This window comes from Pseudoalteromonas sp. 2CM32C, from assembly GCF_023161925.1.
GTDB lineage: Bacteria > Pseudomonadota > Gammaproteobacteria > Enterobacterales > Alteromonadaceae > Pseudoalteromonas > Pseudoalteromonas marina.
The window spans coordinates 519,041-576,711 of record NZ_JALNTI010000002.1 but is presented as its reverse complement, the minus strand read 5'-3'; the positions used below and the strand labels follow the sequence as shown (position 1 = coordinate 576,711).

General features: G+C 39.9%; 56 protein-coding genes (2 of these 56 running past the window's edge). 33 read left to right on the top strand and 23 right to left on the bottom strand.

The annotated features are described in order from the left end of the window. From MTF67_RS06460 to MTF67_RS06450, 3 genes are all read left to right on the top strand, one after another. Positions 1 to 1,432 carry the 3' portion of a glycoside hydrolase family 3 protein gene (locus MTF67_RS06460; protein ID WP_248519048.1) on the top strand. It extends 380 nt beyond the left edge of the window, so only the last 1,432 of its 1,812 coding nucleotides appear in the window; its start codon lies beyond the left edge, outside the window; its stop codon occupies positions 1,430 to 1,432. Position 1,433: 1 nt separating this feature from the next. Next, positions 1,434 to 2,159: a 5-oxoprolinase subunit PxpA gene (locus tag MTF67_RS06455; protein WP_248519047.1), complete on the top strand. Its 726-nt coding sequence runs from the start codon at positions 1,434 to 1,436 to the stop codon at positions 2,157 to 2,159. Positions 2,160 to 2,318: 159 nt separating this feature from the next. Beyond that, a complete protein-coding gene (locus MTF67_RS06450; RefSeq protein ID WP_248519046.1) occupies positions 2,319 to 4,343 on the top strand; it encodes a S9 family peptidase in 2,025 nt (674 codons plus the stop codon). 601 nt (positions 4,344 to 4,944) lie between these two features. Here MTF67_RS06450 and MTF67_RS06445 read toward each other — a convergent pair. Further along, positions 4,945 to 6,546 (bottom strand): isocitrate lyase, encoded by a 1,602-nt coding sequence (locus MTF67_RS06445; protein WP_006793310.1) that lies wholly within the window; start codon positions 6,544 to 6,546, stop codon positions 4,945 to 4,947. A 234-nt stretch (positions 6,547 to 6,780) separates the two neighbouring features. Here MTF67_RS06445 and MTF67_RS06440 point away from each other — a divergent pair, with 234 nt between their 5' ends. Beyond that, positions 6,781 to 8,961 carry a malate synthase G gene (locus tag MTF67_RS06440; protein ID WP_248519045.1) on the top strand — a complete coding sequence of 727 codons (2,181 nt, stop codon included), beginning with the start codon at positions 6,781 to 6,783 and terminating at the stop codon, positions 8,959 to 8,961. 273 nt (positions 8,962 to 9,234) lie between these two features. Here the strand turns inward: MTF67_RS06440 and MTF67_RS06435 are convergent, their stop codons facing one another. From MTF67_RS06435 to MTF67_RS06420, 4 genes are all read right to left on the bottom strand, one after another. After that, a complete protein-coding gene (locus tag MTF67_RS06435) occupies positions 9,235 to 9,960 on the bottom strand; it encodes a YebC/PmpR family DNA-binding transcriptional regulator (RefSeq protein ID WP_248519044.1) in 726 nt (241 codons plus the stop codon). A gap of 131 nt (positions 9,961 to 10,091) precedes the next feature. After that, positions 10,092 to 10,709 carry an HAD family hydrolase gene (locus MTF67_RS06430; RefSeq protein WP_008132888.1) on the bottom strand — a complete coding sequence of 206 codons (618 nt, stop codon included), beginning with the start codon at positions 10,707 to 10,709 and terminating at the stop codon, positions 10,092 to 10,094. A gap of 312 nt (positions 10,710 to 11,021) precedes the next feature. Beyond that, positions 11,022 to 11,516 carry a DUF6702 family protein gene (locus tag MTF67_RS06425; RefSeq protein WP_006793306.1) on the bottom strand — a complete coding sequence of 165 codons (495 nt, stop codon included), beginning with the start codon at positions 11,514 to 11,516 and terminating at the stop codon, positions 11,022 to 11,024. After that, positions 11,516 to 13,963: a M1 family metallopeptidase gene (locus MTF67_RS06420; RefSeq protein WP_248519043.1), complete on the bottom strand. Its 2,448-nt coding sequence runs from the start codon at positions 13,961 to 13,963 to the stop codon at positions 11,516 to 11,518. Before MTF67_RS06420 ends, MTF67_RS06425 begins: the two co-directional genes overlap by 1 nt. A gap of 284 nt (positions 13,964 to 14,247) precedes the next feature. Here MTF67_RS06420 and MTF67_RS06415 point away from each other — a divergent pair, with 284 nt between their 5' ends. From MTF67_RS06415 to MTF67_RS06385, 7 genes are all read left to right on the top strand, one after another. Then, positions 14,248 to 14,484, top strand: a complete 237-nt coding sequence (locus MTF67_RS06415) for a hypothetical protein (protein WP_248519042.1) — start codon at positions 14,248 to 14,250, stop codon at positions 14,482 to 14,484. Positions 14,485 to 14,617: 133 nt separating this feature from the next. Continuing rightward, positions 14,618 to 14,854: a hypothetical protein gene (locus tag MTF67_RS06410; protein WP_248519041.1), complete on the top strand. Its 237-nt coding sequence runs from the start codon at positions 14,618 to 14,620 to the stop codon at positions 14,852 to 14,854. Between the two features lie 78 nt (positions 14,855 to 14,932). Beyond that, positions 14,933 to 16,180, top strand: coding sequence for an exonuclease SbcCD subunit D C-terminal domain-containing protein (locus tag MTF67_RS06405; RefSeq protein WP_248519040.1), 1,248 nt, complete (start codon positions 14,933 to 14,935; stop codon positions 16,178 to 16,180). Beyond that, a complete protein-coding gene (locus MTF67_RS06400) occupies positions 16,177 to 19,827 on the top strand; it encodes an AAA family ATPase (RefSeq protein WP_248519039.1) in 3,651 nt (1,216 codons plus the stop codon). Before MTF67_RS06405 ends, MTF67_RS06400 begins: the two co-directional genes overlap by 4 nt. A 20-nt stretch (positions 19,828 to 19,847) precedes the next feature. Next, positions 19,848 to 20,507 (top strand): class I SAM-dependent methyltransferase, encoded by a 660-nt coding sequence (locus MTF67_RS06395; RefSeq protein WP_248519038.1) that lies wholly within the window; start codon positions 19,848 to 19,850, stop codon positions 20,505 to 20,507. 112 nt (positions 20,508 to 20,619) lie between these two features. Beyond that, the gene (locus MTF67_RS06390) at positions 20,620 to 21,105 is read left to right on the top strand and encodes a hypothetical protein (RefSeq protein ID WP_248519037.1); all 486 of its coding nucleotides are present in this window, start codon (positions 20,620 to 20,622) and stop codon (positions 21,103 to 21,105) included. 128 nt (positions 21,106 to 21,233) lie between these two features. Further along, positions 21,234 to 21,626, top strand: coding sequence for a hypothetical protein (locus MTF67_RS06385; protein ID WP_006793298.1), 393 nt, complete (start codon positions 21,234 to 21,236; stop codon positions 21,624 to 21,626). Positions 21,627 to 21,697: 71 nt separating this feature from the next. Here MTF67_RS06385 and MTF67_RS06380 read toward each other — a convergent pair whose 3' ends face one another. Genes MTF67_RS06380 through MTF67_RS06370 form a run of 3 tightly spaced genes read right to left on the bottom strand, consistent with a single transcriptional unit; the run spans position 21,698 to position 23,107 of the window. After that, on the bottom strand, positions 21,698 to 22,090 hold the full coding sequence (locus MTF67_RS06380) for an ACT domain-containing protein (protein ID WP_138740693.1): 393 nt from the start codon (positions 22,088 to 22,090) through the stop codon (positions 21,698 to 21,700). 17 nt (positions 22,091 to 22,107) lie between these two features. Continuing rightward, positions 22,108 to 22,650: a hypothetical protein gene (locus MTF67_RS06375; protein WP_039037304.1), complete on the bottom strand. Its 543-nt coding sequence runs from the start codon at positions 22,648 to 22,650 to the stop codon at positions 22,108 to 22,110. Between the two features lies 1 nt (position 22,651). Further along, positions 22,652 to 23,107 (bottom strand): YaiI/YqxD family protein, encoded by a 456-nt coding sequence (locus tag MTF67_RS06370; protein ID WP_004588273.1) that lies wholly within the window; start codon positions 23,105 to 23,107, stop codon positions 22,652 to 22,654. A gap of 120 nt (positions 23,108 to 23,227) precedes the next feature. Between MTF67_RS06370 and MTF67_RS06365 the strand changes: the two genes are divergently transcribed. Continuing rightward, a complete protein-coding gene (locus MTF67_RS06365; protein WP_006793295.1) occupies positions 23,228 to 23,749 on the top strand; it encodes a lipocalin family protein in 522 nt (173 codons plus the stop codon). A gap of 240 nt (positions 23,750 to 23,989) precedes the next feature. Here MTF67_RS06365 and MTF67_RS06360 read toward each other — a convergent pair whose 3' ends face one another. From MTF67_RS06360 to MTF67_RS06350, 3 genes are read right to left on the bottom strand one after another with little or no spacing between them, the layout of a single operon-like run. Continuing rightward, the gene (locus tag MTF67_RS06360; protein ID WP_248519036.1) at positions 23,990 to 24,331 is read right to left on the bottom strand and encodes a DUF3325 domain-containing protein; all 342 of its coding nucleotides are present in this window, start codon (positions 24,329 to 24,331) and stop codon (positions 23,990 to 23,992) included. Continuing rightward, positions 24,328 to 25,923: a PepSY-associated TM helix domain-containing protein gene (locus MTF67_RS06355; RefSeq protein WP_248519035.1), complete on the bottom strand. Its 1,596-nt coding sequence runs from the start codon at positions 25,921 to 25,923 to the stop codon at positions 24,328 to 24,330. The genes MTF67_RS06360 and MTF67_RS06355 overlap by 4 nt, the downstream gene beginning before the upstream one ends. Beyond that, entirely contained in the window at positions 25,920 to 26,258 is a 339-nt protein-coding gene (locus tag MTF67_RS06350; protein ID WP_008132868.1) for a hypothetical protein, read from the bottom strand. Before MTF67_RS06350 ends, MTF67_RS06355 begins: the two co-directional genes overlap by 4 nt. A gap of 222 nt (positions 26,259 to 26,480) precedes the next feature. Here MTF67_RS06350 and MTF67_RS06345 point away from each other — a divergent pair, with 222 nt between their 5' ends. The 4 genes from MTF67_RS06345 to MTF67_RS06330 all read left to right on the top strand — a co-directional run bounded on the left by MTF67_RS06345 (position 26,481) and on the right by MTF67_RS06330 (position 31,164). Then, positions 26,481 to 26,837, top strand: a complete 357-nt coding sequence (locus MTF67_RS06345; RefSeq protein WP_008132867.1) for a VOC family protein — start codon at positions 26,481 to 26,483, stop codon at positions 26,835 to 26,837. 190 nt (positions 26,838 to 27,027) lie between these two features. Then, complete coding sequence (locus tag MTF67_RS06340; protein WP_248519034.1) at positions 27,028 to 27,618, top strand: uracil-DNA glycosylase family protein; 591 nt, start codon at positions 27,028 to 27,030, stop codon at positions 27,616 to 27,618. 284 nt (positions 27,619 to 27,902) lie between these two features. Then, positions 27,903 to 28,616 (top strand): phytanoyl-CoA dioxygenase family protein, encoded by a 714-nt coding sequence (locus MTF67_RS06335; RefSeq protein WP_282447130.1) that lies wholly within the window; start codon positions 27,903 to 27,905, stop codon positions 28,614 to 28,616. Between the two features lie 163 nt (positions 28,617 to 28,779). Beyond that, positions 28,780 to 31,164 carry a TonB-dependent receptor gene (locus MTF67_RS06330; RefSeq protein ID WP_248519033.1) on the top strand — a complete coding sequence of 795 codons (2,385 nt, stop codon included), beginning with the start codon at positions 28,780 to 28,782 and terminating at the stop codon, positions 31,162 to 31,164. Here the strand turns inward: MTF67_RS06330 and MTF67_RS06325 are convergent. Then, on the bottom strand, positions 31,148 to 32,077 hold the full coding sequence (locus MTF67_RS06325) for a LysR family transcriptional regulator (RefSeq protein WP_006793287.1): 930 nt from the start codon (positions 32,075 to 32,077) through the stop codon (positions 31,148 to 31,150). The two genes, MTF67_RS06330 and MTF67_RS06325, sit on opposite strands and share 17 nt — an antisense overlap. A gap of 90 nt (positions 32,078 to 32,167) precedes the next feature. Between MTF67_RS06325 and MTF67_RS06320 the strand changes: the two genes are divergently transcribed. The 3 genes from MTF67_RS06320 to MTF67_RS06310 all read left to right on the top strand — a co-directional run bounded on the left by MTF67_RS06320 (position 32,168) and on the right by MTF67_RS06310 (position 35,966). Beyond that, complete coding sequence (locus tag MTF67_RS06320) at positions 32,168 to 32,974, top strand: class II aldolase/adducin family protein (protein WP_248519032.1); 807 nt, start codon at positions 32,168 to 32,170, stop codon at positions 32,972 to 32,974. A gap of 126 nt (positions 32,975 to 33,100) precedes the next feature. Continuing rightward, positions 33,101 to 35,092: an AMP-binding protein gene (locus tag MTF67_RS06315; protein ID WP_248519031.1), complete on the top strand. Its 1,992-nt coding sequence runs from the start codon at positions 33,101 to 33,103 to the stop codon at positions 35,090 to 35,092. A gap of 1 nt (position 35,093) precedes the next feature. Beyond that, on the top strand, positions 35,094 to 35,966 hold the full coding sequence (locus tag MTF67_RS06310) for a bile acid:sodium symporter family protein (protein ID WP_248519030.1): 873 nt from the start codon (positions 35,094 to 35,096) through the stop codon (positions 35,964 to 35,966). Positions 35,967 to 36,024: 58 nt separating this feature from the next. Here the strand turns inward: MTF67_RS06310 and MTF67_RS06305 are convergent, their stop codons facing one another. Then, positions 36,025 to 36,933, bottom strand: coding sequence for a LysR family transcriptional regulator (locus MTF67_RS06305; protein WP_248519029.1), 909 nt, complete (start codon positions 36,931 to 36,933; stop codon positions 36,025 to 36,027). A 115-nt stretch (positions 36,934 to 37,048) separates the two neighbouring features. Between MTF67_RS06305 and MTF67_RS06300 the strand changes: the two genes are divergently transcribed. From MTF67_RS06300 to MTF67_RS06280, 5 genes are read left to right on the top strand one after another with little or no spacing between them, the layout of a single operon-like run. Continuing rightward, on the top strand, positions 37,049 to 38,269 hold the full coding sequence (locus MTF67_RS06300) for an acyl-CoA dehydrogenase family protein (RefSeq protein ID WP_248519028.1): 1,221 nt from the start codon (positions 37,049 to 37,051) through the stop codon (positions 38,267 to 38,269). A gap of 9 nt (positions 38,270 to 38,278) precedes the next feature. Further along, positions 38,279 to 39,100, top strand: coding sequence for an SDR family oxidoreductase (locus MTF67_RS06295; protein WP_248519027.1), 822 nt, complete (start codon positions 38,279 to 38,281; stop codon positions 39,098 to 39,100). A gap of 12 nt (positions 39,101 to 39,112) precedes the next feature. Next, entirely contained in the window at positions 39,113 to 40,186 is a 1,074-nt protein-coding gene (locus MTF67_RS06290; RefSeq protein WP_248519026.1) for a phosphotransferase family protein, read from the top strand. Beyond that, the gene (locus MTF67_RS06285; RefSeq protein ID WP_248519025.1) at positions 40,186 to 40,890 is read left to right on the top strand and encodes a histidine phosphatase family protein; all 705 of its coding nucleotides are present in this window, start codon (positions 40,186 to 40,188) and stop codon (positions 40,888 to 40,890) included. The genes MTF67_RS06290 and MTF67_RS06285 overlap by 1 nt, the downstream gene beginning before the upstream one ends. 10 nt (positions 40,891 to 40,900) lie before the next feature. Next, positions 40,901 to 41,647: an SDR family oxidoreductase gene (locus MTF67_RS06280; RefSeq protein WP_171036111.1), complete on the top strand. Its 747-nt coding sequence runs from the start codon at positions 40,901 to 40,903 to the stop codon at positions 41,645 to 41,647. 62 nt (positions 41,648 to 41,709) lie between these two features. On the opposite strand, the gene MTF67_RS06275 is transcribed toward MTF67_RS06280, so the two are convergent. After that, a complete protein-coding gene (locus MTF67_RS06275; RefSeq protein WP_248519024.1) occupies positions 41,710 to 42,279 on the bottom strand; it encodes a short-chain dehydrogenase in 570 nt (189 codons plus the stop codon). Positions 42,280 to 42,490: 211 nt separating this feature from the next. Between MTF67_RS06275 and arfB the strand changes: the two genes are divergently transcribed. Continuing rightward, positions 42,491 to 42,904, top strand: a complete 414-nt coding sequence (gene arfB / locus MTF67_RS06270) for an alternative ribosome rescue aminoacyl-tRNA hydrolase ArfB (protein WP_006793276.1) — start codon at positions 42,491 to 42,493, stop codon at positions 42,902 to 42,904. 53 nt (positions 42,905 to 42,957) lie between these two features. Here arfB and MTF67_RS06265 read toward each other — a convergent pair whose 3' ends face one another. The 3 genes from MTF67_RS06265 to MTF67_RS06255 all read right to left on the bottom strand — a co-directional run bounded on the left by MTF67_RS06265 (position 42,958) and on the right by MTF67_RS06255 (position 45,793). Beyond that, entirely contained in the window at positions 42,958 to 43,842 is an 885-nt protein-coding gene (locus tag MTF67_RS06265; protein WP_248519023.1) for a fused MFS/spermidine synthase, read from the bottom strand. Further along, positions 43,835 to 44,458, bottom strand: coding sequence for a fused MFS/spermidine synthase (locus tag MTF67_RS06260; protein WP_008130517.1), 624 nt, complete (start codon positions 44,456 to 44,458; stop codon positions 43,835 to 43,837). Before MTF67_RS06260 ends, MTF67_RS06265 begins: the two co-directional genes overlap by 8 nt. A 459-nt stretch (positions 44,459 to 44,917) precedes the next feature. After that, positions 44,918 to 45,793: a LysR family transcriptional regulator gene (locus tag MTF67_RS06255; RefSeq protein WP_248519022.1), complete on the bottom strand. Its 876-nt coding sequence runs from the start codon at positions 45,791 to 45,793 to the stop codon at positions 44,918 to 44,920. Positions 45,794 to 45,900: 107 nt separating this feature from the next. Here MTF67_RS06255 and MTF67_RS06250 point away from each other — a divergent pair, with 107 nt between their 5' ends. Continuing rightward, complete coding sequence (locus MTF67_RS06250; protein ID WP_248519021.1) at positions 45,901 to 46,581, top strand: hypothetical protein; 681 nt, start codon at positions 45,901 to 45,903, stop codon at positions 46,579 to 46,581. 466 nt (positions 46,582 to 47,047) lie between these two features. Here the strand turns inward: MTF67_RS06250 and MTF67_RS06245 are convergent, their stop codons facing one another. Then, positions 47,048 to 48,070: an acyltransferase gene (locus tag MTF67_RS06245; RefSeq protein ID WP_248519020.1), complete on the bottom strand. Its 1,023-nt coding sequence runs from the start codon at positions 48,068 to 48,070 to the stop codon at positions 47,048 to 47,050. Positions 48,071 to 48,155: 85 nt separating this feature from the next. Next, entirely contained in the window at positions 48,156 to 48,824 is a 669-nt protein-coding gene (locus tag MTF67_RS06240; RefSeq protein ID WP_248519019.1) for an alpha/beta hydrolase, read from the bottom strand. A gap of 337 nt (positions 48,825 to 49,161) precedes the next feature. Here MTF67_RS06240 and MTF67_RS06235 point away from each other — a divergent pair, with 337 nt between their 5' ends. Together MTF67_RS06235 and MTF67_RS06230 are read left to right on the top strand one after the other, a co-directional pair. Next, on the top strand, positions 49,162 to 49,851 hold the full coding sequence (locus MTF67_RS06235; protein ID WP_248519018.1) for a hypothetical protein: 690 nt from the start codon (positions 49,162 to 49,164) through the stop codon (positions 49,849 to 49,851). A 334-nt stretch (positions 49,852 to 50,185) separates the two neighbouring features. Then, positions 50,186 to 50,392, top strand: a complete 207-nt coding sequence (locus MTF67_RS06230; protein WP_006793268.1) for a zinc ribbon domain-containing protein — start codon at positions 50,186 to 50,188, stop codon at positions 50,390 to 50,392. Positions 50,393 to 50,600: 208 nt separating this feature from the next. On the opposite strand, the gene MTF67_RS06225 is transcribed toward MTF67_RS06230, so the two are convergent. The 3 genes from MTF67_RS06225 to MTF67_RS06215 all read right to left on the bottom strand — a co-directional run bounded on the left by MTF67_RS06225 (position 50,601) and on the right by MTF67_RS06215 (position 52,292). Continuing rightward, positions 50,601 to 51,089 carry a GNAT family N-acetyltransferase gene (locus MTF67_RS06225; protein ID WP_039037327.1) on the bottom strand — a complete coding sequence of 163 codons (489 nt, stop codon included), beginning with the start codon at positions 51,087 to 51,089 and terminating at the stop codon, positions 50,601 to 50,603. 57 nt (positions 51,090 to 51,146) lie between these two features. After that, positions 51,147 to 51,590, bottom strand: coding sequence for a GNAT family N-acetyltransferase (locus MTF67_RS06220; protein WP_248519017.1), 444 nt, complete (start codon positions 51,588 to 51,590; stop codon positions 51,147 to 51,149). Between the two features lie 201 nt (positions 51,591 to 51,791). Further along, positions 51,792 to 52,292, bottom strand: a complete 501-nt coding sequence (locus MTF67_RS06215) for a lactoylglutathione lyase family protein (protein ID WP_008130525.1) — start codon at positions 52,290 to 52,292, stop codon at positions 51,792 to 51,794. 114 nt (positions 52,293 to 52,406) lie between these two features. Between MTF67_RS06215 and MTF67_RS06210 the strand changes: the two genes are divergently transcribed. Then, positions 52,407 to 53,273 carry a LysR family transcriptional regulator gene (locus tag MTF67_RS06210; protein WP_248519016.1) on the top strand — a complete coding sequence of 289 codons (867 nt, stop codon included), beginning with the start codon at positions 52,407 to 52,409 and terminating at the stop codon, positions 53,271 to 53,273. 74 nt (positions 53,274 to 53,347) lie between these two features. Here the strand turns inward: MTF67_RS06210 and MTF67_RS06205 are convergent, their stop codons facing one another. After that, positions 53,348 to 54,019, bottom strand: a complete 672-nt coding sequence (locus tag MTF67_RS06205) for a haloacid dehalogenase type II (protein ID WP_248519015.1) — start codon at positions 54,017 to 54,019, stop codon at positions 53,348 to 53,350. 483 nt (positions 54,020 to 54,502) lie between these two features. On the opposite strand from MTF67_RS06205, the gene MTF67_RS06200 reads away from it, so the two are divergent. From MTF67_RS06200 to MTF67_RS06185, 4 genes are all read left to right on the top strand, one after another. Further along, positions 54,503 to 54,862 (top strand): hypothetical protein, encoded by a 360-nt coding sequence (locus tag MTF67_RS06200; protein ID WP_248519014.1) that lies wholly within the window; start codon positions 54,503 to 54,505, stop codon positions 54,860 to 54,862. Between the two features lie 119 nt (positions 54,863 to 54,981). Next, positions 54,982 to 55,845, top strand: a complete 864-nt coding sequence (locus MTF67_RS06195) for a hypothetical protein (RefSeq protein ID WP_248519013.1) — start codon at positions 54,982 to 54,984, stop codon at positions 55,843 to 55,845. Between the two features lie 105 nt (positions 55,846 to 55,950). Then, positions 55,951 to 57,399, top strand: a complete 1,449-nt coding sequence (locus tag MTF67_RS06190) for an AAA family ATPase (RefSeq protein ID WP_248519012.1) — start codon at positions 55,951 to 55,953, stop codon at positions 57,397 to 57,399. Further along, positions 57,392 to 57,671: the 5' portion of a hypothetical protein gene (locus MTF67_RS06185; protein WP_248519011.1), read on the top strand. 335 nt of this gene lie beyond the right edge of the window; the window shows 280 of its 615 coding nt (coding positions 1–280); its start codon is at positions 57,392 to 57,394; its stop codon lies beyond the right edge, outside the window. The genes MTF67_RS06190 and MTF67_RS06185 overlap by 8 nt, the downstream gene beginning before the upstream one ends.

The following is a 57,671-nucleotide window of genomic DNA, read 5'->3' as shown; positions in this document are numbered from 1 at the left end:
ACAGCATGGCGTTGACTTTGCTACTAAATCAGCAACGGTTATTGCCAATGAGCTAACAGCCCTGGGGATCAATGTAAATTATGCACCCACCATTGATGTGAATATGAACCCAGACAACCCCGTTATAAATGTACGCTCGTTTGGTGAGAACCCACAGCGAGTGAGTGAACTTGGCGCAGCACAAGTGGCTGAGTTTGAGAGTAATGGCATAATTACATCGCTCAAACATTTTCCGGGACATGGCGATACTCACGTTGATAGCCACACAGGACTCCCTAACGTTGCCCACTCAAAAAGTACCATTTACGAACAAGATTTAGCCCCTTTTAAACATATTATTGCTAAGCAAAATCCCGGTATGATCATGACAGCGCACATACAATACCCAGCGCTTGATAGCTCAACCTTTGTCTCTGTAGAAGACAAAACAATGATTAAACCCGCCACTATGTCGCGCACTATTATTACCGACATTTTAAGAGGTGAGCTTAACTATAAAGGCGTAGTGGTTACCGACGCACTTGATATGGCAGGTATTAGTCAGTTTTTCACACCCATTCAAGCTGTTATAAATACATTTTTAGCTGGCGTTGATATTGCGCTAATGCCTATAGAAATAAGAACGCCCGATGATATAAAAAAGCTTGATGAGCTTATTAAATCGTTAGTTCATGCTGTCGAGTCAAATCAGTTAGATGAGCAAGAAATAACACAATCGGCTGCGCGTATTATTTCGCTTAAAAATGCATTTGAGTTATCTACTGAGTTTGACCCTATTAATGCAGTAGTTAATGCAAAAAGTATAATAGGCAATAAACAACACAGAAAAATAGAAGCTGAGCTTGCTTTAGCAGCAATAACACAGGTAAAAAACACAGAAAACACATTGCCACTAAATTTAAATGATGGCCAACATATACATATTATTATGCCCGACACCCGTAAGTGTATGGCTATGCAGCAAGCAATTGAATCTGCAAGTTCATCATCTATTACGTTCAGCTGCAGCAGCTTACAAGGGTTTGACCCAGCAAAAGCAGCCCAGAGCATTAAAACAGCTGATATTGTTATAGCGGGTAATGCCACGCCCAATCAAAGCGCGGTTGAAATTGGTGGCATGGATGATTTAAAAGATGACCCTAATTTTGCGCTTAATACGCGCGAACAGCCACAAGCGCTTGAGTCATTGCTTTCCATGGCTAACAAATTTAATAAGCGTACTGTATTTATAAGTTTGAGGGCTCCTTACGACATTGCTAAATTTGGCGACTATGCCCACAGTGTACTGGCCTCTTATGCTTACAATATTGATGTAGACACGCACGAGCGTGTTTCAGGCCCTGCCTTTACCGCACTCGCTAAAGTATTAGTAGGCCAAGCCACTGCCAATGGCACCTTGCCTGTTACAATTAAACCGCAAAAAGGCAATTAACATGAAACTAAATTGTGATTTGGGTGAAAGCTTTGGTTCATGGAAAATGGGGCTAGATGATCAAGTTATGCCACATATTAATATGGCGAACATTGCTTGTGGTTTTCACGGCGGTGACCCTGATGTAATAGCAACAACATTAACGTTAGCTAAAAAAAACAACGTAACGGTAGGCGCGCATCCCAGTTACCCTGATCTTCAAGGATTTGGACGACGCTCTATGGCGTTAACAACAAGCGAACTAACTAATTGTATTCAGTATCAGATAGCAGCGCTTGAAGGCATGGCAAAAATACAGGGGCTTACGTTAAGCTATGTAAAACCACATGGTGCACTTTATAACGATATGATGGCTAACAACGACGTGTTAGCAACCATTTTATCTGCTGTCGCGAGCTACCCTAGTAAACTAAAGCTGATGATTTTAGCGACTAATCAAGCAGATAAACACATCCAGTTAGCTAAACAGTTTAATGTAGAACTAGTACTCGAAGCATTTGCAGATAGGCAATACACAGATGAGGGCCATTTGGTCTCTCGCAAACTCGATGGCAGCGTGCATGATAAACCGGCCATACTTGCACAGGTCAAACAGCTCTTAGAAACAGGTAGTGTAACTACACGCTCAGGTAAGCAACTTATGCTTAATGCACATAGTTTATGTGTCCATGGAGACAATAACGATGCAATTGAACTCATTAAAGAAATAAAAGCACTGTGTGACTGACCTTTAGTAATATACGAAAGCTGTAAACCCCCTTTACAGCTTTTTACCCCAACTTGTTAAATACACCCATGGAGTTAAATATGAGCTTCATCGCATTGCACTGTTAATTTAATAATCCCTCACTTATAACTGTACATAAGTTAACAACAGGGATTAATAATGAAACAACTTTTAGCACTTAGTTTTATATTAAGCGCAAGCCATTTGGCAAATGCAAACGACAATACACACACATTGCAACTTCAAGATGTATTTGATTTAGAATATGCAAATCAAATAGATATTACTGACGACGGAAAAACCGTTTACTTTGTGCGAAACCGCATGGATATAAAAACAGACCGAAAAGTGGGAAACATTTGGTCTGTTGATTACAAAACCAAACAAATGCAGCCACTGACTTCAGGCGTTCACATGGATTACTCGCCGGTACTTTCTCCAGATGGGCAGCGCCTTGCTTTTATATCTACCCGCGATGGCAGCAGCCAAATTTATATGAAGTGGCTTAAAACCGGTGCCATTGCCAAAATAAGTAATTTAACCAGTAGCCCTCGCGCTATTAGTTGGAGCCCCGATTCAAGCCAGCTTGTATTCAGCATGTTTGTACCAAGTAAAAACACGCCACCGGTTAATTTGCCAGGAAAGCCGAAAGGGGCAACGTGGGCAGAGCCAGCTAAATTTATTGATGACGTATACTATCGAGCCGATGGTGGTGGATACTCGCAAAAAGGCTTTAATCAATTATTTACACTTGATGCTAACGGCGGAAATGCTAAGCAACTTACTAGCGATGAATTTGATAACGCAGGTGATGTTAGTTTTAGCAAAGATGGCAGCTTACTTTACTACTCAGCGAATAGGCATAAAAATGGTGAACTCAAGCCTACAAACAGCGAGGTGTATAAGCTAAACCTCAATACATTAGCCATTGAAGCTGTAACAAATAGAAATGGCCCAGATCAACAACCCAAAGTCTCTCCTGATGGTCGTTACCTTGCGTATACAGGATATGACGATAAACGCACTAACTACGAAAATACTCAACTTTACATTCGTGATTTAAAAACGGGTAACACCAAAAGCTTAACAGCCAACTTTGATAGAAGCGTTGGGCAAATAAAATGGGCTGCAAACTCTAAAGGGGTTTACTTTAGCTATGCCAATGAAGGTCAAACTACCCTTGCTTATCAACCTCGAAATGGCAAGCGTAAAGTGATCACCGAACAAATTGGCAGTGTAGCATTTGGACGACCATACTCAGGCGGAGATTTTGATGTAAGCAGCAACGGCGATATCGCGTTTACACTTGCTGACACTCAACGCCCTGCGGATGTAGCGAGCATTAAACGCGGTAAAACTCAGCGCTTAACCACGCTTAATAGCGATGCGCTAGATGATAAACAACTAGCAAAAGTGGAAGAGATTTGGCTTAAATCAAGCCACGACCAATTACCTATTCAAGGATGGATTGCTTACCCGCCAGGATTTGATAAATCTAAAAAATATCCTCTAGTACTCGAAATTCACGGCGGACCGGTGGCTAATTATGGTCCTCACTTTAGTGCCGAAGTTCAGCTTTTTGCCGCAAATGGTAATGTGGTGTTATACATGAATCCGCGCGGAAGTGATTCGTATGGGAAAGAATTTGCACAAACCATTCATCATAATTACCCAAGTAATGACTTTGATGACTTAATGACTGGGGTTGATGCGCTCATTAAAAAAGGGTTTATTGATGAATCAAAACTATTTGTTACCGGTGGTTCTGGCGGAGGTGTACTAACAGCATGGATTGTTGGACATACAGATCGATTTGCTGCAGCTGTTGTTGCTAAACCTGTTATAAATTGGATCAGCTTTGTACTAACTGCAGACTTTTATCCATTTTTTGCTGATTACTGGTTCCCAGGCAAACCATGGGATCACATAGCGCATTACATGAAACGTTCGCCAATTAGCTATGTAGGTAATGTTACTACACCCACAATGCTGCTTACAGGTGAAGCAGACTACCGCACACCTATTTCTGAAACAGAGCAATACTACCAAGCACTAAAATTACAAGGTGTTGACACCGCGATGGTTCGCATACCAGATGCATCGCATGGTATTACAGCTCGCCCTTCTAATTTAATGACTAAAGTTGCTTACATTCAATGGTGGTTTGATAAGCACAGTAAATAGCATTACATTAATTAAATTACTAAAAGCCACTTTTTAAAAGTGGCTTTTACGTATATGCAAAGTGTAAACCCCCTTTACACTTATAGGGCATATTAAATATCGGACTTAGTCTATTTCTCAGTTAGTAAAATTTCGGTTTATAGCTTTTTTATAGTTTGAGTTAGTAAAAAATCGGTTTGAGTCACTGTTTATAGCCTTTCAGTTGGTAAAATTTTGTTTTGTGAAAGGTATACGTTAGTAAAAAATCGGTTTATAAATCGAATTTAAACACCAAAAAAAACAAAAAATAACGTTTTTGATTACTTTAATAGCTCTTTAAGGCCCCTTTACAGCAAAAAAGCACTTACAAAACGCTTTTATTAAAGGGTTAGTTAAACTCTGATCTACAAATTCGGTTAGCTAGTTAAAACGTGATCCGCATATCTATAGTTGGTTAAAACCTGATCTCAACTAACTAAGTAACCTAATGTAAGTTTTATTTCTCATACACAATTCGCTTTTAGCACTAATAAAGGCTTTGCTATTAGTGAGTGCAGTAAAAATATTTATGACACATAAAAAAAGGGCCTTACGGCCCTTGAGTAACACTATCTAGAAATTTTTAGAACTGGTTCATGGTGTTATCTTCACCACCGGCTTTTAACGCGTTATCACCAGAGAAGTACTCTTTGTGTGTATCACCAATGTTAGAACCTGCTAGGTCTTGGTGTTTAACAGATGCTTGTTCACGGCGAATTTCTTGGCGTTGTACATCACGTACATAAGCAAGCATACCTAAGTCACCAAAGTAGCCTTCTGATAAAATATCTGTGCTAAGTGCTGCAGTATGGTAAGTAGGCAGCGTAATTAAGTGATGGAAAATACCCGCTTCACGTGCACCATCACGTTGGAAATTTTGTACCAATACATCAGCTGCGGCTGCAAGCTCTGTTGCATCCATTTCTGGTGCCATTAGGCCTTTGTTATCACCAAGGCTTGGGTAAGCGCTCAAATCGCGACCCGCTTCTTGCCACTCTTGGTACACTTGCTCACGGAACTTAAGCGTCCAGTTAAACGAAGGTGAGTTGTTGTACACTAGTTTAGCATTTGGTACTTGCTCTTTAACACGGTTTACAAGCTCAGCAATTTGTTTTACGTGTGGCTTTTCTGTTTCAATCCACAATAAATCAGCGCCAGATTGTAGGCTAGTTACACAGTCAAGTACTACGCGGTCTTTCTCTGTTCCTTCACGGAACTGGTATAGGCCATTTTCAAGGCGAGTAGGTTTACACAGCTCACCGTTGATTTTCATTGCCGTATCACCTTCGTTTAAGTCCTCTACGCCATTAATAGGTGTAGTCTCTAAAAAGGCATTGTACTGACTTGCTAAATCACCTGGCGTTTGCGATACAGGCACTTTTTGAGTCAAGCTTGCACCTAACGAATCAGTACGCGCAACAATAATACCGTTGTCGATACCTAGCTCTAAGAATGCATAACGAACCGCATTAATTTTTGCTAAAAAGTCTTCGTGAGGTACGGTTACTTTACCCGCCTGGTGACCACATTGTTTGGCATCAGATACTTGGTTTTCGATTTGGATAGCACATGCACCTGCTTCAATCATTTTTTTAGCAAGTAGGTAAGTTGCCTCTTCGTTACCAAAACCGGCATCAATATCAGCAATAATTGGCACAACATGCGTTTCAAAGTTATCAATTTTATCAAGCACAGCTTGAACGTCGCCACCATTCGCTTTTGCTTCATCTAGGTCATTAAATAAGTGGTCAAGCTCACGGGCATCAGCTTGCTTTAGGAATGTGTAAATTTCTTCAATAAGCGCTGGAACAGATGTTTTTTCGTGCATACTTTGGTCAGGTAACGGACCAAACGCAGAGCGAAGTGCAGCAACCATCCAACCACTTAAGTAAACATAACTACGTTTAGTTGTTTTTTGGTGGCGTTTAATAGCCATCATCATTTGCTGGGCAGTAAATCCATGCCAACATCCTAAAGACTGTGTGTATTGGCTTGTATCTTTATCGTAAGCGGCCATATCTTCACGCATTACGTCAGCTGTGTATTGTGCAATTTCTATCCCAGTACGAAAGCGATTTTGTAAACGCATGCGAGTTGCATACTCTGGGTTAATTGCCTGCCATGCATTACCTTGAGATTGGCATAAAGTAGAAAGAGTGTCGGTTTCGCGTTGATATGTTGTCATAATAAAGTCCTTCGAACGGGTATATAAATAATTTAATGTTGTGAGAGTGGCGACGTTGCTAGTGCTCCGTAGCGCTTAATTCAACATTAGGCTTATTTTTTAGATTTAGTAAATTTATAGTTTTTATTACGACTATATTTTTTGTGAATATCAAAAACACACTCAACATGGCTTTTTTACGTTATTGTTGCTCAAACGCACAAATACTATGGCGACCGTTTAAGGAAGGCAATTATGACCCACACTCTCACACATTCAGGACTCAGCGTAGATTTAGAGCTTGCTGACTTTGTTAAAACTAAACTATTACCTGGTACACACTTATCAGAACAACAATTTTGGCAAAGCTTTGCAAAGATTGTTCAAACGCTCACGCCAATAAATAAAGCGCTGTTGGCTAAACGCGAACAACTGCAACAACAAATTGATCAGTTCCACATTGCAAATAAAACGTGGGATAGCAAGCAATACCAACGTTTTTTAAGTGACATTGGCTACCTAGTGCCAGAGCCTGCAAATTTTAAAATTGAAACACAACAAGTTGAACCCGAAATAGCCGTTACGGCAGGCCCACAGTTAGTTGTTCCAGTAAGTAACGCACGCTTTGCACTTAATGCAGCTAACGCACGTTGGGGCTCGTTATACGACGCCTTATATGGCACAGATGTGTTAAGTGAAGATGACGGGGCAGAAAAAGGCACTGCCTATAATCCGGTTCGTGGCTTTAAAGTAATGGCATACGCACGCCAGTTTTTAGACAAAGCACTGCCACTTGAAAACGGCTCACATATTGAAAGCACCAATTATTCTGTTGTAAACGGCGCATTAGTTATTACGCTGCGTGACAGCTCTCAAACCACTTTAGCTGACCCCTCTCAGTTAATTGGCTACCAAGGCGAAGCCCAAAACCCAAGCGTTGTATTACTTAAAAACAATGGCTTACATATAGAATTACAGATAGATCACCATCATATTATTGGCCAAGCTGACAAAGCGGGTTTAAAAGATGTGGTACTTGAAGCAGCCCTAACTACTATTATGGATTGTGAAGATTCTGTAGCCGCCGTAGATGCACAAGATAAAGTGCAAGTTTACAAAAACTGGCTTGGTTTAATGCAAGGTAACTTGGTCGAATCGTTTAAAAAAGGCGACAAAGTTGTAGAGCGTACGTTACAAAGCGACAAAACGTATACTTCTATTGATGGCGGTACCATAACGCTTAAAGGCCGAAGCATGATGTTTGTAAGAAACGTGGGCCACTTAATGACAAACCCAGCTATTACAGACGTTTACGGCGAGCCTGTTTTTGAAGGTATAATGGATGCAATGTTTACTGCCACAGCCGCCCTGCACGACTTAAATAAAAATTCTGGCGTAAAAAACAGCAGTGCGCAGAGCATTAATATTGTAAAACCTAAGATGCATGGCCCAGAAGAAGTTGCTTTTACAAGCACACTATTTACCCATGTAGAAGAAGCCTTAAACTTACCTAAAAACACCTTAAAAATGGGTATTATGGATGAAGAACGCCGTACATCTGTAAACTTAAAAGCATGTATAAATGAAGCAAAACAACGTGTTGTATTTATTAACACCGGCTTTTTGGACCGTACAGGCGATGAAATTCACACCTCAATGCAAGCAGGTGTTGCACTCCCTAAAGCTGAAATAAAACAACAGCCTTGGATAAGTGCTTACGAAGATCGCAACGTAGATATTGGCCTTGCCTGTGGATTAAGCCAAAAAGCTCAAATAGGCAAAGGCATGTGGCCTATGCCTGACAAAATGGCGCTGATGATGGAGCAAAAGTTAGCACACCCTAAATCGGGCGCTAATACAGCTTGGGTGCCCTCTCCTACTGCCGCAACGCTGCATGCTATGCACTACCATGATGTTAATGTTTTTACTGAGCAACACGCAATCGCTGAGCGTACAATAGCAAGCCTTGACGACTTACTTACTCCGCCACTTATGCAAGATACGTCAACACTCTCTAAAGAAGACATACAAAGCGAACTTGAAAACAATGCACAGGGTATTTTGGGTTACGTAGTACGCTGGATAGACCAAGGTGTAGGCTGCTCTAAAGTACCCGATATTAACCATATCGGGCTAATGGAAGACAGAGCAACACTTAGAATATCTAGTCAACATATGGCTAACTGGTTATTACATGGCATATGTACACAAGCGCAAATTACTTCCACTATGGCAAAAATGGCCAAGGTAGTAGACGGCCAAAACGAACACGATAAAGCCTATACCCCAATGGCAAGCAGCCCTGAAACACTAAAAAATAGTATTGCGTTTCAAGCAGCCCTCGCCTTAGTACTTGAAGGAACAACACAACCTAGTGGCTATACTGAACCGTTATTACATAGCTACCGTATACAGTATAAGTTACAGCAAAGTTAATACACTCCAAATGTTTAACGCTGTATCTTAATTGTTTATTTCGTGTCAAAACCAGCCTTAGGGCTGGTTTTTTATTTTCTAAATCAACAAATAAGCACACCAATATTTTTAAAAATGTGTTTAAACACACTTAAAACAACTCATTTTAAAATAGAAACACATAAATCAATAACCTCTATGAATACCTAACATTTCTGTAAATACAAAAAAGCGTGTTTTGCATACACAAAACACGCTTTTTAATTTGTATTTGCTATAAAAACGACGTTAAGATTATTTTTTTATAATTGCATTGTGATACACATTTTGTACGTCATCACAGTCTTCAAGCATATTTATAAATTTATCGAAGTTAGCAATAACCTCTTGATCATCAATTTCAATATTAACTTGAGGAATAAAAGTAATTTCGTCTACCTCAAAGTTAATACCTTCAAATGCGTCTTCAAGAGCTGTTTTAGCCTTAAAGTATTCTGTAGGCGGTGCAAAAACCGAAATTTTTCCATCTTCAGCTTCTACGTCAGCAACGTCAACGTCGGCCATCATTAGCGCTTCTAAAACAACTTCATCGTCATCGCCTGCAAAGCCTAATACTGCATAATGATCAAACATATGGGCTACACAACCAGGCGTCCCTATTTTTGAATCAGTTTTAGTAAACGGTAAACGCACATCTTTAATAGTTCTGTTGGGGTTATCAGTTAAGCAGTCAACAATCACCATACAATTACCCGGCCCATAGCCTTCGTAGCGAGCAACCGAGTAATCCTCCCCTGCTCCACCGGCGGCTTTCTCTATTGCTTTTTCGATAACGTGCGCAGGAACTTGGTCTTTTTTAGCTTTTTCGATTAGACGACGCAAAGTTTGATTTACTTCAGGATCGGGTTCACCATTTTTAGCAGCAACGTAAATCTCTTTACCGTACTTTGAGTTTACTTTTGTTTTTGCATTAGCTGTTTTGATCATAGAACTTTGACGAACTACAAATGCTCTACCCATTTTGTGCCTCTAATAAATACATTATTTTTTTTATTATTTTACCAATTCAAAACGTATTGGGCTAGTAAACCTTAGTAAATGAGCGCCCATATTGTGAGAGGTAAATTTACTAAAGCTAATATAGCGTCAATTTAACATAACTCGACTTTTTTGGAGTAGCTTTCAACTAAAGCAACCAAATCGTAAAAATCATGCAACACATAATCAGCTTGATCAGCATAAGGAGGCGTTTCATTGGGAGCATATAAGCAGGCACGCATATTAGCATTGTGTGCAGCTTGAATATCGTATAAGTAATCGCCTACGTACAATAGGTTATCTGCGCTAATATTCCAAAGCGTAGCAATAGCATTTAATGCACTGGGATCGGGTTTTGCTGGTGCGTCACTTCGTGTAAGTACTGTGCTGATAGGAAGCGGGTTATTTTTTAATTTAAGTGCAGCTGCTTTGTCAAAATTACGCGTCACTATTGCCATAGGAATATTTCGGTCATTTAATAGTGAAATGGCTTCACTTACACCTGGCAACAACGTGGCATGTTGTGCATCTAATAATTCGTGCTGGTGAACAATGTTCATTGCCTCTTCGCGCATATAAGGAGAAGGAAGTTGCGCAATAAAGTCGAGTAAATCTTCGTTATCGGGACAGCCAATTTGGGCTTTAATAAGTGAGAAGTCGAGTTCTGACGATACCAAAGTACCATCTAAATCAAAAATAACACCATGGATAGCCTCTACCTGAGTCGTCATACCAATCCTTGTTTGTGAAAATAATTAGTTGAGCTTTTTTCAAACATAAAAATACTCTGAGCTTACACCCTTAAGTGGGAACAATTAATACTAATTATATTTAAATTAATAGTGCGAGGTGGTCAGTAACTTCACTGCAACTACCAATGAACAAAAGCTTAGCAGCTAGTTGTATGTTGCGCAAAACAAGGTAAATATAAACAACCCAACTTTTTACGTAACTTGGTATTTTACCGATCAATTATGAACGCACGTTAAATAGTGTAATAAAATACGCACTTAAATAAGCGCGTATTTTATATTAACAATGAGTTAGTTAGCCTCAAAGCGAGCTTCAAGCCAGGTATCATCCTGAGCAAAGTTTAGGGTTTTAACTTTACCTTTGCCTTCAACGTTCACCATATTAACTTGTGATGGCCATAAATCACGCAGCGCACCATTGCTCATTTTTATCCCTTGAATTCCCTCTGGGATAGGCGCTTCTTGATAAACCCAAAAAAACTTACCATCAACCTGAGCGCCAACAAAGTTAAGCGGCACAACGTCACCATTTAATGTTTGCAAAGCCACATGTGACTCAACATATTTGGCAAAGCGTTGTTGATCAGTTTTATTGCTAATTATATCAATTTTACCTTTAAATAAGCTGCTAACAGCATGCTCAGTATCGTGTAAGTAAAACCGATGCATAAGCTCAACATTATGCGTTCTTTTGTTAAAAAGCACAGTCGTTACTGATGATTTTAATTGATGCGCCATACTTGGCGCAGCAATTAAAAAGCAAACAACAATAAGCAAAAAACGCATTATTGCTGTTCCTCTACTTCATCCTTTTCGTCTTTTTTCTCATCGCTTTTAAGCTCTGTTTTAATATCTTGCATGATATCGCGACTCACCTTAGCTTTACTCTTACTCTTTTTAAATACTTCAATACGTGAAGGAATAATGCGACGTGGGTAGTTATTGTTTTCTACATCAACGTCTGCAGTTTCCCAGCGTGGATCAACACTTACTGATACAAGCGGCTTATTTTTATCAGTAACTATAAGCTTTTGTACATTTTTATGATTACGACGCCAAATTTCAGCAGGAATGTAACGCTCTTCTTTAGTGCCATCTTCATACGTGAGCTCAAGTAAAATTGGCATCACCAAACCGCCCAGGTTTGAAAATTCCATCACGTAATAGTTTTGATCGTCACTTAAAGCACGGTCTAGCGTTTTACGCTCCCACGGCTCAAGCCCTTTTAAAAACTTGTTGTACGCGTTGCGCTCTTTATTCGTTACCGTGAAACGGTCATTTTCGTCATAAAAATCAGTAATATCAGGGTTTTTCTCAACCCATGTTTTTTTACCTTCTGCACGGTTACGCTCAACAAATAACGATGTTGGTTTGTCAGCTTCAATATCACGTAGGCGGCTGTAATCTATATCTGGATTTTTAGTATCTAAACGCAGTTGATACACTTTATCCAACGAGATATCTACATGGTCGGTAGTGTAAAACCAGCCGCGCCAAAACCAATCTAAATCAACACCTGATGCCTCTTCCATAGTACGGAAAAAATCAGCAGGGGTAGGGCGCTTGTATTTCCAGCGCTGTGCGTACTCTTTAAATGCAAAGTCGAATAAATCGCGGCCTAAAATCACCTCACGTAAAATATTAAGCGCGGCAGCGGGTTTAGTGTAAGCATTAGGGCCTAAGCGAAGTACGCTATCTGATTGCGTCATAATAGGCACCTGAACTTCAGATTTCATATACGAAACAATATCACGAGGCTCAACACCCCAAGGAATAGTAGGATCCCATTCACGCCCGGCAACACCATCTAAAAAGCTATTTAAGCCTTCATCCATCCACGTCCACTGACGTTCATCAGAGTTAACGATCATTGGGAAGTAAATATGGCCAACTTCATGAATCACAACGCCAATCAAAAAGCGTTTTTCAGACTGAGAATAGGTGCGTGTACCGTCATCTTGTAACTTAGTACGCGGACCATTAAAAGTAATCATTGGGTATTCCATACCACCTACCGGACCATTTACCGATTGTGCAGTTGGGTAAGGGTAATCAAACGAATACTTTGAATACACTTCCATTGTGTGCACAACAGATTCAGTAGAATACTTTTTCCATAAGTCACCGCCCTCTTTAGGGAAGAAAGACATGGCCATAACAAGTGGTTGAACATTACCGCCTTGTTGGTAACCTTTTGCATCCCACATAAATTTACGTGAAGACGCCCATGCAAAATCACGCACATTGTCGGCTTTAAATCGCCATGTTTTCGTTTTGTCTGTGCCTTCTTTTTCGTTTTCGAGTGCTTCTTCTTCGGTCACGATAAACACAGGACGCTTAGCAGTTTCAGATTGCTTTAAACGTTTACGCTGCGTGCTTGTAAGTACCTTGCTTGGATTATCTAACTTACCCGTCGCCGATACAATGTGATCAGCGGGTACTGTAATTTCTACGTCGTAATCGCCAAATTCAAGCGTAAACTCACCCGAGCCTAAAAAGGCTTTATTCGTCCATGCTTCGTAATCTGTGTACGCCGCTAAACGCGGAAACCACTGGGCAAGTAAAAATATATCGTTGCCATCTTTTTCAAAATGCTCATAACCTGAGCGTGCGCCAACAGCATCTTCTTCAACAATATTGAACGCAAAGTCCATGCTGAACTCAACCTCTTTACCTGGCTTTAACGGCTCATTCAAGTCAATACGCATTAATGTATCTACAATTGTTACACGTAGTGCTTTACCGTCTTCGTCTTTAACATTGCTTATTGCAAAGCCAAGCTCGTTGTCACTCATAAATTGCTGGCGACGTAACTGCCCTAAGCTCAGTTTTGCAGGCTTTTGCGCAGGCAGGCTTTGTAACGTGCTTTTAAAGGTTTTAGTGGTTTCAGCAATTGAATCACTTTTAAAAATATTTTGGTCTAACTGTAACCATAAATATTTTAATGTATGCGGTGAGTTATTTTTATACTCGATACTCTGGCTTGCACTAAGGCGACGCTTTTTTTCATCTAACTTCACGTCAATATCGTAGTTAACTTTTTGCTGCCAGTAATTTTCACCTGGTTCACCCGCAGCACTGCGGTACACATTTGGTGTCGGCAATGCTTCATCCAACTGACGAAACTTATCAACAAACGAGCCTTTTGTTTGTTCAACTGAAGACGCAATAGCACTACCCGACATTACCATTGGCAATAAAAGAGCACTAAGCGTAAGACTTATTTTTTTCATTGTTAGTCCTAAAATAATTTTGTGATCATACTGTGTCAAATGTAGCCGATTTCTTCAATTAAATAGCGACCAAACACCCTATTTTTAGGGTGATATTCACTAAAGTTTTGTACTCACAAATAACAATAATTTGTTAGCTATTTTAATTCATTTAAAAATGTAAAGGGGGTTTACAAATTTTAAACCGACTAGAGCATTAAAACACACTCGTATTAGCCAACTTCAGTTCAAGTTCATCAAATGAGATTACAGTAAAGTTAAGTGAGATTTTAAAGGTCCACGCTATGAAATTCTATATTGTAAAAAAAGCACACAAACTAGACGCAATTCCTGCTGATAAAGAACTACTTGAGCGCTATAAAGCTGACCATTATTCTTATGTAGATATTGTGTCGGCCTGCAACAAAGAAGATGCCCTAAAACGGCTAACCACTGAACAAAAACACAGTAAAAAACAGCTCATAATTGGCGTAAATATTGCGGTGTTTTCACTAATTTTAATTATTTGTACGATAAATTGAAATTACCGTAGTTTTTGGTTGATCTTTGTAGTCATTTGTATTTAAAATCGCCCACCTTTTTATTTGAGGCAAATAAATGACGACTATTTATCCTCAAATATTATCGATTACAAGCAAGAAATGCGGTGGGCTCATGGATTTTTATATCCTAAAAAAACAACAAGAACTAATTGCAATCCCAGCCAACGAAAATAGCTGTAAGCAGTACCTTGATTCAGGTTATTTTTACATTGATAAAGTAGCCGCTTGTAACGAAACGAACGCACTTAAAAGGCTGCAATCCAAACAAACTAAAACGTTAAAAAAACCTCTACTCATCGCATTGATTGTTTTGCCAGTAATTTTTGGCATTTGGTACAGCTTAAGCTAACTGTTTAGTTCTACTGAGGCTTGCATCTTTAACAGCCTTGGGTATATTGGCGCTCTTACTGGTTTTTAAGAGCGCGACATGAAAGTCCTTCATACCTCCGATTGGCACCTTGGCCAACAATTTTACGAACACGACCGCCGTGTTGAGCATCAAGCATTTTTTACCTGGTTACTTGCCACACTTGTTGAGCAGCAAATAGATTTGTTATTAGTCGCAGGCGATATTTATCATACGGCAACACCCAGTGCCAGCGCCGAAAACCAACTTTACCAGTTTATAAAAGACGCTAAAAAACATTGCCCACACATGCACGTGGTAATTATTGCTGGCAATCATGACTCTGCAAATCGTATTTTAGCGGCTCAGCCTTTACTTGCTCAATTTGATACCCACGTAGTAGGGCGTTTTGATGTCTCAGCGCCTGGCGATATTATTATAGAAATAAATACTAATAATAAACGCGCTGTAATTGCTGCAATGCCTTTTTTGCGCTCAAGCGATGTCAGCTCAGTAAGCCAAACAAAAAACGGCCCTAGCTATGCACAGGGCGTTGCAAATGCATATGAGCTTGCTTTAGAGCATGCCTATAAAATTAATGAGCAAAATTCACCATTAATAGTAATGGGGCACTTACACGCTAAAGGCGGTGACATATCAAGCGATTCAGAGCGCAACTTAGTGATAGGTGGTGAAGAGTCTATTTCAGCCAATGTGTTTGGCAATAAAGCCAACTATGTAGCTCTAGGCCATTTACACAAAGCGCAACAAGTTGCTAAAAACGAGACTATTCGCTACAGCGGCACGCCTATTCCCATGTCGTTTTCAGAGCGTAACTATACTCACCAAGTTAATGTTGTCGAATTTAAAAGCGATAAAAAACAGAGCATTAGTACAACTGTAAACCCCCTTTACATTCCGCGCTCGGCCGACGTTATTATTTTACCAAAAGGGGAGTGTGTGCCACTGAATGACTTATGTGAACAAATTAAAGCACTCGATACATCACAACATGCTATTGCCCCTTATTTACGCGTAAAACTTAAATCAAGTGATACCGACACCACCTTCAGAGAACAAATAGAACAAGCACTAGAAGGTAAGCACGTAAAATTTTGCGGTATCGAACGCGTTCGTGAACAAACTACCCATACCGACAACGACACAGTATTTGAAGATTTAAGTGAAGTTGAAATGCTCAATCCGCTCAATTTATTAGAACAAGCCTTTGCAAATGATAAAGACATGGCAGGGCAGAACGTACCCGATGAACTAAAAGTGCTTTTAAACGATGTAATAAGTGAACTGACGGAGCAAGAGCAACTATGAAAATAACCGCAGTACGCATTCATAACTTAGCATCAATAGTAGACGCCGAAATCGACTTTACTCAAGCCCCACTAAAAGATGCGGGCTTATTTGCCATAACCGGCGACACCGGCGCGGGTAAAAGTACCTTTTTAGATGCTATTTGTTTAGCGCTTTATACTAAAACAGCACGCTTAAAAGGCGATAAAGGCAACTTAATTGATTTTAACGGCGACAGCATAAAGCTAAACGATGCGCGTAACTTATTACGCCGTGGAAAGTGGGAAGGCTTTGCTGAGGTTGACTTTGTAGGGCAAGACAAACACCTTTACCGCGCCCGTTATTCTATACAGCGCACCCATAAAAAAGTAACCGGTAAATTAAAAGTCGCCGAGCACACGTTAGTTACCCTACCAGATGAAACATTAATAGCCGACAAAAGCCAAACCTTAAAACAAATAGAAAGTAAAATAGGTTTAAGCTTTGAGCAATTCTCGCGTGCAGTATTATTAGCGCAGCACGAATTTGCTGCATTTTTAAAAGCAACTGGCGATGAACGCGCGCAATTATTGGAGTGCCTAACAGGCACCGACAAATTTAGCCTAATTGGTAAGCGTATTTTTGAACGTAACAAAGAGTTAAAAGATAAGTTTGATTTACTACAAGCAAGCCTTTCAAGTTATACCTTATTGAGTGAAGATGAATTAGCAGTAAAACACACCACGCTTAATGAGCTAAAACAGCAAATAGAAGACACTAAAAAAGCGCTAATAAGCACAGAGCAAAACCTAAATTGGTACAAGCAAGCAAGTGCACTTGAGCTCGCACTTGAAGAGACAACAAAAAGTCAGCAGCATGCTACCAACGAGCTTGCAAAAATTGCTCAACAGAGTGAACAAGCAAAACAAGCACAAAGCGCACTTGAGATAAAAGATAACCGAAAACGACATGAGTATTTAACAGCGCAAAATAACACCCTAAATAAACAAATAAGTGACTTAAAAACTATTGACCATGCAACGCTTATTGATGAGCAAGTAAAGGCACTTAAAACAAAACAAAGCGAATTAAAAACAGCGCAAGAGCAAAAGCAATCTGCTGAGCCAATTATTGCAAAAGCCCGCGAGCTCGACAACCAGCTTGCTATTAACACACAAAGCATTACTAGCCTTACTCAGCAAAGTGAAAAAGAGCAGCAACAACTTAGCGAATTACAAATACAGTTTAAACACAGCCAAAACGTGCTTGATGAAGCAACTAAGCTAAATACGCAGCATCAGCAATGGCTTACTGAACATACGCAGCTTAAACCGCTCGCGAATGATTGGAATTATTACCAACACAGCTTTAATGCGTATTTAAATGCCAATGAGCAAATAAAGACAACCGCTTCTCAAAGCAAACAGCTGCTAGAAGAGCAAACTAAACACGCGACACAGTTAGCAGATCAAACTAAAAAAGTAGAGCAACAAGAACAACAACTTGCGCATCAGCAGAAAGATCTCAACCAATTAAGTGAGCAACTACGTCAATTCAATATTGAGCAATGCGATAGCAAACTTAAAAATATTGAATATTTAAATGATCAGCGCTTGCGCTACCAGCAGTTTAATCAAGAAATAAAACACAGCTCACAACAACAAGCGACGGTTGCAGCCAAACTTGTAAACAGTGAGCAAACGCAAACAACATTGCAACAAAGCTTAGCTTCATGCGAACAAGCACTTAAACACAGCGAATACGCATTAAACCAAGCACGCCTGCGTGCCAGCGAAAACGTAGAACATTTACGCACTCAGCTTATTCCAAACGAGCCATGTGTAGTGTGCGGGGCAAAAGAGCACCCGTATGCAAGCAGCCAAAGCCCGCAATTAATTAACTTAATAGCCGATTTTGAAGCAAGTTATAATCAGGCTAAACAGCTACACGATAGCGCTCAAACTAAGCTGCATCAGCATCAAACACAACATGCTGTCCTTGTCACTGAGCACGCCCAGCACAGTCAGGCCATACAAAGCGCACAGGCAAAACAGCTAGAAATTAAAACAACAATGCAAGGTACTCGTACAGAGCTTAACGATTTAACAGCGCAGCAGCTTGATGAAACCCACGCCCAGCTCAGCAACCAAAAGTCTCACTATTTTGAGTCGCAAAAACAGCAATCAGCCTTGCAAGAAAAGGTAAATCAGCAAACAAACGCCTTGAAAGCAGAGCAACAAACACAACATCAATTGCATAATTTAAACAGTGAACTAACCAATAAACTAAGCCAATTAAATACAAAGCACGCTGAGCTAACGTCGCAAATTAGCGATCTAACCACAACACTTAATGCACAATTTGAAAACAGCAACTTTTGGCAACACCTTCAATCAGGCGCACTGAACCTAAATGATTTAAGCCAACAGGTTGAGCAGTATCAGCATACATATGCGCAACTTGAGCAAAGTCAAAAACAAATAGACACAGCCAATCAGCAAATACAGCAGCTTACGCCACTAATAACTAAAAGCGAAAGTGCACTCAAAACGCTAAAAGATGATTTAGACAATGCTCAACAGCTACAAAATACAACACAAAGTGAGCGCCTTGCGTTGTTTAATAACGAGCAAATAAGCGTAAACGACTACCAAACAAAAATTAATGCCCTGCTTGAGCAATGCCAAGCTCAGTTAACTAACAGCCAGCAAACTTACGATAACGCTGTAAAAAAACGAGACGAGCATGCAATTGAGCTTAAAAACGCAGAGCTGCGTTTAGCCGAGCAAAGCACGGAGCTTAAAACACTTGAAGAGCGCTACAACGAATGGTTTAGCCACTTTAAAGCCCAGTACAGTGAGGCAACGCACGAGCAGATCACAATTTTACTAACGTTAAGCAGTGAGCAAATTAAAGCCCATTTAACCCAGTTTGAGCAGCTTTCAGCTGCACTTACTGATGCAAATGCAGCGCTTAAACAGCAACAAAGTGCGCATACAGATCACCAAAATACTAACAAGCCGTCACAAAACCACACTGAACTCACCGAGCAATTAGGTGCATTAAATGCAAAGCAAACTGAGCAGCAAAACAGCTTACTTACCACCAATACTGCTATAGAACAGCACAACCAAAATGCCAAAGCACTTGAGGGTAAGCAAACTGAGCTAGCCACCCTTAAAAAGCGAGTTGAACAATGGCACTTACTTAATAAAGTATTGGGCGATGCAACCGGTAAAACCATGCGTAACTTAGCGCAAACACAAACGCTAAAAATATTACTGCATTACGCTAATAGCCACTTAAAAACCCTTAATAAACGCTACGAGCTTACAGCCATTGCGCAATCGCTCGATATTGCCATTATTGACCGCGACATGGCCGACGAACAACGCTCGGTTAATACACTCTCTGGCGGTGAATCGTTTTTAGTATCACTAGCACTTGCATTAGGGCTTGCATCGCTTTCGTCAAACAAAGTACAAATCAACTCTTTGTTTATTGACGAAGGGTTTGGTACGTTAGATAGCGAAACACTCAGCGTTGCTATGGACGCGCTCGATTCGTTGCAAGCACAGGGCCGCAAAGTAGGGGTTATATCGCATGTGAGCGAAATGAGCGAACGTGTAGCCACGCAAGTTCATGTAAATAAGCAAAGTGGTGGATACTCCACTATTGAAGTTTTATAAGCTGATTAAAGGAGTTAAAAATGCCGACATTTACAGGCGAGCAAGCAACACATTACGATAGTCGCATTACCCGCTTAGTACCTGGTTATGAGCTATTACACCAACTAACCAATTCACAACTACTCGCTACGTTAGGAGACAACGCGCATATTTTAGTAGTAGGAGCCGGTACAGGTAAAGAAATACTCGCCCTTGCCGCGCTTAACCCTACTTGGCAATTTACCGCGCAAGATACCTCAAGTGATATGCTCGCAATTGCTAAACAAGCGTTTGAAGAGCACGGCATAGCAAAGCGCGTTAACGTTATTGAAGGCGAGCTTGATAAGCTATCTACTAAGGCCGATGCGGCGCTATGCCTACTCGTAATGCACTTTTTAAAAGACGACGGCAGCAAAAAGCAGCTACTCAAAAACATTAAAGCTAATTTAAATAAAGGCGCAAACTTATTTATTAGCGATTTAATGAAACCCGAAACCGACTTTGAGCGCGAAGCACAAATTACTGTGTGTGCCGATTTAGGTTTAAGTGACGCAGGGCAGGCCTACACAGCTCAAAACTTAGAAAGTGAGTTTTACCCACTTGATAGAATGCGCTTAAGTGAATTACTTAACGAGTGCAAATACGGTATTCCTAAGCTTTATTTTAAAGCGCTGGGGTTTAGCGGATACGTTGTTAAATAGTCTTAACCTTAGCACCGACCTGGCTTCAGTCGGTGTTTTCCTTTGAACACATTCTTACATCTTCTAACAGGTACAAACAAAGCTCTCACAGTTTTATTACTAATTAGTGAATATGATTATACTCATTACCAACACAGAGAATAATCATGAAAAAAGTTTAATTGCCCTTTTATTACTGTCTGGCTGTGCCTCTCAGGGCGTTGATCGCGATGACCAAGGTCATATCATTAAGCATTACTATGCTACGGTCGAATCAATTGAAAAGGTAAAGCTGTCATCAGAAATCGGAACCGGAACCGGAATCATGGTTGGTGCAGGCATTGGTTTAGCCGAGGATTTAGATGGTAACACCGAAGATATGATCAGCGGTGCAATTGCCGGAGCATTGATTGGCGGGCTTTTTACGGCATTATTTGAAGGCGGTAACACAGCATATCAATACACACTTAACGATGTAGATAACGGCGAATTCATTGTAATTCAAAAGAAAAAACTGCCGAAAAGTACTCGCTGTGTAAGAGTAAAAACAGGAAATAAAGTAAAGCTAGAAGCGACTAATGACAGCTTTTGCCTAAATATAAATAACACCAAAAGCTAACCTAGCTTCAAGGCTCGTATTATTAATTACTTACAAAATGTTGCAATTAAACAAACCCATTAAAATTACTTTTTGGTGTGCTTTGGTATAAGCTCTTTAGCAGTATTTTTATCCATCAAGGAAGCACTATGAAGTTTGAACAGTTATTAAATAATTTTGATATGGGCGTGTGTGTTGAGCAACTTCAAAAAGAGTCGTTATTAGACCTCGCTTTACTTTTTGTCACTGTTGATGGTTCTATTGCTGACGAAGAGCTAAATGTAGTGAGTGCTTGGGCACAAAAAATTGAATGGAACTCAGCAATAGAAATAGACAATTACATAATAGAAATGACTAAAAAATGTGTTTCAGCGGTACAAACAAACGAAATAGAGTCATTTATTCAACACCGTATGTCGCACATTATTGACCAACCAATGAGGGTGTTTGTTTTAGAGCTTCTTAAGCAAGTAATTGAAGCTGATGGCATAACCCACGAAAACGAACTTAAAGCATTGAAAATTGTTGAATCTATAGTGTAATTAAAAATATTAAAAGCTCGGTTACTGAACGTTAAACAACCCAGAACCGGGGACTTTTAATGAAATTAAGTTTAACCAATCTCTTTAAGCGCAGATAGCGCCGCCTGCGCTTTATCGGTTTGTACAAAAATATGGTCGTGATAAAACGCAGCCACTACATTGGCGCTAATATTATGCTCGGTTAATTTGGCCGATACCGCAGCGGTTAAACCAACAGCCTCCAGACTTGAATGCACATTAAGAGTTATTAAATTATATTTACCTTCGTAAGTAATACCGGCTTTATCGGCGGTATCTGCATTTAAAATAAGGGTTAGGCCTTCTTCTTCAACGTAACTAGCAAGCGGGTTTAAATGAACGTAGTCAGCAAGGTCGCCTGCTAAACAGCAAAATATATATTCACCCTGCTTAAGCTCGGGGTTCATTGATTTTAATAACGTATTTAGCTCTAAAATTCCCACCATGTTGACTCCTTACATTTTTAATTAGCTGTTTTAAGCTTAGCTACAAGCCCGCTTAATCGGGCTATTTTAATATTACTTAACTGCCTGTAATCAAAGTACGGGCACACAATAATGTTATTCGTTGTATCAATTGCAAACTCATCGTCTAGCCAATTAAATTGCGCATTAAGCTTACCTTGCTGTAATAAGTTTTTAGCATGGGTTCGCCCAGCAATAATATGCAGCTGGTTTTTATTAGTGCCGTTAATAATGGGGACACTAAATAGCAGCGCTGTTTTACTGTTTTTTTGCAGTAAAAATGTATCGCGATACGCTTGCCAGCTATCGGCTTGTTTAGCAAAGCTGTAATGCTCACTCGGTAGCGCAAACAATACTTTAGCGTATACGTTAAACACTTTACGCCAGCCATTACCACAGTGCTGGTTTATGGTATTTATTTGCTCGTTTATTACAGGCTCAACACTTTGCAGGGTTTCAAAGTAGGGCATAGGCGGTGCTTTTGCGACATACACGCCTACATTAAAATCATGCTCACCTAGGCCAATAGCTTGCTCACTCACACTAGCTCGCCTTTTTTTGCGCTAAAATACGGTCGAGGTTATTGGCAAAGTTTTGGCGGTCGGTTTGGCTAAGCGGTGGTGGCCCGCCACTCATTTCTACGCCGCTTGAGCGCATGGTATCCATAAAATCGCGCACGTTTAATAACGAGCGAATATTCTCTGGCGTGTAAAGCTCACCACGCGGGTTAAGTGCTTGGCCACCGTTATCAATAACTTCACTGGCAAGGGGGATGTCGCCAGTAATAACTAAATCGCCTTTTTCTACACGCTTTACTATTTCGTCATCGGCCACATCAAACCCGCTCGAAACCTGTACGCGGCTTATAAATTTTGAAGGCGGAATGCGCATTGCATGGTTAGCCACTAAAATGGTTGGTGTTTGCGTGCGCTCAGCGGCTCTAAAAAGTATTTCTTTTATTACCACAGGGCATGCGTCGGCATCTACCCATATTTTCATGCTTAAATCTTTTAATTGCTCTAGTATTTAACTGATCCTATAGCAATTTATTTTAATCGGCTAGCAAACTTTATTTGGTTAAAGCCGTACAAACTGCATCACATTTAAAAAGGAGCTTTCATGAAGGCCATTACGACTATTTTACTTATTACAGGGTTATTTTTACTCACTGCCTGCACAAGTGCACCTGAAGGAATTACCCCCGTTAAAAACTTTGACCTTGAGCAGTACAAAGGTAAGTGGTACGAAATCGCCCGCCTTGATCACTCATTTGAAGAGGGCATGGAGCAAGTAACCGCAACTTACACAGTAAACGACGACGGCACAGTAAAAGTGCTCAACAAAGGTTTCATAACTAAAGAGCAAAAGTGGGATGAAGCAGAAGGCTTAGCAAAATTTGTAGAAGGGACTGACACAGGCCATTTTAAAGTCTCGTTTTTTGGCCCATTTTATGGTGCTTACGTAATTTTTGAATTAGACCAAGACGACTACCAATATGCGTTTATAACCAGTTACAACCGAGACTTTTTATGGTTTTTATCACGTACACCTACCGTTAGTGACAAGCTTAAACAGCATTTTATAGCTAAAGCAAACAAACTAGGCTTTGCCACAGAACAAATTATTTGGGTTAAACAGTAGGCTATTTAGCTATGTAAAGGGGCTTTACAGTTGTTGTGCTAATGATTGTTACAGCTGTAATAAAACGATCACCTTACTGTAAAGTAAGTTAAATATGTCGGCGCTATATTAGCTGCACTTGCAACGAGACATGCAAGTGTTGGACATACTGAATATCCCCCCCTATTGTTGGCAAGCTTTATAGCTTGCCATTTTTTTTGCCTAAAATTAATGGCTTTCTTTGGATCAGATTTTTACTAACTAAAGTGGGTTTACTACCAATAATAGCCCTGAAAAGCCGATCAGTAACATATTTAAAAAGCTAAATGGCTTAATCAACTTTTTTATAAAATTATAAAAAATCGTTATAATTAATACACTTAACCCCATAAAACCACAAAACAGTAAAGCTCCATATCCTTGCTGCGTAACAACACAGAACAATAAACTTAGTAAAATACTGATCCAAGCAACTATTAGCAGCAAATTACTTTGCAGCTTAGAGGGACGCGTTGTAAACACCGTTTTAAAATGCACTGGTTTTGCCAAAGCAAAACCATTAAAAGCAAACAAACAGAGGCTAAAGCTAAGTAAATCAATCATGCTTTTTGCCTCTTTTTATTATTGGTTAGGTTATTAGCTGTTTTTTTAGAAGCGCTAGAAGCAGTACGTAATTTTTCGGTTTGTACTAAAAACAGTATGCTAAACAGTAAAAATACCGCATCGAAAATAAACAAAGCCCATTGTTTATTAAGTAGGTAGCTCACTATATTACCCTGTGTGGTAAGCGCATTTATTGCCGGTACACTCAAACACGCGAGGGCATTTATGGCAGCCATTACACGCCATAGCAGCCTATCGCGCTTTAAAAGTGCCATAACAGCAACCACTAACCATGCTAAAAAGAACGCTGTAACTTCTTTTTCACCACGCCCTGCTACGGTTGGACTAAGTAATCTATTGGCAATAAAAAAGGCGCAGGTAGCCAGTGGTAAACCCATAATGGTGGCAAGGTTTAAACCTTCGACTAATTGTAAGCCAAATGAGTCTTTACCCTTATTACGCTCGCGTATGCGTTTAGCCCACATTATGCAGCCAGAGCCAATCATTACGCAGCCTGCAATACCGCAAAGTACGTATAACCAGCGCAGTAAAGGCGTAGCAAAGCGCCCTGTATGCATAGAGTTAAGTGATTCATAAAGTGCTTTACTACTGCTAAGTTCGTCATCAGTTTGTGCAACTAATTTGCCGGTAGCACCACTAAACAAAAGCCGCGGAGATTGATCGCGAAGCACCTTTGCAGGGCTTACCAATACCGTTACTGTTGAAGCGGCCATATTCGGTTTACTAACCTGAACACGCGTAATATCTGCACTAGGCCACTTAGTATAAACTTGATCCAAAATAGTGTTTATAGGGAGCAAATCTGCACTGCCTTGGGCGTTATTAGTCACGTTATTACTAGGTGTTACATCGTTAAAAAAGCCACGCATACCCTTGTCGTAGGTCGTTAACGCAGGGTAGGGGAACAACATAAATATAAGCGTAATAATGCCTGTGTAGGTAATCATTAAATGAAACGGCAAGGCAAGTACCGAGCTTAAATTATGCGCATCTAACCAGCTACGAGTCCCTTTATTGCGCCTAAAAGTAAACATATCTTTAAATATGCGCTTATGAATAACCACGCCCGAAATTATTGCCAGCAGCATAAAAAAGCTGGCAAAGCACACTACCCAACGCCCTGTTATGGCATCTAAATAATAAAGCTGATAATGCAAGCGATAAAAAAAGTTACCGCCTTTGGTTTCAACAAAAGCGGGCAGCGCTTGCATGGTGTTTGGGTTTAATTGGGTATTTACAAACTGGCTGCGGCGCTGTCCTGGCTCTTTAGGTTTTGCATAGCCATATACTAAATACGGTATTCGCTCTTCGGGCAAGGTAATACGCCAACTAGGGGAGTTTGCAGCGTGCTGATTTAAATAATCAAAGCCCTTTATAATTTGCTGCCTTTGCGCGGCCACTCTGTCGGTTTGGGCTTGCACATTGTGTATAGCAGGTTGATTCCAGAGGTTTATTTCGTCTCTAAAAAAACTCGCTGTACCTGCAAAAAATATTACGTAAATAATCCAACAGGTAAGTAAGCCCACCCAGGTATGCAGCCAGGTCATCGACCTAAAAAAGCTGTCTTTCATAGCCAACCCTTCAGTAACGCCAATACAGCAACAAAAAAACCGGTACTTAGTAAAATACTGATCCATGCAGTTTTTAACGACTTAACCGAAAACGCATAAATAAACACTGCGGCGTAAATTAAAATACTGATAGACACACACAGTAATACGGCATCTTGCTTAGCAATAGGCAGCAGCACACTTAATAATGAAATACACGCTGAGGTAAACGCATAGCCACCCACTATGGCAATAATAAAACGCAAAAATACTAACACTCTATAGCTTTGGGCCACCTTTAAAAGCGCAGCTAGGTTAGTTTTTGTAAAAGGTACTATGTGCAGAGGTGCCTGCATAGTTAACAAATCCCTTATTCAAATACGAGGATAAAAATAAGGGGTTATTATAAAGCTTACAAATGCAAAAGATAGTGATTCTCATTTGTATATTATAGATAATTTTACATTAATCCCTAGCATGTTGGTAAAATACTGATCTCTGCTCTTTTAGGGTTATTGCTTAGCTAATAACGAAGGTTTACAGTGGTCAATACTGGCAAGCCAAAGAGTAAATTTAAAATGAGCAACCACGAAAAACTAAATTATGTAGAGTTTCCCACGTGCGATTTATCAGCCACAAAAAACTTTTTTACTAACGTGTTTAACTGGCAATTTACCGACTACGGCCCAGAATATACGGCGTTTAGCGGCCAAGGACTTGATGGTGGCTTTTTTAAAGCACCGCTTAAATCACTTACTCAACATGGAGCCGCACTGCTGGTGTTTTACAGTAACGACATTCACGCAACCTATAAAAAAGTAGCGCAATATGGCGGCAAAATAGTAAAACCTATTTTTGAGTTCCCCGGTGGTTGCCGCTTTCATTTTACCGAGCCTAGTGGTAACGAATTTGCCGTATGGTCAGAAAAACAATAAATATATCAAGTGATTAGTTGTTATTTTTAGATGAGATCACAATTTTACCAACTAATAACTAATTTGAGTAAAATAAACCGATTTTTTACCAACTCATTAGGTCTAAATGGCCATTTAGAACAAAATTTAAGCATTTAAGCATTTAAGCATTTAAGCATTTAAGCATTTAAGCATTTAAGGCCAAATTTATATGGATCCGATCAATTTAATTGAGCAAGTTAGTAAATGCGTGATCTGTGAACCTCATTTACCGTTAGGTGCTCGCCCCGTTATACAATTTAATGCCAATGCGCGTATTTTAATTGCCGGCCAAGCACCGGGCATAAAAGTACACGAAACTGGCAAGCCCTTTAACGATGCTAGCGGAAACCGCCTACGCGAATGGCTTGGGCTAAGTGTTGATGAGTTTTATGACCCGCAAAAAGTAGCTATTTTACCTATGGGCTTTTGCTACCCAGGTAAAGGTAAGTCGGGCGACTTACCTCCGCGTAAAGAATGTGCACCCGCATGGAGAGCGCAATTACTGGCCGCTCTGCCAAATTTAGAACTGACAATCGTGCTCGGTAAATACGCACAGGCTTATCATTTACCGCATACTAAAAACAGGCCTTTAACCGAGTTAGTAAAATCGTGGCGTGAGTATTGGCCACAATATTTAGTATTACCGCACCCAAGCCCTCGCAATAATATTTGGCTTAAAAAGAATCCATGGTTTGCACAAGATGTACTGCCAGAACTTGCTGAGCGTGTTGCTAAAATATTAAACAAAAAGCCACAATGAATAGCTATAAATCAAACGGTTATATGCTTGTAAAGGGGCTTTACAGCCCCGAAGAGCTAAATAAAATTAAGCCAATAATTAGGGCGTGTTGATCTTTGCGGATTGAAATTTGTTCAATCTAGGGACGATTAAATCGCGGCGCGAGGTTTGTAACCTAGTGGGCTAAGTAAAAACCGAGCAACAAAGAGTTTATCGCCCCTAGGCAGAACCCAAAGGGCAGCGCATGTTTGGCATTTATGCTGCGTTATCGCCTATTTATGTGGAATAACCACACTTCATAGGCTCTGCCTTGCCTAAAAACCAAACATACTGCTGCAAATTCAACCATCAAAGTTCAACACGCCCTAAGCTTCCATACAAAGTGGAAGGCTAATAACCGTGAGTTTTATCAATCCCGTGCAATTAATAGCTCAGGCATAACAAATAGTGAGTATTTAACGGCGCAGCAAAACGAAGCCTTATTTAATTTAATTGCTGGTGATAAATTAATTAAGCGTGTAGAACTGGCGATTAGTGAGCCACTGTTTTTAAATACTCAGTTATTTTTTAATCCCGTTAATGTTACACAAAAAAACTATTGGCATCGCGATATGCAATACCATTTAAATGTGCAAGAGCAACAAGCTGCGTTAAACGGGCCCGACGTAGTGCACTGCCGGTTAGCCCTTGAAGACGAGCCAGGTATAGAGCTTGTGCCCCATTCGCATAAAAATTGGGATACACCAGAGGAGCTAAATGTACGTCTTGCAAAAAATAATAAACTGCCAAGCGATAACTTAACTACAGGCAAAGTTATTAAACTTAATGCGGGTGACTTACTGCTATTTTCAGCCAATATGATTCACCGAGGCTTATACGGCAAAAACCGTTTAGCACTGGATATTATTTTTTGCGAAAATGCACCACAGCTTACCGCCTTTATCAATGCAGCAAACACTCCAAGCTCGGCAATCGCTAATAAAACCGCTAATCCACAAGTATTTTTTAACCCACTTTAAACCTGCTATAACCCCATTTAACACAACACTTTTTCGCTTAACTATAAATATTACTAATAGTGTTGAATAAATAAACATCACTGTTATTTATTTTAAGACTCGTCAGTATGAAATAGACGCAAAATTATCCAATAAAAATAACCTCTATAATGGAGTTGCAGCTATGACAACTGAACACACACAATCACACACACGTTTAAAGCCAGCTTTTTTAAAGCAAAAAGCACTGACTCTATTTACGCTCAGCGCATTAAGCGTGGGTATGGCACAAGCCGCCGAGAATAAAGTAAATAAAAGTGAGCTTGAAACCATTACCGTCACTTCGCAAAAGCGGGTGCAATCACTGCAAGATATTCCTACCTCTATTCAAGCGCTTTCTGGCGATTACCTCGAGCAAAACAGTGTTGACGATTTACTCGCCCTAAGCGAAAACCTACCTAACGTGCATATAACCGAAACCTCAAGCAGTAAACGTATTTTTGTACGCGGTATAGGCTCGGGTACTAACTCAGGCTTTGAGCAATCGGTTGCTATGTATAAAGATGGCGTGTATTTAGGGCGCGGGCATCAGGCTAAATTTCCATTTTTAGATATGCAGCGCCTTGAACTTATAAAAGGCCCGCAGTCGGTTATGTTTGGGAAAAACGCCACAGCAGGTGCCTTTAGTATGATCTCAAATTCGCCAACCGATGTACTTGAGGGCACCGTATCGTCAGAGTTTGGATCAGACAACGAAAAGCGTTTTACCGGCGTTATAAATATTCCTATTAACGATGATTTAGCCATACGTATTGCCGCGTTTGACCACTCTGTTGATGGCTTTTTATATAACCAAGCGCGCCAAAGCGACGAGCAATCTAACGACTCATCAGGTGCGCGATTATCAATAGATTGGCAAATAAACGATGATATAAATGCATTATTTAAATGGGAACACGGTGAGTTTGAGTCGCACGGTTCACGCTATCAATACATTATCGATACTCCCAACCGCGACTTACAAATAGCAAGCGATCCAACAAACCCGGGAAACGTGGGCTATCGCTCACTTTTACTAAGCGACAACTCAGGCCTTGATTACACAAGTACGGTATCGGGCGATGGGCACCCAGGCGGGCTTAATGAGCAAAGTAAAACCACGCTTGATAACGCATCACTTAAATTAACCTATAACCATGGCGAATACGAATTTACCTCTGTAACCACGTATAGCGAGTATGATTGGGACTCAACTTTTGATGCCGACTTTTCAGAAGTCCCGCTTATAAAACAAGACTACTTAGAAACCTATAACCAGTTTACGCAAGAATTCAGAGTAAGCTCGCCAACAAGGCGCACGCTTGAATACGTAGCGGGCATTTTTTACATGAGCAGCGAGCTTGAACACCCAAACGATATTTTATTTGGTGCATCGTTACTTATTCCTGATTTAGTAGGTACATCATTGGGCGTAAATGCGCTGTTTGATCAAGACCAACAAAGCTACTCAGCATTTACCGCCCTTACTTGGAATGTAAACGCGCAATGGCGCGCTAGTTTTGGCCTGCGTTATCAAAAAGAAGAAAAAGAAGTAAGCAGCGTACAAAGTGTGTATAGCGTATTTGAGCCCAACACACCGCAAACCGTACAACAATTTGCCAATGCCGCTGCGCCCACTATTGCAGGGCAGCTCTCAGGCGCGGGGGTACATAACCTTAACGCTAAGCGTGATGAATCACACTTATCACCCAATATTAGTGTGCAATATTTAGGGTTTAACAACACCATGTTATTTGCAAGCGCTGGCATAGGCTACAAAGCCGGTGGTTTTGATGGCTCTGGCTTAAATGGCTCGCAAGGTAATACGGTTGATGAAAATTCAGGCTTTGAGTTTGACGACGAAAAAGCCACTAATTTTGAATTTGGTATTAAAGCCGAGCCAATTAAAAATACTCTACAAGTAAACGCTACACTGTTTTACACCCTGTACGATGACCTACAAGTATCTGAATTTAATGGTAATGCATTTGTAGTTAAAAATGCTGCCGAAACCAAAGTAAAAGGGATTGAGCTCGATTCGCGCTGGGCAATAAATCAAAGTTGGCAGCTATCGGCAAACCTTGCTGTGCTTGATTTTGAATACGAGCAATACGCCAGTGCCTCGCCAACAGTTATGCAAAGCGAACTACTTGGCCAAGCATTCCAAGATTTAACCGGGCAAACTGGCGCGTTTGCTCCCGACTACTCAGGCAATATAGCAATTGATTACAATACCGAGGTATTTTCAAATCTTACTTTAAGCAGTAATTTAGCACTTAACTTTAGTGATGATTACTTTTTAGAGCAAGATCTTGACCCAATAGCCAAGCAAAGCGCTTTTGAAAAGCTAAATTTACGCATAGAACTAGGAAGCAGTGAGGGAGATTGGTCGGTGTCGTTATTAGCTAAAAACCTAACCGATAAGCACACTTTTTCGCAGGCCAACGATGTGCCAGTAATTAGCTACGCACACCGTTTTTTATCAGAGCGTGGGCGCAGTTATCACGCACAATTTAGTTATCGCTTTTAAGTTTGTCAGCAGGGATAAGTTGCTGGGCTAAACCTAGCAGCTTTTCTCGCATCCAACTATTTACTAAATCGTCATCGGCTTGTTCGTGCCAATACATGTGCACTGGCATTAACGGCACATCAAACGGCAAGCTAGTTACATGCACTGGCATTTGCTCTTTTAATACCTGCGCGTACGCGTTTGGCATGGTCATTATCATGTCGCTTTGGCTAATCACTTTAGTCGCCGCAAAATAATGTTCACATTTAAGCACTACATTACGGGCAAGTGCATGCTTTGCCAGCGCCATATCAATAATATCTACCTGCGCACCTTTTAACGACACCAACGCGTGCGATGCCTTTGCGTAACTTTGTACGGTTAAGTCATTTAATATGGGATGATCGTGCCTACAAATTAGCGAAAAATGCTCATTACAAATAAAGGTATTTTTTATATGGTTGCTCGTTGGGGTAAGCACATCAATGACTATATCTAGCTCTTGGTTTTCGAGTGATTTTTCCATATCAACATGCGAAACCTGTCGGCTGTTAATTGTAATATTAGGGGTGTTTGTAAGTAGGTCGCTCATTAGCGGCGGAAAAAATATCGATTCTAAAATATCTCTAAAGCCAAATTTAATTTCGCGCTTAAAGGCGGCTATATCAAAAAGCCGCTCGTTGTTCATGGTTGCCTCTAATGCCTGCACCGACTCAATCACTTGGGCTATTATTTTTTGGCAAAAAGGCGAGGGCACCATACGCCGACCATGGCGAATAAATAAGGGGTCGTCAAACTTATCTCTTAGGCGCGAAAGCGCATGGCTAACTGCTGGTTGCGTTAAATGCAGCTTATCTGCAGCACTAGTAATGCTCCCCTCTTGGTATACTGTTTTAAGTATTACAAACAGGTTTAAATCTATCTTTCCATGCATAGCATTTATGTTTAACCATTAATTAACATCACTTCTATTTATCTTAAGCGAGACTAAACTAAAGTCAATAGACTTTAATTTAGGATTATTATGAGCAATACACTAGAGCAGCAAGCCGCAAAAATGACCATAGGCAGCGATAAATTTAAACTTATCATGCCGCCTAAATTTAACACCCTAAACGAGCAACGCACCTACGAAAAACAACGCCTAGCCGCGGGCTTTAGAGTATTTGCTATGTACGGTTTTGATGAAGGGCTTGCGGGGCACATAACACTTCGCGACTGCATAGAGCCCGATACATTTTGGGTAAACCCCGTAGGTATGCACTTTGCGCATATTAAAGCGTCAGATCTTATTCGGGTTGATCATAAAGGTAATATTATTGAAGGCAGCACACCGATTAATAATGCGGCGTTTGCTATTCATTCACGCATACATATGGCACGACCCGACGTAAACGCAGTAGCCCATGCCCATACTCGTTATGGCCGTGCGTTTTCGGCATTAGGAGAGTTACTTAAACCAATTTCGCAAGATGCTTGCGTATTTTACGAAAACCACAGCGTATTTGATGTATTTAGCGGCGTAGTGGCCGAGAGCGAAGAGGGCGACATGATAGCTAAATCGCTGGCTGATCACTGCGCTGTTATTTTGCAAAACCATGGTTTACTTACCGCTGGTTCGTCGGTTGATGCTGCAGTTGCCAATTTTGTATTGCTAGATAGCTGCTGCCAAAGCCAGTTATTAGCACAAGCCGCAGGCGAGCCTAAGCTTATCTCGCACGAGGTAGCACTACATACAAAACAAGCCAATGGCTCAGAGCTGGTTACATGGGGGAACTTTCAGCCCATGTATCAGGTCGTTGCTGCACAAGATAACAGTTTTTTAGATTAAAAAATGGCAATAACTTAGTTTTTGATAGACTAAATTTTACGCGGTAATGGCCCACACACCCAAAGCCGCGTTAAACACCATGCACTCACACGCAAACACACATTATAAAAATACGTTGAGAGTTTTATGACTATAACAACAATTAAAAACCAAGCCGATGTTGGCAATTTAAACCTTGCTGAAATATCACCAGCGCAACTTCCTCGCTCTACTTATCATGCCATTTTACAATCGGCAAAAAACTTTGGTGATGCAACCGCTATTGAATACATTTTAGATGGCGACTGTATTAGCGAAGCGCAAATTCCGTTTACAAAAAAGCTTATTCACCGCATTTTAATGACCTTTAAAGGCAAAAGCTTTGCTAATCCGCACCGTAAAATGAGTTACAAAGCGCTCGCAAAAAACGTAACAGGGCTTGGCAATGCATTGCACTCGTTGGGTATTACTAAAACCGAGGTAACCTCGCTGGTGTTACCTAACTTTCCAGAAACCTATGTATCGCTTTGGGCAGCAGAGGCCGCAGGCATTGCAAACCCCATAAACCCCTTGCTTGATGAGTCCATAATGAAAGAAATTATGATCTCAGCCAATACCAAAGTAATTATTGCCCTAGGCCCAGTGCCTGGTAGCGATATTTGGCAAAAAGTAATGGCAATTAAAGAGCATATACCCGGCCTAAAAGCGGTTATTAGCTTATTTGGTGACGACATAGCGTGCTCGCAAAATAATAAAGTACCCGTGTATGGGTTTAAAAAGTTACTGGCTGCGCAAAATACGCAAGCAGCTAATTTTACTTTGCCTGAGCAAAGCGATGTGTGCGCGTATTTTCATACGGGTGGTACCACCGGCCTGCCAAAACTTGCAAAGCACTTGCACTTAAACCAGCTCACCAATGCAGGGCAGGTTAATTTACTTTCGCCAGTAAACGCAGGCGACACCATGCTAGTAGGCTTACCTATATTTCATGTAAATGCGGCGGTAGCCACGGGCATAGCCTCAGTTATGAAAGGCTGTAAAATTTTACTCGCAAGCCCATCTGGCTTTAGGGGTAAAAACATCATTCAAAACTTGCTCACCCTAATTAATAATTACGATGTAGCCGTTATGACCGCCGTACCTACGGTTTACGCTGCTATGGTTGAGCAAATTACTTCGCAAAAAATTACTGTACCACCGCTTAAAATGAAGTTTGCCATTTGTGGGGCCGCGCCGCTTTCATCAGATTTACAAGCCCTGTTTACTAAACTCACCAATACCCCACTGGTAGAGGGTTATGGCTCAACTGAGGGCAGCTCGGTAAGTACGTTAATGCCTGTAAATCCAATTAATAAAGAGGCTTCTGTAGGGCTACCAATACCGGGGATTACGCTTAAAATTGCCGATATAAACGAGCAAGGCACGCTTGTTAAAATGTGCGAAACACTCGATGTTGGCGAAATAATAATAACCGGTAATAACGTATTTCCGGGTTACGTAGAAGATGCGCATAACCAAGGCGCATGGGTAGTTGATGAAAACGGCCAACAATATTTTAGAACCGGGGATTTAGGAAAAATAGATGAGAGCGGGTATGTATCGTTATGCGGTAGGCAAAAAGAGCTAATAATACGCGGCGGGCACAATATAGACCCCAAAATGATTGAAGATGCCGCAACCAGCCACCCCGATGTAACACTTGCAGCCGCCGTGCCACGCCCAGACAGCTACGCAGGCGAAGTGCCGGTACTTTACGTCATGCTAAGCCCACATAGCACGCTTAAACTTGATGATCTCAACATGTATGTTAGCGCCAACATACCTGAACGAGCAGCAATACCAAAAGCTATTTATATAATTGACGAAATACCACTGACCGCAGTAGGTAAAATTTATAAGCCTGAACTGGTTTGCCTAGAAATAAAACAAACCATTACAGAAGCAATTAACGCGCATTTAAAAAACAAAGCCGTGCAAATAAATGTGTTTGCTGATAAAAAGTTAGGCATAAAAGCAAATATTTTTGTAAATGAAAACGAAATAAACGAGTTACAGCCTCAAATAAAGGCGCTGTTAACCCCGTTTTCATTTAACTATGAAGTACTCGCTATAAAAACAATAACTAACGAGGTCGCCTAATTTGAATGCATCTTTTTTAACAGAAATAATATTACCCCTAGCCTTAGCGCTCATTATGTTTGGTATGGGTTTAGGGCTTACAACTACTGACTTTACAAGACTTTTTAAAAAGCCCATAGCAATTGCTATGGGCTTGGTAGGCCAAATTATCGCAATGCCGCTATTGGCTTTAGGTTTATGCTATTTACTTAATTTACCCACACCAATTGCAATAGGGTTAATGATTTTAGCCGCGTGCCCTGGCGGTACTATGTCAAACGTAGTGAGCCAGCTAGCAAAAGCTAATTTAGCGCTTTCGGTAAGCTTAACCGCTGCCTCAACTGCTATTAGCATTATTACCACACCGTTTATTATTGGCTTTGCCATGCACCAATTTGCGCCGCAAGACGATGCCAGCTTTTCAATATTAACCACATCACTTGGGCTATTCGTAATCACCTTAGTGCCTGTAGCCATAGGTATAAGCCTGCGCCATTTTAAAAGCGAATTTGCGATTAAAAGCGAGCCGTTTTTTAGGCGTTTTTCGTTATTTTTTATGCTTGCCATGATAGCCGCGCTAGTAATAAAAGAACGCGCCTTACTGGCAAGCTCGTTTAACGATGTATTTTGGGCGTGTATAGCACTTAATATTGGTTCAATGATCATTGGCTTGCTAATAGCAAAGCTTTCAAAACTATCTTTAACTGATTCGTTAACACTCGGCATTGAAGTAGGGATTCAAAACGCATCGCTGGCTATTTTAATTGCTATAAGCTTTTTAAATAAGCCTGAGTATGCGGTAACTGGTGGTGTATATGGCCTTGCCATGTTTATTGGGCCGCTGTTATTAATTGGTGGGCTTAAGTTTAAAAACAAACGCCTTGTAAACGCTTAAAAAATAATGTGAAGCGCCAAATTTTAGTTCACTAAGTTTGGCGCTTTTTTTATAGCTATTAACGTTTAAAAATATGCTGTACTTGCCCGCGTAACCATATTAAAGCGTCGTCTTTATCAGTACTTTGATGCCAATATAAATGCTGATAAATAGCAGGCATAGTGGTGGGCACAGGCCTTGCTATTAGTGTGTCATCCAACAATTGACTGGCAACCATTGAAGGTAAAGTAAGTAAAAAAGGCGCGTCTTTTATTACCTCTTTCGCGGCAAAATAATTTTGACAACGTATAGCCACCTGCCTATTAAAACTCAATTGCAATAACGCAATATCTTCAATAACAGTACCGGTTGCCCGGTTAGATACCGCCACATGCTTAGCCGCTAAATAATTGTCTATATTGAGTTGGTTTTTAAGCGGGTGTTTTTTTTTCATGAGTACACAAAAGTGATCGCTTGAGAGAACAGCGTGGCTAATGGGCGCTTTTATTGGCCGTGCTACATCAATTGCCATATCTATTTGATGATTAGCTAATTGCTTATGCATATCTTCACGGCTTAATTTTACGCTCGCTAAGCTTGCATTGGGAGCATGTTTTGCCAGTGCAAGTTGCAATTTAGGCAAAACAATAGGCTCTATTGCATCGTGCAGGGCTATTTTAAAGGTTTGTGCAGTGGTCGCTAAATTAAAATCACCGCAGGCTTGTAGCACTTGGCGTAATTTTTCGAGTAAATCTATTAGCTCGGGTGCCATACGTTGGCACGCAGGGGTGGGCAGCATTAATTGCCCTTGGCGCTCAAATAACGGATCGTTTAATACAGTGCGCAGACGTTTTATAGCATGGCTGACTGCTGAGGGCGTTATGTAAAGCACCTTTGCGGTTTCGCTCATGTTTTTTTCACGGTATAGGCATTCAAATATTTTAAGTAAATTTAAATCTAACTGCTGAATATTTTTAGCTTCAATCATTATTACCCGCTCATACTATGAATGTAATTCACATTTAACTGGTAATATATTTCATTTAATTCATTGAGGCGAATGTTTTATGCTGGGTTAACTAAAAAATAAACAGGCAACCCTAATGAACTTTGAGCCAAGCCAAAAAAGCCAAGACTACCTAAAGCGTGTAACTGCCTTTATGGATGAACACGTATTGCCTATTGAGCAAGCAGTAGTTGCGCATAACCATGCTAAAAATAATTCAAACGATTGGACCACTTGGCAGTTAAGTGAGCACATTGAGCCATTAAAAGCGAAAGCAAAAGCCGCTGGCCTGTGGAACTTATTTTTACCCGATGCCGATTTAGCCCAAGGCTTAACATGCTTAGAATACGCCCCTATTGCAGAGCAAATGGGTAAATGCTTATTTGCCTCAGAAATATTTAATTGTAACGCCCCCGATACCGGCAATATGGAAGTGCTTTATCATTTTGCAAACGATGAACAAAAACAACAGTGGTTAACCCCATTATTAAATGGCGATATTCGCTCAGTATTTGCCATGACCGAGCCCGATGTCGCTTCATCAGATGCGACAAACATGCAAGCAACCATAGATGTTGATGGCGACGAGCTTATTTTAAATGGCAAAAAATGGTGGACCACCGGCCTTGGTCATCCCAATGCGCAGGTGGCTATTTTTATGGGGCTTTCCAACCCCGAAAACGATAAACACAGCCAGCATTCAATGGTACTTGTGCCGCTAAACACACCCGGTGTAAACATTAAGCGTATGCTAAGTGCCTGTGGCGATTTTGATGCCCCCTACGGCCACGGTGAAATGGAATTTAATAACGTACGCGTACCAAAGCAAAACCTTATTTTAGGGTTAGGCAAAGGCTTTGCCATTGCACAGGGGCGCTTAGGGCCTGGGCGAATTCATCATTGTATGCGCGCAATTGGCGCAGCAGAGCGCTGTTTAGAGCTCATGATTAAACGAGGCCTGTCGCGCAGCGCTTTTGGTAAACCCTTACTTAAATTAGGCGGTAATTTAGAACGTGTAGCGCAAGCGCGTATGGCAATAGATCAAGCCCGTTTATTAACCCTACACGCGGCATGGAAAATAGACACTCAAGGCGTTAAACACGCCATGACCGAAATATCGAGCATAAAAGTAGTCGTGCCTAATATGTTGCAAATGGTCTCAGATATGGCAATACAAGTGTTTGGTGGCGCAGGGGTGTCGAGCGACTTTCCTATTGCCTCGTTTAATGCAATGGGCCGTATTTTACGCCTTGCAGATGGCCCAGACGAAGTACATATGGGCATGGTTTCGCGCCTCGAACTTAACAAATACCGCTAAGGCAACACCATGAAAACACGACTAATAATAACAGGTGGAGCCACAGGGCTGGGTAAAGCGTTAGCCCTGAGTTATGCAAGTAATTTGGGCGCTAACTTACAAATTTGTATTGCAGATATAAACGCCGAGCGTGCAGCCACAACCATTAGTGAGCTGCAAGCACTAGAAGCCGATGCTTTTTTTTACGCCTGCGATGTAACCAAGCAAGCAGATGTAAAGGGGCTTTACGATATTATCCAAACTAAGTGGCAAGGCGTAGATATTGTTATTAATAATGCAGGTGTAGCAACGGGCGGCTCGCTTGAGGGCGAATCGCTTGAGCAATGGCAGTGGATTATGGATATTAATTTGCTCTCTATGGTGCGGGTGTGCCAAACGTTTTATCCCGTATTTAAGCAACAAGGCAGTGGCTACTTTATTAATATAGCCTCACAAGCAGGGCTTACCCCTATTCCGTTTATGAGCAGTTATAACGCCGTAAAAGCGGCGGTTATTGGCTTTAGCGAAACCTTAAAACTTGAACTCGCCCACGATAATATAGATGTAAGCGCAGTGTGCCCAAGCTTTTTTAAAACCAATCTTGATGAATCAATGCGCACTAGCGAGCCGGCCATGAAAACCATGCTTAACCGTGCCTTTGAGCGCTCTCCCATAAACGCACAACAAGTTGCCGATATTATTTATACGCAGTCACTCAAACGCCCATTTTTAATTTTGACCCATAAATTAGGTAAACAGGCCTTTTTAATGAAAAAACTACTCCCCGTTGAGTGGTACATTAAAAGCATGCTGAAAAAAACACGCTCTATGCAACGTTTAAAATCAAAATAATAAAGGCTAGCAATGAACACACAATTATTAGATCAAGCCAAAAACGTACGCCAAGGCGAAGAGCTCGACACACAAAAAGTAGATGCCTGGCTTAAGCAACACATTACACAATTAACTGGCAAGCCAAGTGTTACTCAATACGCAGGGGGGGCATCAAACTGGACCTACTGCTTAGAATACCCAGAGCAATCGCTTATTTTACGCCGTGCGCCCAAAGGCACCAAAGCCAAAGGCGCACACGATATGGGCCGCGAGTTTAAACTTCAGCAGGCGCTAAAACCAGTTTACGGCTATGTGCCAAATATGGAGGCGTTTTGCGACGATGAAAACATACTCGGCACCGACTTTTACGTTATGGAAAAGCTTACGGGGATAATTCCGCGTAAAAATTTACCACGCGGATTAACCCCCACGCCCGAGCGCACTAAAAAGCTGTGCGAAAACGTACTCGACTGCCTAGTAGAGTTACACAAAGTAGATTACAAACAGGCCAACTTAAGCCATTTAGGCAAAGGCGAAGGCTATACACAGCGCCAAATTAGCGGCTGGAGCGAGCGCTTTACTAAAGCTAAAACTTGGAATGTACCCAGCGGCAAAAAAGTAATTAAATGGCTTGAAAACAACATGCCAAGTAACGAGCGCATTTGCATAACACATAACGATTTTAGGTTTGATAACGTTGTGCTTGATGCAAACGACTACACCAACGTACTGGGTATTTTAGATTGGGAACTTGCCACCCTTGGCGACCCACTTATGGATTTGGGTAATACTCTGGCTTACTGGGTAGAGCCAGGAGATGACTTTTTAGCCCAAGCCACGCGTCGTCAACCCACTCACTTAGAGGGTATGCTAACGCGCAAAGAAGTAGTGGCCTACTACTGTAAAAAAATGAATATAACCGTAGATGACTTTACCTTTTACGAAGTGTACGGACTATTTAGACTTGCCGGCATTGTGCAGCAAATTTATTACCGCTATCACCATGGGCAAACTAAAAACCCCGCCTTTAAACACTTTTGGGTGTTTGTACATTACCTTTTATGGCGCTGTAAAAAAGCCATTAACAACCAAGGTAAAGTCTAATGTGTATTTTATATTTAGTACGCCATGGGCAGGCCAGTTTTTCGGCTGATAATTACGATACGCTCTCAACAAAAGGGCAACAGCAAGCCACACTACTGGGTGAATATTTAGCTAAAAAGCAGCTAACACCCGATGCTGTATTTGCAGGCACTATGCTGCGCCATAATCAAACTGCAGAGCTTAGTTTAGCAAGTGTTAATAATACGCCTGTGGTAATAAACGATGCGCGATTAAACGAATACGATCACGAGCATATCTTAGCCGTTTATAACCCACAGCTTGCCACCCCAAGCCAAGTTCGCGCGGCACTTAGCAAGCAAGCCGAGCCGATGGAATACTTTAAAACGGTATTTATTAGCGCCATACAGCAATGGGTACTCAATCCCGACAGCACTCAATATAACGAAAGCTTTAATGCATTTACTGCCCGTGTACTTGGCGCGCTTGAACAAATAGCCAATGAAAACCACGGTAAAAAGGTACTTATTTATACCTCTGGCGGGCCTATTAGCATTATAACCAGCCATTTAATGGGGCTAAAGCTCGAGCGCTTTATTGATATTAATTGGAGCTTAGTAAACGCAGGCGTAACCAAAGTAGTGGCGCGCGGCAAAGGGGCAAACCGTCAGTTAAGCATTAGCAGTTTAAACGAACATCACTTTTTAGAGTGCCACCCACAACGAAGATTAATTACATACACCTAAGGATCTAATTATGCGCAAAAACATACTAATAACAGGTGCAAGTTCAGGCTTAGGCAAAGGCATGGCAAAAGAGTTTGCAAAACAAGGTTGTAATCTAGCTTTATGTGCTCGGCGCTTTGAGCTGTTAGAGCAGCTAAAAAGTGAGCTTGAACAAATAAACCCAAATATAACCATTAGCATAAAAGTGCTTGATGTTAACGACCACGAACAAGTATTTAGCGTATTTAACGCCTTTAAAGATGAGCTTAACGGCCTTGATAGAGTGATTATAAATGCTGGTATGGGCAAGGGGGCTTCTATTGGTACGGGTTATTTTAATGCCAATAAACAAACCGCACAAACTAACTTTGTGGCCGCACTTGCGCAAGCTGAGGCCGCAATGGAAATTTTTAGAGCGCAAAACCATGGTCATTTAGTGACTATTTCATCTATTAGTGCTGTACGTGGTTTTAGGCGCGCCATGACCGTTTACGCCGCCACTAAAGCGGCTATTACCTCATTAAGTGAGGGGATACGCATAGATGTAATGCACACGCCTATAAAAGTAAGCTGTGTACATCCAGGTTTTATAAGAAGCGAAATAAACGAAAAAGTAAAAACAGTGCCGTTTATTGTTGATACCGAAACTGGCTGCAAAGCACTGGTAAAAGCAATAAATAAAGAAAAAGCCAACAGCTTTGTGCCAAGCTGGCCGTGGGCATTCCTGCATTGGATTTTACGCATAGCACCGCTGAGTACAATTCGTAAAATGTCGTGAGTGTTATAAATTTTAGGTATTAAAAAAGGTGGCAAATGCCACCTTTTTTAATTGTTTAATACTTATAAAAGTGCAAACAACTTTTTAAGCTGTGGCATGTATTCACTTACTAATGCTAAATTACTTTCGCTAACAAGTGACTCGGTTGTATCAGCAGCGCTTGACGCATTACCTAACGAACCCATTAACGATGTAGCGCCTTTATCTTTAGCGCTTTTCATGCTTTGAAAACCACCCATTAATTTGTTTGCTGTTTCTTTATTTTCATCAGACAAACCCGATTTAAGGTTTTCTATGTATGCCATAGACACTTCAGAACCCACGCTAATTAACTGCTCAGGCGTAAAGCCATAGCGAGTTGTTACGCTCGCAAAGCTTTTATACAGTGATTGCTCTTTAATCATATTGAGGGCTGTATTTGCAAGCGCGCCTTGCTCTGCTGTAGTTTGATCTGCGGTTGCACCTAGCATGCTGCCTAAGTCTACGTTTTTTAACGCGTCTTGAGAGCTCGCCCAGCTTGTTACAGCAGGTAAGGCTTTCATGTAGCTTTGTAAATCACCTTCGGTGATATCTTTAGCAAAACCAGAAAAGCTCATTGCTAACAAGCTCAGTGATACAAGTAATTTTTTCATGCAGGTACTTCCTATTATCGAAAATCGATTATTATATTAGGCCCGTATAAGGGCTGCGCAATTAAAAACTAAATAATTGCCTATGCCAACCTAAATTTATTTATTGGCGTAAATGTTTACTCAACTTTGCATAAACCGCCTATTTAGCTTATTCACCCTAAGTCAATGTACAAATGATACAATGCATTTTTAACAACGGAAACTGAACGCAATGTTAACAATTTCAAATACAGTCACTATTGATGAGTGGGAATTAGAGCTCACCGCTATTCGTTCTCAAGGTGCCGGTGGCCAAAACGTTAACAAAGTCGCCAGCGCTATTCATTTACGTTTTGATATTAATCGCTCTAAATTACCAGACTTTTACAAAGAACGTTTACTTGCTTTAAACGATTCGAGGATCACTAAAGAGGGCGTTCTCATCATTAAAGCACAAAGCCACCGTACCCAAGAGCTTAACCGCGAAGACGCGTTAAAACGCTTAAAAGATCTCATATTAAGCGCTACCAAGGTCAATAAAGCCCGCCGTGCAACTAAACCAAGCCGTAATTCGCAGCGTAAACGCATGGATAAAAAAACCAAACACGGCCAAACAAAAGCATTGCGCGGTAATATTAAGTTTTAGCAATAAACCTAAATGGATGCGCCTAACTATATTAGTGCAAGGCGCATTACATATTAAAAGTTAAGTAGGTTAGCAGGAGAGTATTGGTCGGTTAGAATTTTGGTATTTTTAGGCCAATCTTGCTCATCTTTTGTGTACTGCATGTAATTGCTTATGGCGTTTATATCTACATCATATTTTTTAAGCTTGGGCCCAAGCGCTTTAACACGTTTGTTAAGTTGAGCCTTAGTTGGCATAGCTTTAAAACCCGCTAAAATAATACGGTTGCTTCGATTAGCGCGGCTTACGTTAATAAAATCGCCAAACACGCTATGGTAAGTTGCCGACTCATGCTCGTATAGTTTACTACTCGAAAATGTATTTGCAGCAACTACGCCGCCATCAGCCAACACACCTTTAACCTCTTCAAAAAACTCTTTGGTTAACAGGTGCTCAGGAATGTAGTCACCGTTAAACGCATCAAGAATGATCCAATCGTACTTTTTCTTTTTAATAGCCGCGCGTTTAATAAAAATACGGCCATCTTGAACACTAGATGTCACTTTATCGTTTTCAATAAAGCTAAAGTAGTCGCGAGCCACACTCAATACAGCGGGGTCTATTTCTACATTGTGTATTTTAGCCGCAGGATATAACTCATGAATAACATTCGACAATGTGCCTCCCCCAAGCCCAATAATTAATACATTTTTAGGGTTTTCGGTTACTAATAAACTCGCAAAAGTAAGCTTTGTGTAGTTGAAAACGAGCTTGTCGGGGTCGTTTTTGTACATACAACTTTGACTTGTTTGGCTACTTTTAGTGTTAAATTTTAAGCAGCGTAAATCGCGAGTTTCATCAACAATAATATTGCGATATAAAGAGCGCTCTTCGTGAATAACATTAGCTAAAGCAGCGCCTGAAAACACACTAAGTGCTAAAAATACATATTTAAGCATGCGCAAGCTCCTTATTATTAGCAACACTGTTTACAGCAATTGCAACAACACCTAGCACACCCAACGTAGTAGCAAAGGCACTAATAATGGTGTTTACATCAAACGCGAGTACAAAGTAAAAAGAGGTAATAATAGTGCCCAAGGCACTGCCAAGCGTGCTTACAAAATACAAAATACCTGCAACTTGGCCGCTTCTTTCGCTGTCGGTAACCAGCAACCTTACTGAGTACGGCGAAATCATACCCAATATAATGGTTGGAATAAAAAACAACGCAGTAGAAGCGAGTAACGAGCCATAACGGCTATCTTCAATATGGGTAAAAATAAATGCCATTATGGGCTCAGCAAACAACGTAATAGGCACAACCATAATGCTCGCAACTAAAAATATTAATCCATATTTAGTCAGCGACGCATTTTTTGTACTTAGCTTACCGCCAAGCAAGTAACCAAACGACAAGCTAAGCATAAACACAGTAATAATACTGCCCCAAATATGTACACTACTGCCGAAGTAAGGCGCTAAAATACGCCCTCCTAATAGCTCAATCCCCATAATGCAAAAGCCACTGCAAAAGGCTAAAAAGTAAATCAAAGCGTTTGTTTTTAAAGTCATGTTTTTATCGTTATGTAACTATAAGTAGAGCACCATATTAACGTGATGCCACCAGAGTCGCTAGTGTAATAATTAGCCGTTTGTAGGAATAAAAAAAGTATTGCTTATTAATTTATTGTGCTATCATTTTTGTTACAATATAACGTAACTTGTTTTATTATATTGTCGGTTAATTGTACTTGTACCATTTCGCTTGATTAAGTGATCTACTTGAGTGTGGAAAACGCGTTGATAGCCAGCCAAAATATTTGTTATTTAGTTGCTCTCGGCAATTGCTCCTGCTTTGATCTACCTTCTGCATCTGTGCAGTCGTAAATGAGAGTTTTTTAAGCAGGTATTTCCACCTTTAGCCCCGCAAAGCGATTAAGTATTATTGCGGGCTAGTATTTTTAAGCACCTTGCTATTTTGTAATGTAGTTTTCATCCTAAAGCGCTTTAGTGTAGTGGCTAAAGCGCTTTTTATAACGAATACATGAGTTTATTAAGCCACCCATCGGCCTTCGATGGTTTATAAATTAACACAATGTCTTCACTGTAATGACTGTTAACCCCCTTTACAGTTAATTTTGTAAACCCTAAATCATCAATCACAAAATTTGGTAAATACGCCAACGCCAAGCCACTTTGTACTACCTCTATTAATGCACTGTAATCGCTACATCTAAATACAATATTGCGCGGTGCAATATCGTCTTGCCAGCCGTCGGAGCCTACTCCTTGTTCAAGGCCGCACAATGGCGAAAACAGCGGGCATGCAAAAGCTGCGTGCAGTAATTGGTTTTTATTAAGCGTTAAAGAGCCAGTTTGTACTAGCTGATGATCAGCGGCTCCAGCCAAACTAAACCCTGTATTAAATAAATCAACCGACACTAAATTAGTATGTGAGCTGTTTTTTAATGCCTCGCGAGTTACTAGCGCAATATGCGCCGCGCCCGACGCCACTTGGCTTATAGCTTCACCTTCAAATACATTATTAATACGTACCGAACAAGGCAGGTTGCCAAGAGGGGTAAGTAACTTTTTTAAACCACTTTTAAGTAAAATTGCAGGGCCTGCAATAACTGCATTAAATTTATGATTATCGCTTTTAAAACGGCTAATAAGCTGCTGGTAATTATGAACTAAATCACTACTGTGCTTAACAAACTCTTTGCCTTTATCATTAAGTACTAAGGTTTTGCCCACACGATTAAACAGTTCAGTGGCTAAGTTTGCCTCAACCTTTTTTAGCGTTTTAGACAGTGCCCCTGGGGTAATATTAAAATGCTTAGCGGTTGTGTGCAGATTTTGCGAACCCGCCATATGAATTACTTTTTCAATGTCATCTAAATGCATAGCACCAAACCGTATTGATTAAAAGGAAACAACTAACAACTTATTATCGATTATTTGTATATAAAAATCAGCTTATAGTGGCGCTATATTTATTTTTGAGCATTAACATGAAACACATACTGCTATTTTTTATTTTATTCTCGAGCGCAGCGCTTGCAAACACACCTCAACACAATTCACACAACACGCATAAAGCCCACAGCTATGTGGGCTTTCATGGCATGGCGCTTATATTAGCCGGCGATAAAGTACTTGCTAGCCACATGCCTTTATACGCCCGCCCACACAACTACCAAATAGTGTACGAAGTAACTACAGATGACACCCACCTTAAAATAATTAAAAAGGCACTGAACGAGTCACAAAAAAAGCAATCTCAGATCACCATTTTACCCACTAAATTTGATTTGAATTTATTAGTAAATAAGATGACACCCACATTAAATACCACTGTGTTTAATGGCCATTTTGAGCGCGGAGGTACGGCTCTGTTTTCGACAAAGCTGACCTTTAAAAGTCCGTTATATGTAAAAAAGCTCGCTATAACACAACCTCAAAAAGAAGAGTTTGATTTAATAAAGCTATCTGCAGGGCAAGGGTTGGTGATTCATAAAATACAAAGTAAACCAAGTTATGACTCGTTAATTTTAGTAGCACTAACTAACGGGAAATATAATGGCAAGTTAAAATGTGATGCGCCAGTAACCACAGCGCTTACCAGTAAGCTAAAGGCCTGTTTTAAAAGCGCCCCAAGCTATTTAGAAACTCGCGATTTTGCAGTTAATTAATCTATAACCCTATATACAATGACAGCCACTGCTCAATATTGAAGCGTGACATGTAGTGGCTGATACCTGAAATTAGCGTTTAGATGGAAAGATTATAAATGCATGACTGGCTGTTATGAGCGAGGAGCGGACGGTCGTACTAGCCATTATTTAGAAATCAAGTCTAGCTTTATCCGACCATGTGCTTGTTGAGTATTATACTTCGCACGCGCCTTTAGTAGCTCACATTAATGAAACGATAAGGGTTACATGTATACTCATACTCCCCTACATATACTATGCTGATTTTGTGCACTTAATATAGATTTAGTTGTTGCCTCGCATTTTAATAAGACACCATCCGATTCAAGAGGGTTTAAACCGCTAGCAAATATTTCAGTAATTTCTTCGTAAGGAGTCCAACAGAAATCAACTTGACCACTACAAAGTCAACTTAAAAAACACTTTTTTCTAAAATGTGTGAAAACTAAATGTTGAGCATCTTTTTATTCGAAAAGCTTCTAATTCTATTTGCAATAGGCCTTTCAAAGAAAATATACGATAACTGCGCAAAAAACACACTCAAGCTCAGTGATAATAAAAGCTTAAGTTCAGTATACAAATTAAGCTTATTAATCAATCCGATAATAGGCATATGCAATAAATAGAATGAGTAAGACACTTTACCTAAAAAGTCACCAATCTTATTTGCTAAAAAAATATTGTTGTTCGGCACTAAAAAAACAATACAAAAGAATACGGTGCTCATAACAAATAGAACTTCATAACTAAGCCACATTCTTTTCTTGTCACCCTCGTTAACAGTTGAAAAATCAGGATACAATAGAGGGATTAAACACAAAGCTAATATAAACCAGTTGCTCTTCATATAACTCGGCACTTTAAGTGATTTGTAATGCAAACCAAATATAACGCCAATAAAAAAATACGGAAACGTTCTTAAAGTACTGAATAAGTTGTAAGGAATATTTTCAATTTCACCAAATAATCGAGGGAAGTCAGCCAAATACCAAGACACCATGAAGGCTACGATTAGTAAATATATATACCCTTTTCTATCGCCAGCTAAAAACCAGAAAGCGACAAATACGATATAAAATTGTATTTCTGGCGGGATTGACCAAAGTACGCTTTCACCATGCATAAACAAAAGGTGGCCTTTTAACGAATTAAGATCAGGTATGTTGTATAAAAGGTCATAATTATTTTGAGTTAATAAGTAAGAGCTAAAAACAATTATGAGGTATAAAGGTAAAACTCGTCCGGCTCTAGCTAATAGGTATCGTTTAATGTTCGCTCTGCTAAACTTGGTGTCTAAATAGAGAAGTGACATTAAAAACCCACTAAGAAGGAAAAATAACATTACGCCATAGGCTCCAGAGCCGCCTCCTAGAGAGCCATTTAACCAATGAGTAATATCTGAAAAGTGGGTAAAAAAGACAACAAGAGCAGCTAAAGCTCTCAGAGAGTTTAATTTTCTAATTTCCATGAAGTTGATTTAATCCCTAGCTTATTATTTTTTAAAGTTGTTAAAATTGAATTATCGGCTGTATGAGCATCAAGCTTATAAAATACTACTGAGGCTTTTTACGTTTGAGCCAGGCTTTAACGGGTATTATCCATTCTTTTCTCGGTGTGAAAAAAGCGCCATGTTCTTTACCCGTTGAAATCGAAATTTCTTTGTAAGAACTAACAGTATCAACACTCCTAGCAACTACCTCGTCACACGAACCAACAGAATCAGAAGTTTCATAGACTGAAAATAAATGACCATAAATAGCGACTTCAGCTCTTTTGGCTAACCCGCTAGTGCAGGCCGCTAAAATTACAAAGTTAAGATCCATATGTTTTAAATTGCTCGATGCAATTGCCGTAATAAACCCACCACGGGAAAAGCCAACTAACGATATACTGTTCGCAGGTACGCCATTTTTTAGTAGTTTAGTTACTTGTTTAGATAGCTGTTCTGCATACTTAAAAGGGTGGGTTTTGGCTGACCGATGAGTAGCAATTAAATGATAACTTGAGTCGGCAAGTTCTTTTTTAATGGTTGGAAAGTTATATTGCCCCCAGCGCCCATGAATAGGTGTAGGATCTGTGCCCTCTACAATAAGTCCGTGAGAATAGAAAACATATTTATCAGATGAATTTATTTTGTCAGGGAAGCTCTCAAATATTTCACCACCATAGCTAGATGAACTAAAAAGAAAAGTAAAAATAATAAAGAAGTTTTTTTGCAACATACTATGCCTTTTTAACACTATGAATAAATGGAATAAATGGGGTCAAATATTGACTTCAGACATTATAACTCCAGAGGGTCTGCAATTGGCACTTAGCTGAGCCTCGGCAAAGAGCGAGAAGCAGTCATTCAGTTGAGTCATCATTTGTTTAGTAATAATAAGAGGAAGCTTTCCTCTTTTTTACATGTTTATATAAGCTACAGAAAGCATAATATATATATCTGGTAATAACTTATAGTATTTGTTATTTATATGAGCTCACAACATTAGGATGTTTTCGCGCTAAAATAGGGAAAGTGTCTTCTAATAAAACTGTTAGCAATAACAAGGATGTTTCTTGAAATACTTTACCATTATTGCACTCATATTATCCTTCAATTCATTTGCTAATGTATTCGAAAAGATAAATTGTGCCTCTTATGAACCTACTAAATATCTTAATAAAACAGTATTAAAAGGTACTGTTAAAAGTGAGGTTACAGAGGTTGGCGTAAAAGAGTTTCTTGAATCTACACAAAATGATTCAAAGCCAAGAATATGGAAGCTTGAACTTTTGGATAGAGCGACAGGTAAGTACAAAAAGTCTTTTCCTAGAAGCTCACCTTACTCCGATGAAAAAGCGGCTATTGAGCACCAAATAATACAGCCACATGTAGTTATAAACTTGGGGAAAAAGAGCATCACAGGTAGTAATAATGGTGAATTCGGAGGTGAGTTACTTTTAATCGATGAAAACGATAAGATCACACTCATCGAGCGTATGAATGTAAAAGATATTTTTGAAATGCCTTTCGGTTTAGTTGTCACATCAGGCTTAGCCCATTTATCGTGGAATTATGGTGATATTCATTTCATAAACTCAGATTTTGAAATTGAAAAGTTATATAGCTTAGTCGGTATGCCCGTATCAACATGGCATCTGGAAAGTGGCGCTCTTCTTATTAATAGTTACCCATCGGGCTCTCAGGTTTTAACTAAGAATGGCTATATGAAACGTGTGCAATGTATTGCTAACAAGGCAAATTAAAAGCGTGGACAAAAAACAGTTGGCTTTGTTCGTGCTTCATAATGTCTGCAGTCAAGATTTGCCCCTCGGCTTTCTCGGCTTTTATACAGGCTGCATGTATGAGGGAAAGCCCTTTTAACCTAAAATAAAGCCACGCAAACGCCGCAATTCCTTCCAAAACGCCAATTAAAACAACTGCACATTGTCATCTTATATTTGATGTAAAATAGCGATAACTGATTGAACCAAAATAGGAACTCGGCTATGGTTGATTCATTAACAAAAACAAATAAAAAACGAGTTAGTCTACAGGCTTTTTATAAGTATTAATGTTTTCATCAAACAAGGAGTTACTATGTCGAAGAATTGGAAATGCCCGAAATGTGATTGTACTGATTACGACACAGATACAATTGCTACCACAGGTAGTGGTTGGTCTAAAGTTTTTGATATGCAAAATCGCAAGTTTACAGCAGTTATTTGTTCTAATTGTACTTACACTGAATTTTATCGTGGTAAAGCTAGTACGCTAGGTAATGTATTTGATTTATTTACTAATTAAGTGAATGGGATCAAATCTTGACTTCAGACATTAAAAACCTTCGATGTCTGCTCATCGCACTCAGCAGTCACTTGATAACCTAGAGTACTGATAATAATTGACAAGATATTTTGCTTTAGTGATTAGCTTTTTCGGCGGCCGCAATGGCCGCTAATATGGTTTAATACTAGTCAAAGGCACATACGTACTTATTGCGCTGTTTGTGTGATTATAAACCCACTATGGCGCTGCGCCTTTCCATTAAAATTACATTGCGCCACACACCATTTAATTTACCTAGTTTCTCTCGGTTTCCAACCTGCCTAAAACCATTGCGAGCATGTAAAGCAATACTATTAGTATTTTCAGGGAAGATACTGGCTTGTAGCATCCATATACCGTTGCTTTCTGATTCATTAATGAGTGCACAAAGCAATGCGTGCCCTAAACCTTTACCTTGGGCTTGGTTTGCAACATATACACTTACCTCGGCAACGCCCGAGTATACCTCACGGCTAGAAACGGCAGATAACCCGGCCCAGCCAAGCACCTTTTCATCCTCAACTGCTACAAGACGACAATAGTTGAGCATAGAACTATTCCACTGTTGCCAACTTTTCGCTTCAGTTTGAAAGGTCGCGTTGCCGGTATCAATACCTTGCTGATAAATATTTTGAACGGCTAAAAAATCGTTCTCTGAAAATGATCTTATGATCACAGTATTTCCTTTCAACTATTATTATTCCTTAAAATTAGCGGTCTACTTAACAATGAGTTAATGGCTAATTTTAATAACCGCTAACATGTCGTCGTCATCCTCATCGAGGCCAACTTCTTCGAACCCAAAACTTGTATAAAAGTTTTTAGCAACAGGATTTTGCGGGTTATAACAAATCTCGATTTGTTCAAGCTTAGGAGTTGCTTTAATCTCTTCAATTGCCATAGCCAGTGCTTTGCGCCCAATGCCTTTATTTTGATGAGTTTGATCTACCATAAAGCGCCAAATAGAAACCTTTGCAGGGGTTTCTTGTACCCACATAAAAAAGCCTACTGGTACACCATTTAAGTAAATAGCTTTACAGGTATACCCGCTATTGTAGTGCGCCTCAACTAACGACCACATATTACACGCTACGTATTCTTCTTGCGTTTTAGTAACATCCAATTCGCATATTGCTTCGTAGTTATCGGCGGTGATGTCTTCCAGTGACAGATTCATGTTTTTCCTTTAGAACAACTTTTTGTAATTAGTAAGCTACCAATGAATGTACCTATAATCAATCAAATGAAGAGATTGATTTTTATAACCCCCTAAATTAGCCAAACTAATAATCTACACGTTCATTTAACACAAAAAGGCCGCAGTAAATAAATACTGCGGCCTTTGTTTTTAGTTAAGTACTTTTAAGCTAAGTGCTATTTAATAAGCGCCTGCGCTGTAAATAAGCTCGTAGCTGTGGCTGTAAATCTCAAGGATGTTACCAAACGGGTCTTCCATGTAGATCATGCGGTATGGCTTTTCGCCAGGGTAGTAGTAACGTGGCTCTGGCATACGTTTTTTACCACCTGCTGCAACAATACGATCCGCTAAGCCTTCTACATCTGGGTCTTGTACACAGAAATGAAAGATACCGGTTTTCCAGTATTCAAAGTTGTCTTTAGGGTTTTCTTGGTCTTTAAATTCGAAAATTTCTACCCCAATTCGGTCGCCTGTTGAAAGGTGCGCTATTTTAAATTTTTCCCAATTTGGACCAAATACATCGGTACACATTTCGCCAATGGGGCTGTTATCTTCAGTGATCACGGTAGGCTCCATTATGGTGTACCAGCCCATCACCTTAGTGTAAAACTCTACGGCTTTTTCAACATCTGGTACTGAAATACCAATGTGCGAAAAACTACGTGGATATGTATGACTCATAATCTGTCCTCTTTAACGTGTGGCTTGTTTTGTAACGAGTTGATGGAGTTAGTTTACGAACCATGAGTTATTAAGTAAAATTATCATTAATCATCATTTTGAGTATGTTTTGTAATGATAAACCCAACATGGTTAAACACGTTTTGCACGTTGGTTGAGGTAAATCATTTTACCCAAACCGCCGAGCGCTTATTTATGACCCAATCAGGCGTAAGTCAGCATATTAAAAAACTAGAGCAGCAAGTAAACTGCGCGCTATTAGAGCGCCACGGCAAACAGTTTACGCTTACCGTACATGGGCAAAACTTATATCAACAAGGCAGCTTATTATTAAAAGAATGGCAATTTTTAGAACAACAATTAAAAGATGACTCGCCTTTCAGCGGTTTAGTTAAAATACAGTCGCCAGGTAGTTGTGGGCTAAAGTTTTACAATCAACTATTAGCAATGCAAGTAGAGCACAAGGAGCTAGTTATAGATTACCGCTTTGCTCCAAATACCAGTGTTGAACAAGCGGTGGCAAATCATAGTGCCGATATTGGCTTTTTAACTCAAGCGCCAACCCTTAGCGAAGTTACTAGCCACAAAATTGGTCAAGAAGCTTTATTATTAGTAACCCCTGCACATATTAAAAACCCAAGGTGGGAGGTTTTATGTGAGCTTGGCTTTATTGGCCACCCCGATGCAAAACACCACGCGCAGCTTTTACTTAGCGAAAACTACAGTGAGTTTGAGCATGTTGATCAAATTAAGCAAACGGGGTTTTCTAACCAAATAAGTTTAATACTTGAGCCAGTAAGTTTAGGGTTGGGTTTTACGGTTTTACCTGCGCATGCTGTTAGCGCATTTAATAAACCCGGACTGATAAAAACGCACCACTTAGCTAATCCGATTAGCGAAAATATTTATGTGTGCCATCACCGAAATAGGCCAATGGCAAAGCGCATGAATACAGTAATTGAAGCAATAAAATCAGGCTAGGGCGCGTATAACTGCGCCCGTAAAGCCCCTTTACAGCGTTGGTTTTTGATAAGGCTCAAAAAAGGGGCTCGTTTTTAACTTACTAATTTGGCTTTTAAATCAACTAAATCGGTTGCAGTGGTGGTTGGCTGAATTTCCCATGGATCAAAAATAGAATCCTCAGAACGCTTTATCCACGCACCGCGCATGCCATGCGAAATAGCGCCGGTTATATCAAACGGATTACTCGAAATAAGCCACGTGTTAGCACCCGTTGAACTTGCCTCGCGCAAAAAGTGGCTGTAAACACCTGGGTTTGGTTTAAATGTTTTCATATCGTCGGCGCTTACTACGCCTTCAAAATAATCACTTATGCCTGCCGTTTCGAGCAAAGTATTTACCGCATCAGCAGCGCCATTAGAAAATGCAAACAACCGGTAATTTTGTGCTTTAAGTTGCTCAAGCCCTTTTTTAACATCGTCAAAAGCGGGTAAAATTTTATATTGCTCAAGTAATTGCTGTTTTTGATCATCAGAGAGTGGTGTTTTGTGCGCTAGGCAAGCGTAGTCTAACGCCTGTTTAGTACATACTGAAAACGGAACATAGTTTTGCATTAAGCCGCGCCTAAACGAATACTCCAACTGTTTTTCACGCCATGTATTTGAAAAGTTTTGCGCTTTATCGCCAATCATATTTTCAAGTAAAGATAGTACGCCGTGGGTGTTTATAAGCGTGCCGTATACGTCAAATGCGAGTGTGGTTGCCATGTTTGCTCCCAAAATTTAAGTTACTTGTAGCCTAATTGTTTCGAGCTTAACTTACTTTGAACGACTGCTCAACGTTGTAAATTTGTTATATAAAAAGGTACATCAACAACACCCGCGCTATAAACGCAAACAGAAACCCCGCAACATTTTAATTAAAGAAACAGCACTTTCAAACCCGAGATACTCGCTCGTTTTAGAATGGCTAGAACGGCTGTTGAGTTTATAAGTGCTAGTTAGAAGTCAAACAAAGTAATAGCTAATCGATTGGTCAAACAGCTCTTTGCTCACATATTTATAAAAATGAGCAAAGAGCGCATATTGTTCTATTTAACTTTACTTTAAATTTTTAGAAAACTTAATGATAGTAATACCTTAGGTTATTTGCTAAAACTATATAATTTAGACAAATGAGCGTGGCGTCGGCAGAAATATGCGCGATGAGCGCACTATTAAATTGTTATACGTTTAAATTTAAGGTGCTGTATGAATAAGCAAGATAGGATTCTGTTATTTAAGAGTAAATTATCTGAAAGTACAGGAGCTATTAATGCCGAGTCTGCTCGGAATTTAATGTCAGAATTACTTAAAGTTATTGAAACTAAGCATACAAGTCCAGAAGAAAAGCATATGGTAATTCCTGAAATAAAAGATATGACGGTCCAAGAGTTTGGAGATAAAGGGTTATATATTCCACTTATAGGACACAGAATATTTATTAATTCAAATGGAGCTATTCGAATAAAAGAGATATTTACTGAGTCTATATTTTTAGAGAAGCAAAATAGCGAAGGAGTTAGTTTTAAAGAAATTCCAGATTGGAGCCCTAAACTATTAAACGTATAACAAGTTGCTTAAACGGGTAAAGATCACAAAAAACAGTTGGCTTTTGCTCATTCCTCGCTAATTTTAGCTAACTATTTTATTGCCGCTTAGCAAAGCGTTAGGCTCAAAGGAGGGTACAAATGAGTGAAACTGCGGGTACGATCATAAAGCTACTGGCAGCCCTTACTTCACCAAAGGCATGCGTTAAGTACATAACAGTTGCAGTGACATTATTGATCTCCTGGAAATACCTTGAGCCAGTTATCTCAGAGACTCAAATATCCAAAGAACAATTATCAATTGTCCTGCTCCTACTTGGTGTAGGGTCTGGCTCACTTGTAGGACAAGCAATATCCTGGGCTACTGAGTTCTTATGGAAACAGCATAAGTCTAAAAAAGAAGCAGCGCTTAAACAAGAGATGGAATTAGAAGAAGCCAAACTTGAAAGAATTGAGAAAGAAGAAAAGGAAAAGTTGCTATTAACAAAGATTCAAAGTTCGTTTGAGCATCTACATTTCGAACAGAAAGCCACCTTAAGAAAGTTAACCCTGAAAAATGAAACTCTAGATATGTCTGAATCAAATAACTCTGCGCTAGAGAAAAATGGATACATTCAAAGACTAGTTCATGTCAGGGTTACAGATTACATGACCCAAATTAATCCCCTGATCAGTAATTTCATTAGAGAGCAATGGTCAGCCGAAAAAGAATCAAAGGTAAAATTGTTCCTAGAATATAACGATCATGCAGAGAAATTGCTTGAGTTACTTGAGGAAGATAATCAGGACAAGGACATTCCTGTTGATAAAGACGTTCTGAAAAGCACTTCACGTTACTCAGAGGGTGTTCGGGGGCAAGATGACGATAGAGAAAATAGTACAGGCTATTGGCTGTGGTTCGAGGACTATCTTTTAGAGGAGTTCGAGAAAAAGACTGGGAAATCGTATGTTGATGAAGCTTTTATATCCTTGCAGAGAATTACTGACGATGAAGCCACAGCCTAACAAGCGCATGTTGCCGGACTGTTTTTCCGCTGCGCTCCAAACCAGCCGCAAATGCGGGCGTTATACCGTTCTGTTTTCCCTAAATTTATCTAATGAGAAATAATAATGTTTATTCTTAATAGCTTTGAAATAAAACACAAAAATAAAGTGATTTATGACTGCGTGTTTAATAATGAAAAAATGGAAGAAAGAGAAAATTTATTTACAACATTGATTATTGGTGAAAATGGTGCGGGGAAAAGTTTTCTTTTGAAAATGCTCTCTGACTTCTTTAGACACATCTCGAATAGAAGTAAACCTAACAATGTAAAATATGACTTTTTTAAAGTGGAATACCAATTAAATGAAAACCACTATTCTATAGAAAAGAGCAAGGGACGATTAACCTCCTATAAAAATAACAAGCTAGTTGATATTGAGAGTGTTGGGTTTCCTAACAAATTCATTGCATTATCGTTTATGGTCAATGATAAATTTTCATTTGTAAATGAAAAAGAAGGTATTGGACGGTATCGGTATCTAGGCGTCAGAGCAACTTCAAATGCAACTTATACCAGCACAATTCAAAAGAAACTTCTGTCATCAATATTAAATATTCTATCAGATTCAAGAAAGACACCTTCGCTAAATAAAGTATTTGATTTTGTGGGTTTAAACGGAGAACTTGAAATTGTTTATACCTTGAAGCGAAAAACTCTATTTACTAGAAAGATGGGGAGTACCTTACTAAAGTCAAAATTTGAATCAATTTTACGTAGAAAAGAATTCATTAATAAGTCTTATTCCGAAGAGCTTAATGTTTCTGCCAATGAATTAAATGAGTTTATTAATTCATTGGCAGGCTCTGAATTCGTATCAGGTAATAAAATTATATACTCTTTGGATTTTTCAAAATCCCAAGATTTTGATCTTATTCGTAGCATAAAATTCCTTGATCTTATGGAAAAGCTTGAGTTGATATCGAGCCCCGATATAAAGTTTGTTAAAGATGATTCATTTGACTTTGAGTACACGAGTTCAGGGGAAAAGCACTTTATATTTACAATGATTAATCTTATATCAACAATTGAAGTGGATTCATTAATTTTGATTGATGAACCTGAATTGAGTTTGCATCCCAAATGGCAAATGAAATATATCAGGTTATTGAAAAACATAACTAATGAGTTTAAAACTTCCCACTGTATATTAGCCTCACATTCTCATTTTATGGTTTCTGATTTAGCTCCTGAGAGCTCAAGCCTCGTTTCACTACAAAAGATTATTGATAATGGAATCGAATCAAGAGTGAGCAAGTTAATTCCATACGATACTTATTCCTGGTCAGCAGAGAATATCCTCTATGAGGTGTTCAAATTAAGAACAACGAGGAATTCCTATTTTGAATATGATTTAACGAATTTACTTAAAATGGTCTCAGAGCAAAGTACAGATACTGAAAGTATCTCCCAATTGCAGAAGAAATTGGAAAAGTATGTATTCAACGAAAACGATCCAATTAATGTAATCTTATCTCAATCAAGAAGTTATCTCGAGAGTTTAAGAGATGATTAATCAACTGAATCGAGCCCCTGTTATTTCTAAAGCTGTCATGGATGAAATTGACAAATTAAAACCTTTAACTGGAGGCGAATGGGATATCAAAAATAATGATGATATAACTCAATTTAAGGAGTCGTTAAAATTACAATTATTAGTCACACAAAATGATAAATGTGCTTATTGTGGACTCCCTTTTGGAGAAACTGGTAAAACAGAAATAGAGCACTTTGCTCCTAAGGGTGGAGTGAAAAGACCTAAACACCCTGAATTTGCTTTTACAGTTA

Excerpts from the sequence above, each read along its gene's own strand:
- MTF67_RS06455 (WP_248519047.1), top strand. The coding sequence starts at position 1,434 with ATGAAACTAAATTGTGATTTGGGTGAAAGCTTTGGTTCATGGAAAATG.
- MTF67_RS06450 (WP_248519046.1), top strand. The coding sequence starts at position 2,319 with ATGAAACAACTTTTAGCACTTAGTTTTATATTAAGCGCAAGCCATTTG.
- MTF67_RS06445 (WP_006793310.1), bottom strand. The coding sequence starts at position 6,546 with ATGACAACATATCAACGCGAAACCGACACTCTTTCTACTTTATGCCAA.
- MTF67_RS06440 (WP_248519045.1), top strand. The coding sequence starts at position 6,781 with ATGACCCACACTCTCACACATTCAGGACTCAGCGTAGATTTAGAGCTT.
- MTF67_RS06435 (WP_248519044.1), bottom strand. The coding sequence starts at position 9,960 with ATGGGTAGAGCATTTGTAGTTCGTCAAAGTTCTATGATCAAAACAGCT.
- MTF67_RS06430 (WP_008132888.1), bottom strand. The coding sequence starts at position 10,709 with ATGACGACTCAGGTAGAGGCTATCCATGGTGTTATTTTTGATTTAGAT.
- MTF67_RS06425 (WP_006793306.1), bottom strand. The coding sequence starts at position 11,516 with ATGCGTTTTTTGCTTATTGTTGTTTGCTTTTTAATTGCTGCGCCAAGT.
- MTF67_RS06420 (WP_248519043.1), bottom strand. The coding sequence starts at position 13,963 with ATGAAAAAAATAAGTCTTACGCTTAGTGCTCTTTTATTGCCAATGGTA.
- MTF67_RS06415 (WP_248519042.1), top strand. The coding sequence starts at position 14,248 with ATGAAATTCTATATTGTAAAAAAAGCACACAAACTAGACGCAATTCCT.
- MTF67_RS06410 (WP_248519041.1), top strand. The coding sequence starts at position 14,618 with ATGGATTTTTATATCCTAAAAAAACAACAAGAACTAATTGCAATCCCA.
- MTF67_RS06405 (WP_248519040.1), top strand. The coding sequence starts at position 14,933 with ATGAAAGTCCTTCATACCTCCGATTGGCACCTTGGCCAACAATTTTAC.
- MTF67_RS06400 (WP_248519039.1), top strand. The coding sequence starts at position 16,177 with ATGAAAATAACCGCAGTACGCATTCATAACTTAGCATCAATAGTAGAC.
- MTF67_RS06395 (WP_248519038.1), top strand. The coding sequence starts at position 19,848 with ATGCCGACATTTACAGGCGAGCAAGCAACACATTACGATAGTCGCATT.
- MTF67_RS06390 (WP_248519037.1), top strand. The coding sequence starts at position 20,620 with ATGATTATACTCATTACCAACACAGAGAATAATCATGAAAAAAGTTTA.
- MTF67_RS06385 (WP_006793298.1), top strand. The coding sequence starts at position 21,234 with ATGAAGTTTGAACAGTTATTAAATAATTTTGATATGGGCGTGTGTGTT.
- MTF67_RS06380 (WP_138740693.1), bottom strand. The coding sequence starts at position 22,090 with ATGGTGGGAATTTTAGAGCTAAATACGTTATTAAAATCAATGAACCCC.
- MTF67_RS06370 (WP_004588273.1), bottom strand. The coding sequence starts at position 23,107 with ATGAAAATATGGGTAGATGCCGACGCATGCCCTGTGGTAATAAAAGAA.
- MTF67_RS06365 (WP_006793295.1), top strand. The coding sequence starts at position 23,228 with ATGAAGGCCATTACGACTATTTTACTTATTACAGGGTTATTTTTACTC.
- MTF67_RS06360 (WP_248519036.1), bottom strand. The coding sequence starts at position 24,331 with ATGATTGATTTACTTAGCTTTAGCCTCTGTTTGTTTGCTTTTAATGGT.
- MTF67_RS06355 (WP_248519035.1), bottom strand. The coding sequence starts at position 25,923 with ATGAAAGACAGCTTTTTTAGGTCGATGACCTGGCTGCATACCTGGGTG.
- MTF67_RS06350 (WP_008132868.1), bottom strand. The coding sequence starts at position 26,258 with ATGCAGGCACCTCTGCACATAGTACCTTTTACAAAAACTAACCTAGCT.
- MTF67_RS06345 (WP_008132867.1), top strand. The coding sequence starts at position 26,481 with ATGAGCAACCACGAAAAACTAAATTATGTAGAGTTTCCCACGTGCGAT.
- MTF67_RS06340 (WP_248519034.1), top strand. The coding sequence starts at position 27,028 with ATGGATCCGATCAATTTAATTGAGCAAGTTAGTAAATGCGTGATCTGT.
- MTF67_RS06330 (WP_248519033.1), top strand. The coding sequence starts at position 28,780 with ATGACAACTGAACACACACAATCACACACACGTTTAAAGCCAGCTTTT.
- MTF67_RS06325 (WP_006793287.1), bottom strand. The coding sequence starts at position 32,077 with ATGCATGGAAAGATAGATTTAAACCTGTTTGTAATACTTAAAACAGTA.
- MTF67_RS06320 (WP_248519032.1), top strand. The coding sequence starts at position 32,168 with ATGAGCAATACACTAGAGCAGCAAGCCGCAAAAATGACCATAGGCAGC.
- MTF67_RS06315 (WP_248519031.1), top strand. The coding sequence starts at position 33,101 with ATGACTATAACAACAATTAAAAACCAAGCCGATGTTGGCAATTTAAAC.
- MTF67_RS06305 (WP_248519029.1), bottom strand. The coding sequence starts at position 36,933 with ATGATTGAAGCTAAAAATATTCAGCAGTTAGATTTAAATTTACTTAAA.
- MTF67_RS06300 (WP_248519028.1), top strand. The coding sequence starts at position 37,049 with ATGAACTTTGAGCCAAGCCAAAAAAGCCAAGACTACCTAAAGCGTGTA.
- MTF67_RS06295 (WP_248519027.1), top strand. The coding sequence starts at position 38,279 with ATGAAAACACGACTAATAATAACAGGTGGAGCCACAGGGCTGGGTAAA.
- MTF67_RS06290 (WP_248519026.1), top strand. The coding sequence starts at position 39,113 with ATGAACACACAATTATTAGATCAAGCCAAAAACGTACGCCAAGGCGAA.
- MTF67_RS06285 (WP_248519025.1), top strand. The coding sequence starts at position 40,186 with ATGTGTATTTTATATTTAGTACGCCATGGGCAGGCCAGTTTTTCGGCT.
- MTF67_RS06280 (WP_171036111.1), top strand. The coding sequence starts at position 40,901 with ATGCGCAAAAACATACTAATAACAGGTGCAAGTTCAGGCTTAGGCAAA.
- MTF67_RS06275 (WP_248519024.1), bottom strand. The coding sequence starts at position 42,279 with ATGAAAAAATTACTTGTATCACTGAGCTTGTTAGCAATGAGCTTTTCT.
- arfB (WP_006793276.1), top strand. The coding sequence starts at position 42,491 with ATGTTAACAATTTCAAATACAGTCACTATTGATGAGTGGGAATTAGAG.
- MTF67_RS06265 (WP_248519023.1), bottom strand. The coding sequence starts at position 43,842 with ATGCTTAAATATGTATTTTTAGCACTTAGTGTGTTTTCAGGCGCTGCT.
- MTF67_RS06260 (WP_008130517.1), bottom strand. The coding sequence starts at position 44,458 with ATGACTTTAAAAACAAACGCTTTGATTTACTTTTTAGCCTTTTGCAGT.
- MTF67_RS06255 (WP_248519022.1), bottom strand. The coding sequence starts at position 45,793 with ATGCATTTAGATGACATTGAAAAAGTAATTCATATGGCGGGTTCGCAA.
- MTF67_RS06250 (WP_248519021.1), top strand. The coding sequence starts at position 45,901 with ATGAAACACATACTGCTATTTTTTATTTTATTCTCGAGCGCAGCGCTT.
- MTF67_RS06245 (WP_248519020.1), bottom strand. The coding sequence starts at position 48,070 with ATGGAAATTAGAAAATTAAACTCTCTGAGAGCTTTAGCTGCTCTTGTT.
- MTF67_RS06240 (WP_248519019.1), bottom strand. The coding sequence starts at position 48,824 with ATGTTGCAAAAAAACTTCTTTATTATTTTTACTTTTCTTTTTAGTTCA.
- MTF67_RS06230 (WP_006793268.1), top strand. The coding sequence starts at position 50,186 with ATGTCGAAGAATTGGAAATGCCCGAAATGTGATTGTACTGATTACGAC.
- MTF67_RS06220 (WP_248519017.1), bottom strand. The coding sequence starts at position 51,590 with ATGAATCTGTCACTGGAAGACATCACCGCCGATAACTACGAAGCAATA.
- MTF67_RS06215 (WP_008130525.1), bottom strand. The coding sequence starts at position 52,292 with ATGAGTCATACATATCCACGTAGTTTTTCGCACATTGGTATTTCAGTA.
- MTF67_RS06210 (WP_248519016.1), top strand. The coding sequence starts at position 52,407 with ATGATAAACCCAACATGGTTAAACACGTTTTGCACGTTGGTTGAGGTA.
- MTF67_RS06205 (WP_248519015.1), bottom strand. The coding sequence starts at position 54,019 with ATGGCAACCACACTCGCATTTGACGTATACGGCACGCTTATAAACACC.
- MTF67_RS06200 (WP_248519014.1), top strand. The coding sequence starts at position 54,503 with ATGAATAAGCAAGATAGGATTCTGTTATTTAAGAGTAAATTATCTGAA.
- MTF67_RS06195 (WP_248519013.1), top strand. The coding sequence starts at position 54,982 with ATGAGTGAAACTGCGGGTACGATCATAAAGCTACTGGCAGCCCTTACT.
- MTF67_RS06190 (WP_248519012.1), top strand. The coding sequence starts at position 55,951 with ATGTTTATTCTTAATAGCTTTGAAATAAAACACAAAAATAAAGTGATT.